General features: G+C 66.6%; 48 protein-coding genes, 1 tRNA gene, 2 rRNA genes and 1 pseudogene (1 of these 52 cut by a window edge). 31 read left to right on the top strand and 21 right to left on the bottom strand.

Annotated features, from left to right (window positions below; all coding sequences use genetic code 11):
- Positions 1–137: 137 nt before the first annotated feature.
- From glpX to ACV7NO_RS05705, 3 genes are read right to left on the bottom strand one after another with little or no spacing between them, the layout of a single operon-like run.
- Positions 138–1,106: a class II fructose-bisphosphatase gene (glpX, locus tag ACV7NO_RS05715; RefSeq protein ID WP_463405050.1), complete on the bottom strand. Its 969-nt coding sequence runs from the start codon at positions 1,104–1,106 to the stop codon at positions 138–140.
- A 30-nt stretch (positions 1,107–1,136) separates the two neighbouring features.
- Positions 1,137–1,949, bottom strand: coding sequence for a 2,3,4,5-tetrahydropyridine-2,6-dicarboxylate N-succinyltransferase (gene dapD / locus ACV7NO_RS05710; RefSeq protein ID WP_463405049.1), 813 nt, complete (start codon positions 1,947–1,949; stop codon positions 1,137–1,139).
- Positions 1,950–2,612, bottom strand: coding sequence for a pyrimidine 5'-nucleotidase (locus ACV7NO_RS05705; RefSeq protein WP_463405048.1), 663 nt, complete (start codon positions 2,610–2,612; stop codon positions 1,950–1,952). It lies immediately after the preceding gene.
- An 84-nt stretch (positions 2,613–2,696) separates the two neighbouring features.
- Here ACV7NO_RS05705 and ACV7NO_RS05700 point away from each other — a divergent pair, with 84 nt between their 5' ends.
- A complete protein-coding gene (locus tag ACV7NO_RS05700) occupies positions 2,697–3,695 on the top strand; it encodes an LLM class flavin-dependent oxidoreductase (RefSeq protein WP_463405047.1) in 999 nt (332 codons plus the stop codon).
- Positions 3,696–3,816: 121 nt separating this feature from the next.
- On the opposite strand, the gene queG is transcribed toward ACV7NO_RS05700, so the two are convergent.
- Complete coding sequence (gene queG / locus ACV7NO_RS05695; RefSeq protein WP_463405046.1) at positions 3,817–4,935, bottom strand: tRNA epoxyqueuosine(34) reductase QueG; 1,119 nt, start codon at positions 4,933–4,935, stop codon at positions 3,817–3,819.
- Positions 4,936–5,072: 137 nt separating this feature from the next.
- Between queG and ACV7NO_RS05690 the strand changes: the two genes are divergently transcribed.
- The 4 genes from ACV7NO_RS05690 to ACV7NO_RS05675 all read left to right on the top strand — a co-directional run bounded on the left by ACV7NO_RS05690 (position 5,073) and on the right by ACV7NO_RS05675 (position 9,726).
- Positions 5,073–5,984: an ABC transporter ATP-binding protein gene (locus ACV7NO_RS05690; protein ID WP_463405045.1), complete on the top strand. Its 912-nt coding sequence runs from the start codon at positions 5,073–5,075 to the stop codon at positions 5,982–5,984.
- Complete coding sequence (locus tag ACV7NO_RS05685) at positions 5,981–7,222, top strand: ABC transporter permease (protein WP_463405044.1); 1,242 nt, start codon at positions 5,981–5,983, stop codon at positions 7,220–7,222. The genes ACV7NO_RS05690 and ACV7NO_RS05685 overlap by 4 nt, the downstream gene beginning before the upstream one ends.
- A 71-nt stretch (positions 7,223–7,293) precedes the next feature.
- Entirely contained in the window at positions 7,294–8,544 is a 1,251-nt protein-coding gene (locus tag ACV7NO_RS05680) for a cytochrome P450 (protein WP_463405043.1), read from the top strand.
- Positions 8,545–8,649: 105 nt separating this feature from the next.
- The gene (locus ACV7NO_RS05675; protein ID WP_463405042.1) at positions 8,650–9,726 is read left to right on the top strand and encodes a DUF3667 domain-containing protein; all 1,077 of its coding nucleotides are present in this window, start codon (positions 8,650–8,652) and stop codon (positions 9,724–9,726) included.
- Between the two features lie 55 nt (positions 9,727–9,781).
- Here the strand turns inward: ACV7NO_RS05675 and ACV7NO_RS05670 are convergent, their stop codons facing one another.
- Complete coding sequence (locus tag ACV7NO_RS05670) at positions 9,782–11,305, bottom strand: hypothetical protein (RefSeq protein WP_463405041.1); 1,524 nt, start codon at positions 11,303–11,305, stop codon at positions 9,782–9,784.
- 125 nt (positions 11,306–11,430) lie between these two features.
- Between ACV7NO_RS05670 and ada the strand changes: the two genes are divergently transcribed.
- The 5 genes from ada to ACV7NO_RS05645 all read left to right on the top strand — a co-directional run bounded on the left by ada (position 11,431) and on the right by ACV7NO_RS05645 (position 18,379).
- A complete protein-coding gene (gene ada, locus ACV7NO_RS05665) occupies positions 11,431–12,462 on the top strand; it encodes a bifunctional DNA-binding transcriptional regulator/O6-methylguanine-DNA methyltransferase Ada (protein WP_463405040.1) in 1,032 nt (343 codons plus the stop codon).
- Positions 12,463–12,519: 57 nt separating this feature from the next.
- Positions 12,520–14,064 carry a CpaF family protein gene (locus tag ACV7NO_RS05660; RefSeq protein ID WP_463405039.1) on the top strand — a complete coding sequence of 515 codons (1,545 nt, stop codon included), beginning with the start codon at positions 12,520–12,522 and terminating at the stop codon, positions 14,062–14,064.
- Positions 14,065–14,155: 91 nt separating this feature from the next.
- Entirely contained in the window at positions 14,156–15,673 is a 1,518-nt protein-coding gene (locus ACV7NO_RS05655; RefSeq protein ID WP_463405038.1) for a hypothetical protein, read from the top strand.
- Between the two features lie 41 nt (positions 15,674–15,714).
- Complete coding sequence (locus tag ACV7NO_RS05650) at positions 15,715–16,890, top strand: aspartyl protease family protein (RefSeq protein ID WP_463405037.1); 1,176 nt, start codon at positions 15,715–15,717, stop codon at positions 16,888–16,890.
- 16 nt (positions 16,891–16,906) lie between these two features.
- Complete coding sequence (locus ACV7NO_RS05645) at positions 16,907–18,379, top strand: hypothetical protein (RefSeq protein WP_463405036.1); 1,473 nt, start codon at positions 16,907–16,909, stop codon at positions 18,377–18,379.
- On the opposite strand, the gene ACV7NO_RS05640 is transcribed toward ACV7NO_RS05645, so the two are convergent.
- Together ACV7NO_RS05640 and phaR are read right to left on the bottom strand one after the other, a co-directional pair.
- Positions 18,369–18,545: a hypothetical protein gene (locus ACV7NO_RS05640; protein WP_463405035.1), complete on the bottom strand. Its 177-nt coding sequence runs from the start codon at positions 18,543–18,545 to the stop codon at positions 18,369–18,371. The two genes, ACV7NO_RS05645 and ACV7NO_RS05640, sit on opposite strands and share 11 nt — an antisense overlap.
- A 32-nt stretch (positions 18,546–18,577) precedes the next feature.
- Positions 18,578–19,141, bottom strand: a complete 564-nt coding sequence (phaR, locus tag ACV7NO_RS05635; RefSeq protein WP_463405034.1) for a polyhydroxyalkanoate synthesis repressor PhaR — start codon at positions 19,139–19,141, stop codon at positions 18,578–18,580.
- 15 nt (positions 19,142–19,156) lie between these two features.
- On the opposite strand from phaR, the gene ACV7NO_RS05630 reads away from it, so the two are divergent.
- The 4 genes from ACV7NO_RS05630 (at position 19,157) to ACV7NO_RS05615 (ending at position 25,978) form a co-directional block, all read left to right on the top strand.
- The gene (locus ACV7NO_RS05630; protein WP_463405033.1) at positions 19,157–20,215 is read left to right on the top strand and encodes an alpha/beta hydrolase; all 1,059 of its coding nucleotides are present in this window, start codon (positions 19,157–19,159) and stop codon (positions 20,213–20,215) included.
- A 27-nt stretch (positions 20,216–20,242) separates the two neighbouring features.
- Entirely contained in the window at positions 20,243–21,430 is a 1,188-nt protein-coding gene (locus tag ACV7NO_RS05625; protein ID WP_463405032.1) for an acetyl-CoA C-acetyltransferase, read from the top strand.
- A 235-nt stretch (positions 21,431–21,665) separates the two neighbouring features.
- Positions 21,666–24,914: a TonB-dependent receptor domain-containing protein gene (locus ACV7NO_RS05620; protein ID WP_463405031.1), complete on the top strand. Its 3,249-nt coding sequence runs from the start codon at positions 21,666–21,668 to the stop codon at positions 24,912–24,914.
- An 86-nt stretch (positions 24,915–25,000) separates the two neighbouring features.
- The gene (locus ACV7NO_RS05615) at positions 25,001–25,978 is read left to right on the top strand and encodes a 2OG-Fe(II) oxygenase (protein ID WP_463405030.1); all 978 of its coding nucleotides are present in this window, start codon (positions 25,001–25,003) and stop codon (positions 25,976–25,978) included.
- Between the two features lie 15 nt (positions 25,979–25,993).
- Here the strand turns inward: ACV7NO_RS05615 and ACV7NO_RS05610 are convergent, their stop codons facing one another.
- Together ACV7NO_RS05610 and ACV7NO_RS05605 are read right to left on the bottom strand one after the other, a co-directional pair.
- A complete protein-coding gene (locus ACV7NO_RS05610) occupies positions 25,994–27,037 on the bottom strand; it encodes an alanine racemase (protein WP_463405029.1) in 1,044 nt (347 codons plus the stop codon).
- A 39-nt stretch (positions 27,038–27,076) separates the two neighbouring features.
- Positions 27,077–28,681 (bottom strand): MFS transporter, encoded by a 1,605-nt coding sequence (locus ACV7NO_RS05605; RefSeq protein ID WP_463405028.1) that lies wholly within the window; start codon positions 28,679–28,681, stop codon positions 27,077–27,079.
- A gap of 109 nt (positions 28,682–28,790) precedes the next feature.
- Between ACV7NO_RS05605 and coxB the strand changes: the two genes are divergently transcribed.
- The 6 genes from coxB to ACV7NO_RS05575 are packed head-to-tail and all read left to right on the top strand — an operon-like array spanning position 28,791 to position 35,144.
- A complete protein-coding gene (gene coxB / locus ACV7NO_RS05600) occupies positions 28,791–29,759 on the top strand; it encodes a cytochrome c oxidase subunit II (RefSeq protein ID WP_463405027.1) in 969 nt (322 codons plus the stop codon).
- Positions 29,756–32,281 carry a cbb3-type cytochrome c oxidase subunit I gene (locus ACV7NO_RS05595; protein WP_463405026.1) on the top strand — a complete coding sequence of 842 codons (2,526 nt, stop codon included), beginning with the start codon at positions 29,756–29,758 and terminating at the stop codon, positions 32,279–32,281. The genes coxB and ACV7NO_RS05595 overlap by 4 nt, the downstream gene beginning before the upstream one ends.
- Positions 32,278–32,658, top strand: a complete 381-nt coding sequence (locus tag ACV7NO_RS05590; RefSeq protein WP_463405025.1) for a hypothetical protein — start codon at positions 32,278–32,280, stop codon at positions 32,656–32,658. Before ACV7NO_RS05595 ends, ACV7NO_RS05590 begins: the two co-directional genes overlap by 4 nt.
- The gene (locus ACV7NO_RS05585) at positions 32,655–33,242 is read left to right on the top strand and encodes a cytochrome c oxidase assembly protein (RefSeq protein ID WP_463405024.1); all 588 of its coding nucleotides are present in this window, start codon (positions 32,655–32,657) and stop codon (positions 33,240–33,242) included. The genes ACV7NO_RS05590 and ACV7NO_RS05585 overlap by 4 nt, the downstream gene beginning before the upstream one ends.
- Positions 33,239–34,267 carry a c-type cytochrome gene (locus tag ACV7NO_RS05580; protein ID WP_463405023.1) on the top strand — a complete coding sequence of 343 codons (1,029 nt, stop codon included), beginning with the start codon at positions 33,239–33,241 and terminating at the stop codon, positions 34,265–34,267. Before ACV7NO_RS05585 ends, ACV7NO_RS05580 begins: the two co-directional genes overlap by 4 nt.
- 37 nt (positions 34,268–34,304) lie before the next feature.
- The gene (locus ACV7NO_RS05575) at positions 34,305–35,144 is read left to right on the top strand and encodes an FAS1-like dehydratase domain-containing protein (protein ID WP_463405022.1); all 840 of its coding nucleotides are present in this window, start codon (positions 34,305–34,307) and stop codon (positions 35,142–35,144) included.
- A 14-nt stretch (positions 35,145–35,158) separates the two neighbouring features.
- Here ACV7NO_RS05575 and ACV7NO_RS05570 read toward each other — a convergent pair whose 3' ends face one another.
- Positions 35,159–35,458, bottom strand: a complete 300-nt coding sequence (locus ACV7NO_RS05570) for a hypothetical protein (protein ID WP_463405021.1) — start codon at positions 35,456–35,458, stop codon at positions 35,159–35,161.
- A gap of 803 nt (positions 35,459–36,261) precedes the next feature.
- On the opposite strand from ACV7NO_RS05570, the gene ACV7NO_RS05565 reads away from it, so the two are divergent.
- Together ACV7NO_RS05565 and ACV7NO_RS05560 are read left to right on the top strand one after the other, a co-directional pair.
- Positions 36,262–37,290: a hypothetical protein gene (locus tag ACV7NO_RS05565; protein WP_463405020.1), complete on the top strand. Its 1,029-nt coding sequence runs from the start codon at positions 36,262–36,264 to the stop codon at positions 37,288–37,290.
- Positions 37,291–37,536: 246 nt separating this feature from the next.
- The gene (locus ACV7NO_RS05560; protein WP_463405019.1) at positions 37,537–38,973 is read left to right on the top strand and encodes a hypothetical protein; all 1,437 of its coding nucleotides are present in this window, start codon (positions 37,537–37,539) and stop codon (positions 38,971–38,973) included.
- Between the two features lie 56 nt (positions 38,974–39,029).
- Here the strand turns inward: ACV7NO_RS05560 and ACV7NO_RS05555 are convergent.
- A pseudogene (locus ACV7NO_RS05555) lies at positions 39,030–39,167 on the bottom strand (recombinase family protein); the annotation flags it as partial.
- 183 nt (positions 39,168–39,350) lie between these two features.
- Here ACV7NO_RS05555 and ACV7NO_RS05550 point away from each other — a divergent pair.
- On the top strand, positions 39,351–41,009 hold the full coding sequence (locus ACV7NO_RS05550; RefSeq protein WP_463405018.1) for a dipeptidyl-peptidase 3 family protein: 1,659 nt from the start codon (positions 39,351–39,353) through the stop codon (positions 41,007–41,009).
- A 216-nt stretch (positions 41,010–41,225) separates the two neighbouring features.
- Here ACV7NO_RS05550 and ftrA read toward each other — a convergent pair whose 3' ends face one another.
- A complete protein-coding gene (gene ftrA, locus ACV7NO_RS05545; RefSeq protein WP_463405017.1) occupies positions 41,226–42,278 on the bottom strand; it encodes a transcriptional regulator FtrA in 1,053 nt (350 codons plus the stop codon).
- Positions 42,279–42,304: 26 nt separating this feature from the next.
- Between ftrA and ACV7NO_RS05540 the strand changes: the two genes are divergently transcribed.
- Genes ACV7NO_RS05540 through ACV7NO_RS05530 form a run of 3 tightly spaced genes read left to right on the top strand, consistent with a single transcriptional unit; the run spans position 42,305 to position 43,838 of the window.
- Entirely contained in the window at positions 42,305–42,712 is a 408-nt protein-coding gene (locus ACV7NO_RS05540; protein ID WP_463405016.1) for a rhodanese-like domain-containing protein, read from the top strand.
- 7 nt (positions 42,713–42,719) lie between these two features.
- Positions 42,720–43,217: an N-acetyltransferase family protein gene (locus ACV7NO_RS05535; RefSeq protein WP_463405015.1), complete on the top strand. Its 498-nt coding sequence runs from the start codon at positions 42,720–42,722 to the stop codon at positions 43,215–43,217.
- A 54-nt stretch (positions 43,218–43,271) separates the two neighbouring features.
- The gene (locus ACV7NO_RS05530; protein ID WP_463405014.1) at positions 43,272–43,838 is read left to right on the top strand and encodes a recombinase family protein; all 567 of its coding nucleotides are present in this window, start codon (positions 43,272–43,274) and stop codon (positions 43,836–43,838) included.
- A gap of 90 nt (positions 43,839–43,928) precedes the next feature.
- On the opposite strand, the gene ACV7NO_RS05525 is transcribed toward ACV7NO_RS05530, so the two are convergent.
- Complete coding sequence (locus tag ACV7NO_RS05525) at positions 43,929–44,579, bottom strand: FMN-binding negative transcriptional regulator (RefSeq protein ID WP_463405013.1); 651 nt, start codon at positions 44,577–44,579, stop codon at positions 43,929–43,931.
- A gap of 203 nt (positions 44,580–44,782) precedes the next feature.
- Between ACV7NO_RS05525 and ACV7NO_RS05520 the strand changes: the two genes are divergently transcribed.
- On the top strand, positions 44,783–45,340 hold the full coding sequence (locus tag ACV7NO_RS05520) for a nucleotidyltransferase family protein (protein WP_463405012.1): 558 nt from the start codon (positions 44,783–44,785) through the stop codon (positions 45,338–45,340).
- 146 nt (positions 45,341–45,486) lie between these two features.
- Here ACV7NO_RS05520 and ACV7NO_RS05515 read toward each other — a convergent pair whose 3' ends face one another.
- From ACV7NO_RS05515 to ACV7NO_RS05505, 3 genes are read right to left on the bottom strand one after another with little or no spacing between them, the layout of a single operon-like run.
- On the bottom strand, positions 45,487–45,984 hold the full coding sequence (locus ACV7NO_RS05515; protein WP_463405011.1) for a hypothetical protein: 498 nt from the start codon (positions 45,982–45,984) through the stop codon (positions 45,487–45,489).
- Entirely contained in the window at positions 45,981–47,405 is a 1,425-nt protein-coding gene (locus tag ACV7NO_RS05510; RefSeq protein WP_463405010.1) for an amidohydrolase family protein, read from the bottom strand. The genes ACV7NO_RS05515 and ACV7NO_RS05510 overlap by 4 nt, the downstream gene beginning before the upstream one ends.
- A 6-nt stretch (positions 47,406–47,411) precedes the next feature.
- Positions 47,412–48,206 carry a MerR family transcriptional regulator gene (locus ACV7NO_RS05505; protein ID WP_463405009.1) on the bottom strand — a complete coding sequence of 265 codons (795 nt, stop codon included), beginning with the start codon at positions 48,204–48,206 and terminating at the stop codon, positions 47,412–47,414.
- Between the two features lie 250 nt (positions 48,207–48,456).
- Here ACV7NO_RS05505 and ACV7NO_RS05500 point away from each other — a divergent pair, with 250 nt between their 5' ends.
- Positions 48,457–49,899, top strand: coding sequence for a nitrilase-related carbon-nitrogen hydrolase (locus ACV7NO_RS05500; RefSeq protein ID WP_463405008.1), 1,443 nt, complete (start codon positions 48,457–48,459; stop codon positions 49,897–49,899).
- 51 nt (positions 49,900–49,950) lie between these two features.
- Here ACV7NO_RS05500 and ACV7NO_RS05495 read toward each other — a convergent pair whose 3' ends face one another.
- The gene (locus ACV7NO_RS05495) at positions 49,951–51,363 is read right to left on the bottom strand and encodes a pyridoxal phosphate-dependent decarboxylase family protein (protein ID WP_463405007.1); all 1,413 of its coding nucleotides are present in this window, start codon (positions 51,361–51,363) and stop codon (positions 49,951–49,953) included.
- Between the two features lie 207 nt (positions 51,364–51,570).
- Between ACV7NO_RS05495 and ACV7NO_RS05490 the strand changes: the two genes are divergently transcribed.
- The gene (locus tag ACV7NO_RS05490) at positions 51,571–51,972 is read left to right on the top strand and encodes a nuclear transport factor 2 family protein (protein ID WP_463405006.1); all 402 of its coding nucleotides are present in this window, start codon (positions 51,571–51,573) and stop codon (positions 51,970–51,972) included.
- A gap of 306 nt (positions 51,973–52,278) precedes the next feature.
- Here ACV7NO_RS05490 and ACV7NO_RS05485 read toward each other — a convergent pair whose 3' ends face one another.
- The gene (locus ACV7NO_RS05485) at positions 52,279–52,776 is read right to left on the bottom strand and encodes a hypothetical protein (RefSeq protein ID WP_463405005.1); all 498 of its coding nucleotides are present in this window, start codon (positions 52,774–52,776) and stop codon (positions 52,279–52,281) included.
- Positions 52,777–53,045: 269 nt separating this feature from the next.
- Between ACV7NO_RS05485 and ACV7NO_RS05480 the strand changes: the two genes are divergently transcribed.
- Positions 53,046–54,175 (top strand): IS3 family transposase gene (locus ACV7NO_RS05480; protein WP_463405004.1). Its coding sequence is split into 2 segments (ribosomal slippage): positions 53,046–53,298 and positions 53,298–54,175, totalling 1,131 coding nucleotides; the frame shifts between segments, so codons are not numbered across the junction.
- A gap of 115 nt (positions 54,176–54,290) precedes the next feature.
- Positions 54,291–54,683, top strand: a complete 393-nt coding sequence (locus tag ACV7NO_RS05475) for a hypothetical protein (protein WP_463405003.1) — start codon at positions 54,291–54,293, stop codon at positions 54,681–54,683.
- Positions 54,684–55,024: 341 nt separating this feature from the next.
- Here ACV7NO_RS05475 and ACV7NO_RS05470 read toward each other — a convergent pair.
- The 3 genes from ACV7NO_RS05470 to ACV7NO_RS05460 all read right to left on the bottom strand — a co-directional run.
- Positions 55,025–55,101, bottom strand: a tRNA-Met gene (locus ACV7NO_RS05470).
- A gap of 138 nt (positions 55,102–55,239) precedes the next feature.
- Positions 55,240–55,354: ribosomal RNA gene (gene rrf, locus ACV7NO_RS05465) — 5S ribosomal RNA — on the bottom strand.
- A 214-nt stretch (positions 55,355–55,568) separates the two neighbouring features.
- Positions 55,569–57,402, bottom strand: a 23S ribosomal RNA gene (locus ACV7NO_RS05460); it runs 958 nt beyond the window's last position.

The raw sequence follows: 57,402 nt of genomic DNA, 5'->3' as shown, positions 1-57,402 counted from the left end.
GTGCCGGGATCCACCGCGGTGCGAACGTAGCGCCAAAGATCGGGGCGACCACCAAGCCCGGCGCTGGATCCCGGCACAAGGCCGGGATGACGGCAATACGGCGCGTCGCGCTTCAGTCCCCCCGGCCGCGACGACCCTCACCCCAGCCGGTGCTCGCCCTTCACCCAGCGTACCGTGCCCGACGACGCGCGCATCACCACGCTCTCGGTCGTCATCACCTTGCCCTTGCGCTTGACGCCTTCGAGCAGCGATCCGTCCGTCACGCCCGTCGCCGCGAAGATGCAGTCGCCCTTGGCCAGCTCGGTCAGGTCGTACTGCTTGTCGAGGTCGGTCACCCCCCATTTCGCCGCGCGCGCGCGCTCGTCGTCGTTGCGGAACAGCAACCGCCCCTTGAACTGACCGCCGACGCAGCGCAGCGCCGCGGCCGCCAGCACGCCTTCCGGCGCGCCGCCCGATCCCATGTAGATGTCGATCGTCGTGTCGGGGTTCGTCGTCGCGATCACGCCAGCCACGTCGCCGTCGCCGATCAGCATGATCCCGCAGCCGACCGACCGCAGCTCCGCGATCAGCTTTTCGTGGCGCGGGCGGTCGAGCACGCACGCGATGATGTCCTTGGGATCGACGCCCTTCGCGTTCGCCAGCGCGGTCACGTTCTCGGTCGGCGACCGGTCGAGATCGATGATCCCTTCCGGATAGCCCGGCCCCACCGCGATCTTGTCCATATAGACGTCGGGCGCGTTGAGCAGGCCGCCCTCCTCCGCGATCGCCAGTACCGCCAGGCTGTTCGGCCCGGCGGTCGCGCAGATCGTGGTGCCCTCCAGCGGATCGAGCGCGATGTCGATCTTGGGGCCCTTGCCGATCGCAGAGCCCACCTTCTCGCCGATGAACAGCATCGGCGCCTCGTCGCGCTCGCCCTCGCCGATCACGACGGTGCCGTCCATGTACAGCGAGTTGAGCGCCTCGCGCATCGCCTCGACCGCCGCGGCATCCGCCGCCTTCTCGTCGCCGCGCCCGACGAGCGTGGAGGCCGCGATCGCCGCCGCCTCGGTCACGCGGACCATTTCGAGGACGAGGACTCGGTCGAGAACCTGGCTGGCAGTCGTCATGGCATTTCCCCTAAATATTATCTTGTCGGATCAGTCGCGGAGCAGGTCGTTGATGCTCGTCTTGGCGCGTGTCTTCGCATCGACGCGTTTCACGATGACGGCACAATAGAGATGGGGTCCGGTCCCCGACCCCGACGGCGCGGAGCCCGATACGACGACCGAATAAGGCGGCACCTCGCCGTAGAAGGTCTCGCCCGTCTCGCGATCGATGATCCGCGTCGACTGGCCCAGATACACCCCCATCGACAGCACCGCGCCCTCGCCGACGCGCACGCCCTCCGCCACCTCGGCGCGCGCGCCGATGAACGCGCCGTCGCCGATGATGACCGGATCCGCCTGCAACGGCTCCAGCACCCCGCCGATCCCCGCGCCGCCCGAAAGATGGACGTTCTTCCCGATCTGCGCGCAGCTGCCGACGGTCGCCCAGGTGTCGACCATCGTCCCCTCGCCGACATGCGCGCCGATGTTGACGAAGCTCGGCATCAGGATCGCGCCCTTGCCGATGAACGCGCCGCGCCGCACCACGCTGCCCGGCACCGCGCGGAAGCCCGCCTCTCGGAACTGCGCCTCGTCCCAGTCGGCGAACTTGAGCGGCACCTTGTCGAAATGCCCGCTCGGCATCACCATGTTGTCGTTCAGGCGGAAGCTCAGCAGCACCGCCTTCTTGAGCCACTGGTTGACCTGCCAGCCCTCCGCGACCGGCTCGGCGACGCGCGCGGTGCCCTCGTCGAGCATCGCGAGTGCTTGGTCGACCGCCGCGCGCACCGCCCCTGTCGTCCCGGTGGTCAGCGTCGCGCGGTCGTCCCATGCGGCGTCGATCGTCGCCTGAAGCTCGGCGGTCATTCAGTCCTCCAGAATATGATGCAGCCACGCCGCGATGTCGTGGGTGGTGAAGTCGATGAAGCTGCGGTCCGCGTCCTGTGCCTGCTCGGATCCGTTGTCGACCCATACGGTCGTCATCCCGATCGCCTTGGCGGGCGCGAGGTTGCGCGCCATGTCGTCCGCGAACAGCGCGGTCGCCGCGTCGATGTCGAACGCCGCGCACAGCCCCGCATAGGCCGACGCCGCGGGTTTGGGGCGCAGGTCCATCGCGTGGATGTCGTGCACCGCCTCGAACGTGCCCCCCAGCCCCAGCCGGTCGAGCACTTTGAGCGCATAGGGCGCGTCGCCGTTGGTGAAGACCAGCTTGCGCCCCGGCAGCGATGCGATCGCGGCGGCCAGCGGCGCATTTTCCTCCAGCACGTCCATCTCGACATCGTGGACGAACGCCAGGAAGGCATGCGGATCGATCGCATGCTCGGTCATCAGCCCCGACAACGTCGTGCCGTGGCCCAGGAAATACGCTTTCTGAATCCGTCGCGCCTCGACGCGATCGACGCCCAGCAGCTCCGCGACGAAGGTCGTCATCCGCTCGTCGATCTGCGCGAACAGGTCCGCGCTCGCCGGGTACAGCGTGTTGTCCAGATCGAAGATCCAGGTGCGGACGTGATCGAGGCCGGGATGCATCGGAAAGCGGCTCTAGGGGCCACAGAAGAAACGGGCAAGGCGCGCGGGCGTTGTCGTGCGGCCCGACGCCCCCATATTCGTACAATGACCCGGTACAGCCTGCTCGATCTCGTCCCCGTCGTCGAAGGCGGCACCGTCGCCGGCGCGCTCCACAACGCTGCCGATCTCGCGCGCCATGCGGAGGATCTGGGCTTCTCGCGCTACTGGGTCGCGGAGCATCACGGAATGACCGGGATCGCCAGCGCCGCCACCGCCGTCGTGATCGCGCACGTCGCCGCTGCCACGACGACGATCCGCGTGGGCGCGGGCGGGATCATGCTTCCCAACCATGCGCCGATCGTCATCGCGGAGCAGTTCGGCACGCTCGACGCGCTGTTCCCCGGTCGCATCGATCTCGGCCTCGGCCGCGCGCCGGGCTCTGACCAGCGCGTGGCGCAGGCGATGCGCCGCACGCTGGCGAGCGACGCGAACGACTTCCCGCGCGACGTCCTCGAGCTCCAGAGCTATTTCGCGAACGACGGCCAGACCGGTATCGTCGCGACGCCCGGTGCGGACGCAAAGCCCGACCTGTGGATTCTGGGCTCGAGCACCTTCGGCGCGCAGCTCGCCGCGATGCTTGGCCTGCCCTATGCCTTCGCCTCGCACTTCGCGCCCGACGCGCTCGACCAGGCGCTCGCGGTCTATCGCCGCGACTTCCGCCCCTCGACACAGCTCGATCGGCCGTACGCGACGGCCGGGTTCAACGTCTTCGCCGCCGACACCGATGCCGAAGCGACATTCCTCGCCTCGTCGCAGCAACAGTCGTTCGTCGCGCTGCGCACCGGCAACCCCGGCCGGATGAAGCCCCCGGTGGAGGGCTACCGCGAATCGCTCCCGCCGCAGGCCAGTGCGATCCTCGATCACGTCCTACAATGCTCCGCGGTCGGCGCCCCCGCGACGGTCGCGCGCGGTATCGCGGCGTTCGTCGAACGCACCGGCGTCGACGAGGTGATGCTCACCAGCGCGATCTACGACCACGACAAGCGCAAACGCTCGATCCGGCTGGCGGCGGAGGCGATGCAGGAGCTCAAGGTCGCGGCGTAGCGAACGGGGGCGAAGCCGTACCCCGGCGAAGGCCGGGGCCCAGCCCCGTAAACAAACATGCGCGGCAGCGCATTCGGCGCTCCGCACCGAGACGGGATCCCGGCCTTCGCCGGGGTACGGTCTAAAGGATAGCGCTCCACTCTTCACGGACCGCAGCGTCCTCCTCCCGATCCAGCCGCCAACCCTCCCTGAGCGAAACGTCCCGATCCAGCCGCCCCAGCGCCCAAACCGCCGCCCCGCGCACAATCGCGGCCGGATCCCCCAGCAACCCGATCACGCGACCCACCAGACCCAAATCCCCCGAATTGCCCGCCGCGACCAGCGCGTTGCGCACCATCCGGTCCCGCCCGATCCGTTTGATCGGCGATCCCGCGAACACCTCCCGAAATCCCGCATCGTCCAGCGCCATCAGGTCCCCGATCTCGGGCGCCGCCAGTTCCGCGCGCGCCGCGAACGCCATGTTCGCCTGCGCGGCCGACGCGAACCGGTTCCACGGGCACACCGCAAGGCAATCGTCGCAGCCATAGACGCGGTTGCCTATATCCTCGCGAAACTCGACCGGGATCGGCCCCGCGTGCTCGATCGTCAGGTACGAGATGCAGCGCCGCGCATCGAGCCGATAGGGCGCGGGAAACGCATCGGTCGGGCATGCCGTCTGGCACCGGTCGCACGATCCGCAGCGGTCGACCCCGCCCGCGTCCGCGTCCAGCGCCAGCGTCGTGTAGATCGCGCCGAGGAACAGCCAGCTGCCATGCGTCCGGCTCACCAGATTCGTGTGCTTGCCCTGCCAGCCGACGCCCGCCGCCTCCGCCAGCGGCTTCTCCATCACCGGCGCGGTATCGACGAACACCTTCAGGTCGCCCCCCGCCTCCGCCACCAGCCACCGCGCCAGCGCCTTCAGCTGCCGTTTCACGACGTCGTGATAGTCCGCCCCCTGCGCATAGACCGACACGCGCGCCCGGTCGCGCACCTCGGCCAGCCGCAACGGATCCTCCGAGGGCGCATAGCTCACCCCCAGCGAGATCACGCTCGCCACCTCCGGCCACAACCCGGGGGGGCTTCCCCGGTGGTGCTCCCGCGCCTCCATCCAGATCATGTCGCCATGCGCGCCGTCCGCCAGCCACTGCCGCAGCCGCTCCGCCGTCCGCGGCGCCGCGTCCGCCCGCGCGATCCCGCATGCGGCGAACCCCAGCGCCGCCGCCTGGGCCTTGATCCGTGCTTCGAGCTTGTCTTGCGCCACCCCCGCCCGCTACCACGAACCGACGGTCTTCGCAGGCCCCTTCCCCGTTCGGGCTGAGCTTGTCGAAGCCCGGCCCGCAATCGTGAGCGAAGGGCACCCTCGACAGGCCCAGGGCGAACGGCATTGAGGGTAATAATTTGATCTCCGATCCGGCGGTTACCGCGCATGGCCTCGTCAAGCGCTTCGGCGAGCGTCGCGTCGTCGACGGCGTCGACCTGTCGGTGCCCAAGGGTGCGATCTACGGCGTGCTCGGCCCCAACGGCGCGGGCAAGACGACGACGTTGCGCATGCTGCTCGGCATCATCGAGCCCGACGGGGGCACCCGCACGCTGCTGGGCGAGGCCTCCCCGCGCGACGCCAGCGACCGCGTCGGCTACCTCCCCGAGGAGCGCGGCCTCTATCCCTCGATGAAGGCGAAGGAGGCGATCGCGTTCATGGGCGCATTGCGCGGGCTCGACTGGAAGACCGGCCGCGCCCGCGCGCTGACGATGCTCGAGCAGGTCGGCCTCGGCCACGCCGCCGACGAGAAGATCCGCAAGCTCTCCAAGGGCATGGCGCAGCTCGTCCAGCTGCTCGGCTCGGTCGTCCACCAGCCCGACCTGCTCGTCCTCGACGAGCCCTTTTCGGGGCTCGATCCGGTCAACCAGGAAAAGCTCGAGGCGCTGATCCTCGCCGAGCGCGATCGCGGCGCGACGATCCTCTTCTCCACCCACGTCATGGCGCATGCACAGCGGCTGTGCGACCGGCTCGCGATCATCGCGGGCGGCAAGCGCCGGTTCGAGGGCACCGTGGCTGAGGCGCGCGCGCTGCTCCCGCAACAGGTCCATTACATCCCGCATCACCCCCGCGACGACCTGCGCGCCGCGCTTCCCGCGGACGCGCGCGCCGATGGCGAGGGCTGGCGGTTCGAGCTGCCGCGCGAGGGGATCGAGGCGCTGCTGTCGCAACTGATCGCGGCGGGCTACGGCATCTCCGGGCTCTCGATCGAGCGCCCCGGCCTCCACGAGGCCTTCGTCCGGATCGTCGGCCAGCAGGAGGCGGAAGCATGAGCAAGTTTCGCCGCCAGCTGCGCCAGACGCTGACGATCGCGCGCCGCGATTTCATCGCCACCGTCTTCACCCCGATCTTCCTGCTGTTCCTGTTCGCCCCCGTCATCATGGGGTCGTTCGGCGCGATCGGCGGGATGGGCGCGGCCAGCGTCTCGTCGGGCTCCGCCGACAAGGAGCGGATCGTCGCGATCGTCGCCCCAGCCGACGCCGCCGCGCTGAAGGCCGCCGACACCCGGCTGCGCACGCTGTTCCGCGGCGACGAGACGCCCCCCGCGCTCGACGTCCGCGCCCCCGCCGCGGACCCAGCCGCGCAGGCGCGCACCGCGATCGAGGCGAAGGACGTCGACGTCGCCGCGGTCCTCCACGGCCCGCTCGCCACGCCGACGATCCTCTACGCGCAGGGCAAGCGCCCCGCACGTTACCTCGCCGCGGTCGCCGACGCTGCGATCCGCACGAAGGCGACCGGCACCGCCGACGTCTCCACCGCGACGCTCGTCGCCGCGAAGCGCCAGAGCGGCACCTCGCTCGGCGGGCGCAACGCCTCCGCCTTCCTTGCGGTGTTCGGCATCTTCTTCCTCACGCTCTTCCTCTCGGGCCAGGTCGTCGGCACGATGGCGGAGGAGCGCAACACCAAGGTGATCGAGATCCTCGCCGCCGCGGTCCCGCTCGAAAGCGTGTTCCTGGGCAAGCTGCTGGGCATGTTCGGGGTCGCGATCCTGTTCGTCGGCTTCTGGGGCACCGTCGTCAGCCAGATCGGCGCGCTGCTTCCCGGCGACATGGCGCGCGGACTGGCGGAGATTCGCCCCGCGATCGGGTTCGGCGGGTTTGCACTGCTGTTCGGCGCGTATTTCACCACCGCCTATCTCCTGCTCGGCTCGGTCTTCCTCGGCGTCGGGGCGCAGGCTTCGACGATGCGCGAGATCCAGATGCTGTCGCTGCCGATCACCGTCCTCCAGGTCGCGATGTTCGGCCTGTCCTCCGCCGCGGCCGCGCGTCCGGGGACGTGGCTGGCGACCTTCGCGGAAGTCTTCCCGCTCTCTTCCCCCTTCGCGATGGCGGGGCATGCGGCCAACTCGGCGAAGGTCTGGCCGCATCTCGCCGCGATCGCGTGGCAGATGCTGTGGGTGGCGATCTTCATCAGCGTCGGCGCGCGCCTGTTCCGCCGCGGCGTCCTCCAGTCGGGCAGCGCCGCGCCGGTGTGGAAGAAGCTGTTCCGGCGCGGCGGATCAGCGGCTTGACGCGCGCCTATTGACAGTCGTGTCAATTAGGTTTTCTCTCGCAACCAAATAGAACGAGAGAGGATGACGCGATGGCCACGCTGGCACAGGACCTGCCCGAGACGTTCGCGCCCGATCCGTTGCCCGATCCGTTGGACGTCAGCCGCGCCTCGCTCTACCGCGACGATACGTGGCACGAACCCTTCCGCACGCTGCGCGAAACCGCGCCGGTCCACCGTGTCGAGCATTCGGACTATGGTGCCTACTGGTCCGTCTCCACCTACAAGCCGATCGTCGAAGTCGAATCGCTGCCTGAGCTGTATTCGTCCGAGGTCGGCGGCATCACGCTGGCGGACTTCATCGAGAACAGCGACGTGCGCATGCCGATGTTCATCGCGCGCGACCGCCCCGTCCACACCGGCCAGCGCCGCACCGTCGCCCCCGCCTTCACCCCTTCCGAAATGGCGCGCATGTCCACCGACATCCGCCAGCGCACCGGCGAAGTGCTCGACAGCCTCGACTGGGACACGCCGTTCGACTGGGTCGACAAGGTATCGATCGAGCTGACGACGCAGATGCTCGCGATCCTGTTCGACTTCCCCTGGGCGGACCGGCGCAAGCTCACCTTCTGGTCCGACTGGGCGGGCGATATCGAGATCGTGAAGGATCCCGATCTCCGCCAGCAGCGGCTCCAGCACATGTACGAGTGCGGCGCATATTTCCAGAATCTCTGGAACCAGAAGGTCGGCCAGCCGCAGACGCCCGATCTCATCAGCATGATGATCCATTCGGACGCGATGGCGCACATGGATCATTTCGAGTTCATCGGGAACCTGATCCTGCTGATCGTCGGCGGCAACGACACCACGCGCAACACGATGTCCGGCCTGATCTACGGCCTGAACAAGTTCCCGGACCAGCGCGCGAAGCTGGAGGCGGATCCGTCACTGATCCCCAACGTCACGCAGGAGATCATCCGCTGGCAGACCCCGCTCGCGCACATGCGCCGCACCGCGACCGCGGATACCGAGCTGATGGGGCAGCAGATCAAGGCGGGCGACAAGCTCGCTCTCTGGTATCTGTCCGCCAACCGCGACGAGAGCGTGTTCCCCGACGCCGACCGGATCATCGTCGATCGTCCGAACGCGCGCCGGCACCTCGCCTTCGGGCACGGCATCCATCGCTGCGTCGGTGCGCGGCTGGCCGAACTCCAGATCAACACGCTGATGGAGGAAATGGCGAAGCGCCGGATGCGCGTGAACGTCCTCGCCGAACCCGAACGCGTCGCCGCCTGCTTCGTCCACGGCTATCGCTCGATGCCCGTCGAGATCACGAAATATTGAGGGTGGTACGCAATCGGATTGGCTCGTCACCCCGAACTTGATCCGGGGTAACGAAAAACCACTTCACGCTTGAGCCAGCCTCGCGCCCGGCTACAACACACCCCCATGACAGGGGGCATCGAAGCAGTCGGCGACATCGCCACCGCCGCGCTGGTCGCGCGCGCGGCCGAGCCGCATGCGGGCGACGCGCAGCACGGCGACACGCACGCGCTGTGCCTCAACTGCGGCACCGCGCTGGTCGGCGACTATTGCCACGCCTGCGGCCAGTCGGGCCATGTCCACCGCACGCTGGGCGCGATCGGCCACGACATCGCGCACGGCGTCCTCCATTTCGAGGGCAAGATCTGGCGCACGCTGCCGATGCTCGTCTTCCGTCCGGGCGCGCTGACGCGGCGCTATGCCGCGGGCGAGCGAGCGCGCTTCGTCTCGCCGCTCGCCTTGTTCCTGTTCGTCATCTTCGTGATGTTCGCGATGCTCAGCCTGCTCGGCAAGCATCTCGAGGCGCCCGAGATGGCGCTCGGGCAACGCAAGGCGACGGTCACCCAGATCGAGCGCTCGATCGCGGACAATGGCGATCGGATCGCCAACCTGACGAAACGTCGCGCCCGCGCGCTCCAGAACAACGAACCGACCGGGTCGATCGACGACGACATCGCCGCGCGCCAGCGGATCCAGCGCAGTCTCGCCGGTACGCTCAGCCTGATGCGGCCGACCTCCGGCGACGCGGACGGCGAGGCGCTGGAGACGGGCTGGAAACGCCTCGACAAGGGCCTGAACAAGGCGCGCGAGAACCCGAACCTGATCCTCTACAAGCTCCAGACCAACGCCTATAAGTTCAGCTGGGCGCTGATCCCGATCTCGCTGCCGTTCCTGTGGATCCTGTTCCCCTTCAGCCGCCGCTTCCATCTCTACGACCATGCGGTGTTCATCACCTATTCGCTGTCGTTCGTGTCGCTGCTCGGGCTGGTGCTCAGCATCCTCGGCGTGATCGGCGTCGCGCCGTGGCTGCTTTGGCTTACGCTCTCGTTCGCGGTGCCGGTCCACATGTACGCGCAGCTGCGCGGCGCCTACGGGCTCGGGCGCGCCAGTGCGTTCGTCCGGATGTTCCTGCTCGTCAACCTCGCCAACTTCGCGATCGTGCTGTTCGTGCTGTTGCTGATCGGGCTGGGGCTGCTGGGGTAGACGCCGCGTCGGGACATATCGCGGCCAGCGCGACCGCGCCGTTTCGATACCCGGGTCACTCCTCCTCCGCCACCGCCCCTTCCTTCAACGCGGCATCTCGCCCGCCCCCGGCATCGAGCAACGCGAGCAGCTTCGCCGCGGGATTGTCCGCCCCGCCATGCGGGCTATACGCCAGCGGGCGCAGATACCGCTTGGCCCCTTCCAGATCGTTGTCGAGCAGCGACTGGCGCACCGCCATCATCCGCACCGACGGGTCCTGCGGCACCAGTTCCTGCGCGCGGTACAGCGCCGCGATCGCGGACGTGCTCGGCGACTCGCGCGCCATCGCATAGCTGCGATAATAGGTGACGAGCGGTTCGGCGACGTTGGCGTCCAGCCGGTTGGCGCGGATGATCGTCTTGCGCGCCGCCGCGAACCCCGCCGCATCCTTCGCCTTCGCCGCCGCACGCAGCTGGACGTTCGCCTTGTAAAGCAGCGCCTGCACCGATTTCGGATCGACCGCCAGCGCACGCTCCGCCGCCGCCGCCGCCGCGGCGTCCTCGCCAGCGTCGTATGCGATCTCGGCGAACCAGCCCTGCACCACCGCGTCGTCGGGATACGCCGCCGCGACTGGCGCCGCTTCCCGATACAGCGGCGCCGCGGTCGTGCCATTCACCCCGCGCGTCGATCGCATCCTGAGCGGCATCATCGCCTGCTGGCCCGCGGACAGCGCCACCACGTCGATCAGCGGCACCGTCACCTTGTCGATCGGCACCGTGACGCCCGGGATCCGGCTGCGATCGCGATACCGGTTCAGCGCCGCGTCGAGCGCGGGCAGGTCCCCGAACGCCGTCTTCGCCGCCTCGACGCTGGGCGTGCCCGAATTGAGCAGCCCGAGATAGGTCGACATCTGCCGCCGCCGCTCGACGTTGAGCATGATATAGTGCGTCAGCAGCCAGCCGCGCGCATAGAGCTGCCCGATCTGCTCGTCCGACAGGCTGCGCCGCGCGCGCGGATCGAACAGCTGGGTCGCGGGCATCGGCCGGGTCATCAGCAGCGAATAGGCGCGGTGTGCAGGCGCATTGCCCACGACCATCCGATCCTTCTCGATTCGGAAGGTCGAGAACATCTCGGCATAACCCTCGGAGAACCACGCCGGATACGCCTGCGCATAGTTGCCGAGCATGAAATGGTGCGCGTATTCGTGGAACAGCACCGTCTGCGGCCCCAGGTCCGTCACGTCGCCATTGCCCGCCCGGCGCGGCGTGAACGCCACCGATCCCGACGCGCGCGGCTGGTAGAAGCCATAGACGTTGGGGCATTTCCCGCACAGCTTCTGCACCGCCGCGACGGTCGGCGCGACGAACACCGTCAGCTTGTTCGACTGCGCCTCGCCCTTGTCGGGCAGCCCCTGGAACAACCGGACGAACCCGTCCAGCCGCTCCAGATCGCCCGTCAGCTTGCGCAGGTCGTCGGCGTCGTCCTGCGAATAGACGACGAAATGCGGGCTCGTCGCACGATACCAGGTCGCCTGCGCCGGTCCGGACGCCACGAGGGCGATCGTCGCGATCGCGGCGTGCCACAGCTTCGTTCCGCCCACACCGCCTCCACGCGACCCACGATTCGGCGGCAAGGCTAGAACAGACTTCCCCGCAGCGAAATCCCCGATCGTTTGACCGCAAGGCGCGGGATGCGCCACGCCCCGCTGGGCTCTATACCGCCCGCATGTCCACCCCGCTCGACCTCGCCGCCGCCCGCACCGCCTTCGACGCGCGCGATCGCGTCGCCGACGGACGGTTCGTCGTCGCGGTGCGGACGACCGGGATCTACTGCAAGCCCAGCTGCCCCGCGCGCCGTCCACGCCCCGAGAACGTCACCTTCTACGCCGATGCCGACGAGGCGCGCGCGGCCGGCTACCGCCCTTGCCTGCGCTGCAAGCCCGACGACATTTCCCGCGACCGGGTCGCGGTGGTCGCCGCGATCGCCGCGATCGAGGCCGCCGACGACACCCTCCCGCTCGGCGCGATCGCAACGCAGGTCGGCTACGCCCCCCACCATTTCCACCGCCTGTTCAAACGCGCCACCGGCGTCACCCCCGCCGCCTATGCCCGCGCGCTGCGCGCCCGCCGCGTCGCCGACGCGCTCAGCGGCGACGCGACCGTCACCGACGCGATTTATGCCGCCGGATACTCCGCCCCCAGCCGCTTCTACGACGACGGCGCGAAGCGCCTCGGCATGTCGCCTGGCGCATGGGCGAACGGCGGCACCGGCATCGCGATCCGCTGGACGATCGCAAACACGAGCCTGGGCCCGCTCCTGATCGCCGCCACCGACAAGGGCCTGTGCCGCGTCGCCTTCGACGAGGACGAAGCCGCGCTCGCCTGCCGCTTCCCCAACGCGCGCATCACCCCCGGCGACGCCGCGCTCGCTGCGCTGGCGGCACAGGTCGTCGCCACCGTCGAATCCCCCGATCGCGACCACGACCTGCCCCGCGACGTCCGCGGCACCGCGTTCCAGGAGGCGGTCTGGCAGGCGCTTCGCACGATTCCGCCGGGCGAGACGCGCAGCTATGCCCAGCTTGCCGCCGCCGCGGGCAGCCCAGGCGCGGTCCGCGCGGCAGGCAGCGCGTGCGGCGCAAACCCGCTCGCGGTCATCGTCCCCTGCCACCGCGTCCGCCGCAGCGACGGCACCCCCGGCGGCTATGCCTGGGGCGCCGAACGCAAGCGCGCGCTGCTGTCGCGCGAGCGCAATGGTTAGGTAAATCTAAAGCCTTGCCGGTTAACCCGCTATCCCGAGCGAAGGGAAACGACGGGTATGAGCGCGTTCGGTCGACGCAGTGGCGGCAATGGTGGGATCGGCGGCGGCTCCGGGGTACGTCCCGGATTCGGCGTCGCGCGCCCGATGCAGGGTGGCGGCCTCCAGCGCGCCGAGCCCGCGGGCGATCAGTTCCCCCCGATCGAATCGATGCCGTTGCCCGGCGAGGTCGCGATGGACGATCCGGCGGGCACGATGCCCGGCACCGCGATGGACGCGATGCAGCGGCTCGCCGATCGCCAGGCCACCTCGGGCGATGCGGGCAACAGCCGTGTCGAGGGGTTCGAATCGTCGATCCACAAGATCAAGGAACAGGTCCTCCCCCGCCTGCTCGAGCGCGTCGATCCCGAAGCCGCGGCGACGCTGGGCAAGGACGAACTGGCGGAGGAATTCCGCCCGATCATCGGCGAGGTGCTCGCCGAGCTGAAGCTGACGCTCAATCGCCGCGAACAGTTCGCGCTGGAAAAGGTGCTGGTCGACGAGCTGCTCGGCTTGGGGCCGCTCGAGGAGCTGCTGGCCGATCCGAACATCTCGGACATCATGGTCAACGGCCCCGAGCAGACCTATGTCGAGCGCAAGGGCAAGCTGGAGCTCGCGCAGATCCAGTTCCGCGACGAGGAGCATCTGTTCCAGATCGCGCAGCGCATCTGCAACTCGGTCGGCCGCCGCGTCGACCAGACGACGCCGCTCGCCGACGCCCGCCTCAAGGACGGCTCCCGCGTCAACGTGATCGTGCCGCCGCTCTCGCTGCGCGGCACCGCGATCTCGATCCGCAAATTCTCCGCCAAGCCGATCACGCTCGACATGATGGCGGGCTTCGGCAGCATGTCGCCCAAGATGGCCACCGCGCTCAAGATCGCGGGCGCGTGCCGGTTCAACGTCGTCATCTCGGGCGGCACCGGCTCGGGCAAGACGACGATGCTCAACGCCCTGTCGAAGATGATCGACCCCGGCGAGCGCGTGCTGACGATCGAGGACGCCGCCGAGCTTCGCCTGCAACAGCCGCACTGGCTCCCGCTCGAGACGCGCCCCGCCAACCTCGAGGGCCAGGGCGAGATCAGCATCCGCGACCTCGTCAAGAACGCGCTGCGTATGCGGCCCGATCGCATCATCCTCGGCGAAATCCGCGGCAGCGAGTGTTTCGACATGCTCGCCGCCATGAACACCGGTCACGACGGCTCGATGTGCACGCTCCACTCCAACTCCCCGCGCGAGGCGCTGGCGCGGATGGAGAACATGGTGATGATGTCGGACATCAAGGTGCCCAAGGAAGCGATCAGCCGCCAGATCGCGGACTCGGTCGACATGATTATCCAGGTCAAGCGCCTGCGCGACGGCAGCCGCCGCGTCACCAACGTCACCGAGGTGATCGGGATGGAAGGCCCGGTGATCGTCACGCAGGAGCTCTTCAAGTTCGAATATCTCGACGAGAGCGCGGACGGCAAGATCATCGGCGAGTACCGCGCCCTGGGGTTGCGCCCCTATACGCTGGAAAAGGCCAAGCAGTTCGGGTTCGATTCGGCGTATCTCGAGGCGTGCCTGTAAGCACGCCCCCCTTTCCCCGTTCGCCCTGAGCTTGTCGACGGGCGTCCCACGGCGGACGGGCCGCCCTTCGACAGGCTCAGGGCGAACGGTTGTGGATGGATTGCGTCACATCGAGCGGAAATGGGGGGTCTGGGCCGCCCTCCTCGCGCTCGCCCTCGCCCTCCGCCTCGCCACCCTCGCTTCCCCCGCCACCCACCACCCCGACGAGATCTACCAGTATCTCGAGGCCGCGCACCGGATCGTGTTCGGCTACGGCGCCGTCACCTGGGAGTACCGCGTCGGGATGCGCGGCTGGCTGTTCCCGTCGCTGCTCGCCGCGCCGATGTGGTTGGGCGACGCGCTGGCGCCCGGCAGATCGCTCTACCTCCTCCTTCCCCGCCTCGCGATGGTCGCCGCCTCGACGACGATCGTCGCGTCCGCCTGGACGCTCGGCGCGCGCGCCTCGCGGATCCACGCCATCTTCGCCGCGCTCATCGCCGCGACCTGGTACGAGTTCGTCGCCTTCGCCGCGCACCCGATCGGCGAGTCCGCCGCGCTCGCCGCCGCGGCCGGCGGCGCGGCGCTCCTCTTCGCCGCACGCACCGCGCCCCGTCGCTATGTCGCAGCCGGCGCGCTGATCGCGCTCGCGGGCGTGCTGCGCTTCCAGTACGCCCCAGCGCTCGCCATCCTCTGCGTCTTCGCCGCGACCACCCACTGGCGCGCGCGCTGGTGGCCGCTTCTCGCCGGCGCCGCGATCGCGCTCGCCGCCTCCGCGCTCGCCGACGTCGCACAGGGCGCGATGCCCTTCGCGTGGCTCGTCGAGAACATCCGCCAGAACCTGGTCCTGAACCGCGCCGCCGCGTTCGGCGAGTCCGGCCCGCTCGCCTATCTGGGCGTCGTCGGCAGCATGTGGGGCTGGGCCACCGTCCCGATCCTCATCGCCGCCGCCGCAGGCGCACGCCGCCAGCCCGCGCTCGCCTGGGCCGCGCTCGCGCACTTCGTCCTGCACAGCCTGATCGCGCACAAGGAATATCGCTTCCTCCTGCTCGGCCAGGGCCTGACCCTGATCCTCGCCGGCATCGGCACCGCAGAGTTGCTGGCACGCATCCCGCCCCGCCACCGCCACGCCGCCGCGATCGCCGCGGCGCTCGCCTGGCTCGCCACCTCCACAACGCTCGCCGCCCGCTGGGACCACCGACCCTTGTGGACCGCGCGCGCCGCCGCGATGGAGACGTTCGCGGACATCCGCCGCGCGCCCGTCTGCGGCGTCGGCATCCTCGGCCTGCCGATCTCCGAGTTCGGCGGCTACACCGCGCTGAACCGCCCCGTCCCGCTCGTCATTCTCGACCGCCGCTTCCCCGACCAGCGCCGCGCCGCGCGCGACCTGTCGGGCGCGTTCGACACGATCGTCGCGACCGGCGCGCGCGCCGCCGACGTCCCCGCCGGCTATGCGCGCATCGCCTGCCGCTCCACCGCGGGCGAATATGTCGGCGACTACGCCGATCCCGCCGCTCCCGCCGCGATCGCCGCGGCCTGCCTCTATCACCGCCCCGGCGGGTGCGACGCCGCGTCCCGTGCGCGCGCCGCGCCGCTCGGGATCAACCGCGCGCTCGCCGACAGCGGCATGTGACGCTTCCCCCCGGCGAACGGTTCGCTACAAGCGACGCACCGATGCGTCTTGTCCTGATCCTCCCCCTGCTCGCCCTGGTCGCCGCCGCGCCAGCCACGCGCTCCGTCACCACCGCGACGCTCGCCGCGGATGCGGAGGTGCGCTGGGTCCCGTTCGACCTGACGCCCGGCAACCAGATCCGCTTCGAGATGCGCGTCGACGGCAAGCCCGTCACCGCGATCCTCGATACCGGCGTCAGCTATTCGGTGCTCGCGCGCCGCTATACCGACGAAAGCAAGACGCAGACCGCGCCCGGCGGCAGCGCGACCGCGATCGGCGGCGCGGTCGATATCGGCTGGGTCGGCACGAAGACGATCGCGATGGGCGCGCTCACCCGCAGCGGCGGAGGGTTGAGCGTCGCCGCGCTCCCCGCGCTCGCCACCGGCAGCGCGAAGCCCGTCGACCTGCTCGTCGGCCGCGACCTGACGGGCGGGTTCGCGCTCGACATCGATTACGCCGCCAAGCGCTTCCGCCTGCTCCCCTCGGGCCGGATGCCGTTCCGCGGGGTCAGCGCGCCGCTGTCGATCTCGCGCGACCGGCTGGTCTATGTCAGCGAGATGGTGCTGGGCGCGCGCCGGCTGTCGCCGATGGTCGTCGATACCGGCGACGGATCGTCGGTGACGGTCACCGCCGCTGGATGGCGTACCGCGCGGCTGCCCGCGATCCCGACGACGACCGCGATCTCCTATGGTCTCGCCGGCGCGGTCACCAGCACGATCGGCATCGTCCCCACCTTGCGCGTCGGCCAGCTGACCGCGCGCAACGTCGAGGTCCGGGTCGAGCCCGCGGGCGGCTTCTCCGAATCGATCGGCGTCGCGGGGCGGATCGGTTCCGGCTTCCTCCAGAACTACCGCGTCCTGCTCGATCCGCGCGCGGGCCACATGGTGCTCAGCGCGCGCGAGGGCGCGAACGTCGCCCCCCTGCGATCGACCAGCGGGCTTCTCGTCGGGCTCGACGCCGATCGCCTGCGGGTTCTCCACGTCATGCGCGGCGGCCCCGCCGAGGCGGCGGGGTGGAAGGAGGGCGAGACGATCTGCCGGATCGACGGCCAGCCCGTCCCCGGCGACTATGCGACCAGCCCGCTCGCCACCTGGTCCGCGGGCACGCCGGGCCGCGTGGTCGCGCTCGGGCTGTGCGATGGCACCGCGCGCCAGCTGACGCTCCGCCATTTCTACTAGAGCCCCCGGCCGGCCGGTGAAGCCCTGCCACGCCGCGCCTCCGCGGCTTCGCGGCGGGGTGGCGGCGCTGTTGCTGCTCGCGGTCGTCCTGCGAGTCTGGGATTTCGGCAATCCCGTGATCCATGTCGACGAACAATATTACCTCCTCGTCGGCGATCGCCTGCTTCACGGCGCGGTGCCCTATGTCGACATCTGGGACAGGAAGCCGATCGGGCTGTTCCTGCTCTACGCGGTCTTCGCCCTGTTTCCCGGCGATGGTATCCTCGCCTATCAGCTCGCCGCCTGCGCCGCCGCCGCCGCCACCGCGGTGACCGTCCGCGCCGCCGCGCTGCGGATCGGCGCGCAGGATCGCGGCGCGATCGCGGCAGGCGCGATGTACCTGATCGGGCTGTCGCTGCTCGGCGGACGCGGTGGCCAGTCGCCGGTCTTCTACAACCTGCCGATGGCGCTCGCCGCGCTCTCGGTCCTCGCGCTCCCCCGCCGCGCGGCTGCGGGGCAACAGGCGCGGATCGTCTCCTCGGGCGCGCTCGCCTGCCTGCTCGCCGGGCTGGCGATCCAGATGAAATACACGCCCGCGGTCGAGGGGGCCTTCTTCGGCTGCGCGTATCTGTGGGCGCATGCACGATCGGGCGCGACGTGGCCCGCACGCCTCGCCGCCGCCTTGCTGTGGCTGGCATGCGGCCTCGCGCCGACACTCGCCGCCGCGGGATGGTATGCCGCCCACGGCGCGTTCGACGCCTGGTGGTTCGCCAACGTCACCTCGATCTTCCAGCGCGCGGGCTATCCCGCGGACCAGCTCGCGATGCGGCTGCTCGGCATCTTCGCGCAGCTGGCTCCGCTGATCCTGTGCGCGGGCTTCACCTGGCGGCGGCGTGCGCGGACCGGCGCGCCCGGACAGGCGATGCGGCTCGCCTTCCTCTGGGTCGCGGTCGCGGGCGCAGGCTTCCTCGCGATCGGCACCTTCTTCGATCATTATGCGCTGCCGCTGCTGGCGCCGCTCGCGGTCGTCGCCGCGCCGACACTCGGACGCTCGCCTCGCGCGCTCGTCGCGGCGCTCGGGCTGGCACTCACGCTCTGCGTCGTCGAACGCGCCTTCCAGCCCGACGACGAGGACGGCGCCCGCGCGGTCGCACAGGTCGTCGCGAACAACACGCGCGGCGGCTGCCCTTATGTCTTCATCGGCGACACGATCACCTACCGGCTCGCCGACACCTGCCTGCCGACCGCCTATGCCTTCCCCAACCTGCTCGCCTACGCCACCGAACGCGGCGCGACCGGCATCGACGAGGCGGGCGAGGTCCGCCGCATCCTTGCCGCGCGTCCACCCGTCATCGTCACTGCGTCGCGCCGTCTCTCGATCTGGAATCCGGGCAGCGTCCTGGCGGTCAAGGCCACGCTCGCCCGCGATTATCGCCCGGTCTTCTCGGCCCCGCGCGCGTCATGGCGCACCGTCGTCTACCTCCGCCGGGACCTGCGCTTCAGGCCCTGAACGCCAGCCCGGCACAGATCATCGCCGCGCCCAGCGCCGCCATCTGCACCGTTCGCCAGTCGACCCACCCGACGCGGTCGGGATCCACGCGGCGTTCTCGCCGCCGGTCCGCCAGCCCCGCCACCACCGCGACGGACGCGGCGACACCGCTCGCGATCCACGTCACCGGCACCGGCTCTCAACTTCGCCCCGCATGGCCTACTGGCCCAGCTTGTCGACCTTGTCCTGCAACCGCGACAGTTCCGCCTTCAGCGCGGCGATCTCGTCGTCCTTGCTCGCGTGCGACGCGGCCGTCGCGCTGGACAGACCCGCGCTGCCCGGCTTGAACGCGCTCGCCGCGGCCTCGAACATCGCCATGTTGCGCTTGGCGATCTCGGCGAACGGCGAATGCGCGAACGCCCCCTCCACCGCTTCCTTGAACTGCGTCTGGTTGCGACGGAAGCTCTCCATCGACGCGTCCAGATACCCCGGCACCATCGCCTGCATCGAATCGCCGTACATCGAGATCAGCTGGCGCAGGAAGTTCACGGGCAGCATCGGCTGCGTGCCACGACCTTCTTCCTCCATGATGATCTGGGTCAGCACGTTGTGCGTGATGTCCTCGTCGCTCTTGGCGTCGACCACCTTGAACTCGCGTCCCTCGCGCGTCATCGCCGCCAGATGGTCCAGCGTGATGTAGGACGAGCTTTCGGTGTTATAGAGGCGCCGGTTGGCGTATTTCTTGATGATGACGATGCCGTCACCCGAATGCTGCTTCTTCATCACGGGCCCCCGACGATGCTATCCACCAGCGCTACCGCGATTCTTTCTGCACCGCAACACGGACCGCGTCCGCTGCCCCTGTTCCTCGACATGTTGCGCAGCGAGACCGCAGCATCGCCTGCTCGTCGCGCCGCCGCGCTTGCCGGGCTCGCGGCGTATCAGCAGGCGCCGCGCGAGCGCCCGCCCCGCCCCGCCCCCGCGCGACTGCGCCGTCACCGCGCCCGCCTGCGCGATCACGGCGGAACGGGGCCGGACCTCGTCTTCATCCCGTCGCTCATCAATCCGCCGACGATCCTCGACCTGTCGCCCGACACCTCGCTGGTCCGCTGGTCGGCCGCGCTCGGCTTCCGCGCCTGGCTCGTCGACTGGGGTACGCCGACCCCCGCCGATCGCGGGCGCGACATCGTGGCGCATGTCGAACAGGTCCTGTGCCCGCTGCTTGCCAAGCTGCCCCGCCCGCCGATCCTCGTCGGCTATTGCCTCGGCGGGACGATCGCGCTCGCCGCCGCGCTGCGCATCCCCGTCGGAGGCGTCGCGACGATCGCCGCACCCTGGAACTTCGCGGGCTATGGCGACCGTGCGCGCGCCGACATCGCCGCGCTGTGGCACGCCGCCCGACCCGCCTGCGAAGCGCTCGGCCTCGTCCCCGTCGAAGTCCTCCAGTCCGGCTTCTGGAGGCTCGATCCGGCGCGCACCATCGCCAAGTACGAGGCGTTCGCCGCGCTTGACCCTTCGAGCGACGCGGCCCGCGCCTTCGTCCGGCTCGAGGACTGGGCGAACGCCGGCGCACCCCTCCCCTATGCCGCGGGTGCCGAGTTGTTCGCGATGATCGCGCGCGGGGCCCATGGCATGGATGGGGGGGCCGCGGGTGGCGACCTGTCCGCGCTCGCCTGCCCGGCGGTCGAGTTCGTGTCCCTGTCGGACCGGATCGTGCCCGCCGCCACCGCCGCCGGGCTCGCCGATCGCCGCGACGTCGGCGCGGGACATGTCGGGATGATCGTCGGCAGCCGCGCCCGCGCCCAGCTCCGGGCACCGCTCGCGGACTGGCTAACTGCGCTCCCCGCGGCTAGATAGCGAACAACCATCGCAGGAGAGCGCCTCATGTCCGCCAACACCGCCGCCGACGTCGTCGTCACCGCCGCCAAGCGCACCCCGGTCGGCAGCTTCCTCGGCGCATTCGCTGCGACCCCCGCGCACGAGCTCGGCCGCATCGCGATCGAGGCCGCGCTGGCACAGGCCGGCGTAGCGGGCGAGGACGTCTCCGAAGTCATCCTCGGCCAGGTGCTGACCGCCGCGCAGGGCCAGAACCCCGCACGCCAGGCATCGATGGCCGCCGGCATTCCTAAGGAGGTGCCCGCCTGGGGCGTGAACCAGGTCTGTGGCTCGGGCCTCCGTGCCGTCGCGCTCGCGGTTCAGGCGATCCAGACCGGCGATGCGACGATCGTCGTCGCGGGCGGGCAGGAGTCGATGTCGCTTTCCGCGCACGCGCAGACCTTGCGCGCGGGGCAGAAGATGGGTGACCTCAGCCTCGTCGACACGATGGTGAAGGACGGCCTCACCGACGTGTTCAACGGCTATCACATGGGCATCACCGCGGAAAACCTCGCGGAGCAGTATCAGGTCACGCGCGGCCAGCAGGACGATTTCGCGGTCCGCTCGCAGAACCTTGCCGAGGCCGCGCGCTCGGGCGGACGCTTCAGGGACGAGATCGCTCCCGTCACCCTCAAGGGCCGCAAGGGCGACACGATCGTGGCCGACGACGAATATATCCGCGCCGGCGCGACGCTCGATTCGGTCTCTGGCCTGCGCCCTGCGTTCAAGAAGGACGGCACCGTCACTGCCGCCAACGCCAGCGGGTTGAACGATGGCGCCGCGGCCCTCGTCCTGATGACGCGGGCCGAAGCGGAGAAGCGCGGCAGCCCGATCCTCGCGACGATCCGCAGCTGGGCGTCGGCCGGCGTCGATCCCTCGATCATGGGTATCGGCCCCGTCCCCGCGACGAAGCGCGCGCTGGAAAAGGCGGGCTGGACGATCGCCGACCTCGACCTGATCGAGGCGAACGAGGCGTTCGCCGCGCAGGCGCTGTCGGTCGGCAAGGAGCTTGGCTGGGACGCCGACAAGGTCAACGTCAACGGCGGTGCGATCGCGATCGGCCATCCCATCGGCGCCTCGGGCGCGCGCGTCCTGACCACGCTGATCTACGAGATGGGCAAGCGCGACGCGACGAAGGGCCTCGCCACGCTATGCATCGGTGGCGGCATGGGAATCGCGATGTGTGTGGAGCGCTGAGCGCGCTCTGTGCACTAGATATTATACGATCGTCTCAGTTTCTTTCTGTCGTCCCGTGGCGGCGCGATGGCATGTTCTTGCGCCGCTTTAGAAATCTGTCACATCCGTGCAACACAAGCGGTGAGAAGGAAATCGACTACATCTGTGGTTCTCATTAAAAGGTTGCGCCGACCCCTGTGGAACCTTTCCATAGCCTGAACGGGCAAAAGCCCATCCAGACGGGGATCACGACACCATGAAGACCACGCTCCTTTGCGCGACCGCGCTTGCCGGGTTCGCGGCAGTGACGCTGCCGACCGCGGCAGGCGCGCAGGCCAGCGCGCCGACGCCGCAGGCCGCCGCCACCGCCGACGCGCAGGCGACCACGGAGCCCGGCGAGCCCGCCGCGGAAAGCGGCGCGATCGTCGTCACCGGATCGCGCATCCGTCGCCCGAACGACGATTCGCCGGTGCCGGTCACGACCGTCAGCGCACAGGACATCTTCGATTCCGGCCGCATCTCGATCGGCGACGTCCTCAACGACCTCCCGCAGCTGCGCAGCTCGCTGGGTTCGCAGAACTCGACCTCGGGCCTGGGCGTCCGCGGTCTGAACTTCCTCGACCTTCGCGGCCTCGGCCGGGCGCGCACGCTGGTGCTCATCAACGGTCGCCGTCAGGTCACGGCGGACATCATCAACAACGGCAACGCGGTCGACATCAACACGATCCCGACCGACCTGGTCGAGGGCATCGACGTCCTGACCGGCGCGGTCTCGTCGGTCTACGGGTCGGACGCGATCGCCGGCGTCGTCAACTTCCGCCTCAAGGACAGCTATGACGGCTTCCAGTTGCACGGCCAGAACGGCGTCAGCAAATATGGCGACGCGGGCAACCAGTACATCTCGGCGGTCGCGGGCAAGAACTTCGCCGACGGTCGCGGCAACATCGCGATCAACCTCGAATTCGCCCACCAGAGCGACTATTACGCGTCGGGCCGCCCGAACCTCAGCCGCAACGACAACTTCGTCGCGGTCGATACCGATACCGGTGCGCCGTTCGACGACGTGAAGGATCGCCTGTTCTACCGCGATCTGCGCAGCACCACGATCTCGCTGGGTGGCCAGCTCGGCATCCGCTACCCGAATACGGCAGGGGCGCCTTGCGGCAATGATTCGGTCGGCAGCTCGTTCACCTGCGCCTATCTGTTCAATCCCGATGGCTCGCTGACCCCGCAGACCGGCCTGCGCGTCGGCCTCGGCCCGAACGGCAACTTCGTCGGCGGCAACGGCACCACCAGCCGCGAGGGTCGCCTGCTCGTGCTGTCGCCCGATACGAAGCGCTACGTCGCCAATCTGGTCGGCCACTTCGAGTTCTCGCCCGCGTTCGTTCCGTTCATCGAGGCGAAGTATGTCCGCACCGAAGCATCGGGCTCGCAGAGCGGGCCGTTCTTCTCGCAGGGCCAGACGCTGACCGACGGCATCACCATCGCGGGCTTCGCTGATCGGTCCTACGTGAATGGCGGCAGCACCGTGAACCGCGAAGGCGTTCGCGTTGACAACCCGTACCTGACGGCATCCGCTCGCTCGGTCGTCCAGCAGCAGCTGACCGCTGCGATCAACGCAGGCGTCAACCCCAATACCGGCACCGCCTTCGGCACCACGGCCGCGGGTCTTGCCAATCAGGCCGCGGCGCTCGCGCAGGTGGCAGCCGGCACGTTCCGCTTCTCGGTACGCCGCAACTGGGTTGATCTTGGCACCCGCGACGAGCAGATCAAGCGCGAAACCTTCCGTGCCGTCGCCGGCGTCCGCGGCGATTTCTTCGATGATTTCAACTACGAAATCTCGGCGAACTATGGCGAGCACAAGGAAGACAACCTCATCACCGGCAACGTGAACCGCCAGCGGTTCGTGCTCGCCAACGACGTCGCGCGGAACGCCGCCGGCCAGATCGTCTGTCGTTCGCAGATCGACAGCCGTTATGCCGGCACCGATCGCGCGGGCAATCCTGCGGTGCTCGCCGCGGACATCGCGGCCTGCGTTCCGCTCAACCCGTTCGGCGAAGGGTCGGTCAGCGACGCCGCCAAGGCGTATCTGACGGTGCCCACCACCGCGAATGGCAAGGCCACGCAGTTCGTCGCGCAGGGCTTCGTGTCGGGTTCGCTCGCCAAGCTATTCTCGCTGCCCGGCGGCCCGATCGGCTTCTCGATCGGTGCGGAGTATCGCCGTGAGACGATGCGCTACGATCTCGATGCGGTGACGCAGGCGGGCTATGCGTTCTACAACGCGATCCCGACCTTCCGTTCACCCGCGTTCGAGGTGAAGGAAGCGTTCGGCGAACTCTCGATCCCGCTCGTCAAGGACGTCTTCCTGCTGAAGGAACTGACGGTCAACGGATCGGGCCGCGTCGCCAAGTACGAGGGCAATGTCGGCACGGTCTACGCCTATAATGGCAGTGTGAACTGGCGTCCTGCCCGTGATCTGCTGCTGCGTGGCGCCTATGGCAAGGCGGTGCGCGCACCGTATCTGGGTGAGCTCTATTCGCCGGCCAGCCAGAACTTCACGCCCGCGCCGCTGGATCCGTGCTCGGCACGCAACCTCCAGACGGGGTCGGCCAATCGCGTCGCGAACTGCAACGCGGCGGGCCGTCCGGCGGATTACGACTTCGTCTATACGTCGTCGCTCGAGATCCGCAGCGGCGGCAACCCGACGCTTCAGGCCGAAACGTCGAAGACGCTGACGCTCGGCGGCGTGTTCCAGCCTAGCTTCGTGCCCGGCTTCACGATCTCGTCGGACTATTACGACATCAAGGTCGACAACGTCATCACCGCGGTCGCCCCGCAGACCGCGCTGAACCTTTGCTACGACTCGCCGACGCTCAACAACCCGTTCTGCAGCCTGTTCCAGCGCGCCGGTGCCGGTGGCGGGCCGCGTGGCGAGCAGCCGTTCCGGGTGCTCGAGGGGACGCTGCTCAACTCCTCGGCGAACTTCGCACAGCTGAAGGCGCGCGGTGTCGACACCAACATCGCTTACGTCCACAAGTTCGACTGGGGCCAGGTCAACATGAAGGGCATCTGGACCCATGTGATCCAGCGCGACAACTTCACGAACCCGTTGATCCCGACGTTCAAGAACGTGATCTCGCAGGAGTTGGGCGATCCCAAGGATGCGTTCAACATCAGCACCGACCTGAAGTTCGGCAAGCTCAGCATCGGCCACACGCTGCGCTGGATCGGTCAGATGTACATCAACACGTTCGAGGACTATAATTCGGTCAACGGCAATCCGCCGGAGAACCCGGACTATGCCGAGGTCGTGAAGTACCCGATCGTCGTCTACAACGACGTGCGCGCCAGCTTCGACGTGAACGACAAGTTCAACATCTACGCCGGCATCACCAACATCGGTGATACGAAGCCGCCCTACGGGCTGACCGGCGTCGGCTCGGGCTCGGGCATCTACGACAACCGCGGGCGTTTCGGCTTCATCGGCGCCACCGCGAAGTTCTGATCCGCAGCGATCGTTGCGATCATGGGCCGGGGAGCGATCCCCGGCCCTTTTTCTTTGCCCGCCTTTGGCGATAGGGTGACGCGATAATGCAGGATCCGGTCCACCACGCCCTCGCTCTCGCTGCCGCCGGTCGTCGTGCCGACGCGATCGCCGCGCTGACCGCCGTGGCGGACCGCGACGACGTCGGCGCATTGATGCAAATGGCAGTGTGGCATCTGGCGGGCGACGTCGTGCCGCGCGACTTCGCCGCCGCCCGGGCGCTCATCCGGCGTGCCGTCGCGATCGGGCATGTCGACGGCGCATTGATGGAAATCGCGCTGACCGCGAACGGCACCGGTGCGCCGGCCGACTGGCCGCGGGCGGTCGCGCTGCTCGCCACCGCGGCGAAGGGGGATCCGGTCGCCGCCGCGCATCAGGACCTTCTGCGCGCGATGCGCCTCACGGACGACGGCACTCCGGCCGATCTGCCGGAGGCAGACATCCTGTCCGCCACCCCCTCGATCGTCCGCTACCCTGCGTTGCTCAGCCCCGCCGAATGCGCGCATCTCGCGTCGGTGTCGGCGGAACTGCTGGAGCCTGCCAGCGTCCTCGATCCGCGCACCGGCGCGCGCATCGCCCATCCGGTCCGCACTTCGGACGGCATGGCGATCGGCCCGACGCGCGAGGATCTCGTCGTGCGCGCGATCAACCGCCGCGTCGCCCTCGCGAGCGGCACCCCGATCGCGTGCGGCGAGCCGTTGACGATCCTGCGCTACCGCCCCGGCCAGCAATATCGCCCGCATCTCGACACCATCGCCGGCGCCGGGAACCAGCGCACCACGACCGTGCTCATCTACCTCAACGAAGGGTTCGGCGGCGGCGAGACCGTGTTTCCCGACGCCGGGGTCACCGTCACGCCACGCGGCGGGGACGCCATCGTGTTCACGAACGTCCTGCCCGACGGTCGTCCCGATCCCCGCACCCGCCACGCAGGCCTGCCGGTGACGCGCGGGGCGAAGTGGCTCGCCACGCGCTGGATCCGGCAGGCGCCGGTCGATCCCTGGACGATCGCGGCCGTCCCCTGACGCATCGCATGGTGCTCAGCACCACACCCGATCGAACCGCGCGCCCAGCCCGGTCAGCAGCTCATATTGCGACATCCCGGACACCGCACTCGCCACCGGCAGCGCATAGTCGAGCGCCACCCAGTCGCCCTCGCCCACATCCGCGCCGGTCACGTCGATCGCGACCAGATCCATCGACACGCGCCCGATCACCGGCAATGCCCGCCCCCCGGCCCGCGCGACGCCCGCGTTCGAAAAGCCCCGCCAATATCCGTCCGCATAGCCGATGTTGAGGATCGCCACCTCGGTGTCGCGCGGCGCGGTCCACGTCGCGTTGTAGCCAACCACACCCCCTGCCGGCACGCGCCGCCGCTGGAGCACCTGAGCCTCGGGCGTCACGACTGGCACGATCGCCGCCGCCAGTTCGCCGCGCGGCACGCCGCCGTACAACGCCAGCCCCGGCCGCACGAGATCGAACGCATAGCCCGCCCCCAGCGCGATGCCCGCCGAGTTGGCCAGGCTCATCCGCCGCGCCCCCGTCCGCCCCGCAAGCGCCGCGAACCGCGCGCGCTGCGCGTCGTTCATCGCGCTATCCTCGTCCGCGGAGGCGAGATGGCTCATCAGCGTCCCGATCGCCAGACCGTCGAGCAGCCCCTCCGCGATGTCCTCCGGCGCGATGCCCAGCCGGTTCATTCCGGTATCGACCATCACGTCGCACGCGCCGCCGCCCGCACCGCGCCATCGCAGCACCTGCGCGGGTGTATTGAGGACCGGCCGCACCCCCGGCATCGCCACCGCCGCCGCCATGTCCTCCTCGCGCACGCCGTGGAGTACCGAAACCGTAACGCCCCGATCCGCGCAAAAATCCGCGATCGCCGCCGCCTCCCGCCACGTCGCGACGAACGCGTCGCGCAACCCCGCCGCCGCCAGCTTCGCCACGACCACCCGCGCGCCCAGCCCATAGCCGTCGGCCTTCACCGCCGCCCCGCACGCCGCGCCGCCCGCCATCCGCGCCAGCGCGCGCCAGTTCGCAACAAGCGCGTCGCCATCGAGACGCAGGCGGTTCGGGGACACGATCATGCCGGATCGGTTAGCGGCCCACGATCGCCCGCGCCACCCTCAGGCGGATACGCGCCCCTGCCGGTCCTCCTTCAGCCACACCGCGGTGACGACCAGCGCCATCGCGACGACCCCGATCGTGTACCACAACCCCGCGAACGGATCCCCGGTCTTCGCCACGATATACTGGCTGATGAACGGCAGGAATCCACCGAAATATCCCGTTCCCAGATGATAGGGAATCGACAGCGAGGAGTAGCGGATCTCGGGCGGGAACATCTCGGACAACAGCGCCGCGACCGGCCCAAAGGTGATCCCCGACAGCGCCCCCAGCGCGAGGATCGCGAGCAGGATCACGCCGATGTTCGCCGCCGACGGCCGCACCCTGGCGAGATCGTACCCGCTCGCGGTCAGCGCCGCGTCGAGCCCGGCGGGCGACATGTCCGCCACCGGCCGCCCGCCGATCGACACCATCACCACCTCTTCCTTCACCTTGGTATAGGCGACGCCCTTCTTCGAGAAATAGTCGAGCAGCTTGCCGCATGCGTCGGTCTGCTTCGCCGCAAACGGGCTGTATTCGCAGGTCGGCCCCGCGACGACGACGGGCGCGCGCTGCGCCGCATGCGCCAGGCCCGGATTGGCCGCGGCCGCGATCGTCCAGAAGATCGGGAAGAGCAGCACGAGCGTCAGCGCATAGCCGATCACGATCGGCGTCTTGCGCCCGACCAGGTCGGAGATGTGCCCGAACAGCAGGAACCAGCCCAGCCCGACGAGCGCGCCGAACCCGACGATCAGCTGCGCGGTCGTTTCCTCCACCCGCATCGTCGTCTGCAGGAACGACAGCACGGTGAACATCGCGGTGTACCAGATCACGGTCAGCCCTGCCGCGATCCCGAACAGCGCGACGATCATCCGCTTGAAATTGCCCGGATGCGTGAAGCTGGCCTTGATCGGGTTCTTCACCGTCTCCCCCGCCGCGCGCATCGCCTTGAAGACGGGGCTCTCGGACAGCTTGAGGCGCATCCACAGCGAGATCGCGAGCAGCACCATCGAGAACAGGAACGGGAACCGCCAGCCCCACGCCTCCCACTGCGCGGTCGACAGCGTGCCCTTGGTCGCCAGTACGACGACCAGGCTCAGGATGAACCCGCCGACCACGCCCGCCTGGATGAAGCTGGTGTAGAACCCGCTCTTGCCCTTGGGGCTATGCTCCGCGACGTAGATCGCCGCGCCGCCATATTCGCCGCCCAGCGCCAGTCCCTGCGCGACGCGCAGCAGCAGCACCAGCGCGGGCGCGGCGAACCCGATTGCGGCATAGCTCGGGATCAGCCCGACGCCCGCGGTCGCGACGCCCATCAGCGCGATCGTGACGAGGAAGGTGTATTTGCGCCCCAGCCTGTCGCCCAGATAGCCGAACAGCACCGCACCCAGCGGCCGGAACCCGAACCCGACCGCGAACCCCGCCCAGGCGAGCAGCGTCTGCACCGTCTCGTTGCCCGCAGGAAAGAAGGTCCGCCCGATGATGCCGGACGCTGCCAGCGTGCCGTAGATGAAGAAATCATACCATTCGAACACCGTCCCCAGCGAGGATGCGGTGATGACGAGGCGGATGTCCTTCTTCGTCGGCGCAGCCGGCATGTCGGTCGATGAAACCATTTCGGCCATGAATCGTCTTCCCCCAGGAGCCCCTTCCTAACGTGGTCCGGCGGCTCGGCAAGCGACGCGCGCACCGGGGGCCGCACGACGCGGGTCGGGCACGAAAGTTTCGCAACCGATGCCCACCCGCCGACCTTGGGGTCGACCGTTCGTTCCGCTCGTCGCCGCTGCGTTCCTTACGGGATGCAATGTGCACCAGTCCGCGCTCGCACCGTTCGGCGAGGAGGCGGATGCGGTGCGCCGGATCGCGCTCGTCATGCTCGTCGGCGCCGTCGTGATCGGCGCCGGGGTCGCCGCGTTGATGATCGCCGCGGTCCGCGCGAAGCCGGAACGGTTGAGCCACACCGGCGGGATGCGTCTGGTCGGATGGCTCGGTGGCGTGATCCCCACGATCGTGCTCCTCGCGCTCCTCGTCTGGACGCTGCCCGCGATGCGGCCTCGCGCGGTGTCCCCCGCCGACCTGCGCATCGCGGTGGAGGGCGAGCAGTTCTGGTGGCGCGTCGCCTATCGCCCCCCCGGTGCGCCCGCGGTCAAAACCGCCAACGAGATCCGCCTCCCCGTCGGCCGCACCGTGCAGTTCGACCTGACCGCGAAGGACGTCGTCCACAGCCTGTGGATCCCGGGGCTGGCCGGCAAGATGGACATGATCCCCGGCCGCACCAACCACCTCGTCGTCCGCGCGACGAAGCCTGGGCGCTACCGCGGCGTCTGCACCGAGTTCTGCGGGCTCAGCCACGCGCTGATGGCGTTCGACGTGATCGCGATGGAGCCCGCCGCATTCGACTCATGGCTGGCAACACAACGCCGTCCCGCCACCGCGACCGACGCGCTGTTCGCGCGGTACGGCTGCGGCGGTTGCCATGCGATCCGCGGCACCGACCAGGCCGGCGGAATCGGTCCCGACCTCACCCATTTCGGCAGCCGCACCACGCTCGCCGCGGGCGTCCTGCCGATGACGCAGGCCAATGTCGCCGCCTTCGTCCGCGATCCGCACGCCACCAAGCCCGGCGCGCGGATGCCCGCTTTCAAGCACATGCCCCCCGCGGAGGCCGACGCCATCGCCCGCTATCTGGTGACGCTGCAATGAGCCTTCACGCCCAGGACGACCCCGCGCTCCGCGCCGCGCAGGAAGACCGCCTCCGCGCCGTCTGGAAAGCGCCCAGCGGCCTGTTCCTCCGCTGGACCGACTGCAACAACAACCGCGTCGGCGCGTGGTACACGCTGACCGCGTTCGCGTTCATGCTGTTCGCGGGCATCCTCGCGCTCGTCATGCGCGCGCAGCTCGCGGTGCCCGACAACGATCTCGTCTCCGCGAACACCTTCAACCAGCTGTTCACGCTTCACGGCTCGATGATGATGTTCCTGTTCGCGGTGCCGATGTTCGAGGCGGTCTCGATCATCCTGCTGCCCCAGCTGCTTGGCGCGCGCGACCTGCCCTTCCCGCGGCTGTCCGCGTTCGGTTACTGGAGCTTCCTGATCGGCGGCGTCTTCGTCGGGGGGTCGATCTTCTTCAACGCCGCCCCCGACGGCGGCTGGTTCATGTACCCGCCGCTGACGACGCGCACCGATCTCAGCGGGCTGGGTGCCGACATCTGGATGCTGGGTCTGAGCTTCATCGAGGTGTCGTCGGTCGCCGCCGCGGTCGAGCTGATCGTCGGCGTCCTCAAATGCCGTCCGCCCGGCATGCGGCTCAACCTGATGCCGCTCTATGCGTGGTACATCCTCGTCGTCGCGGTGATGATCCTGTTCGCCTTCCCGCCGCTGATCGCGGGAGACCTGCTATTCGAGATGGAGCGGCTGCTCGACTGGCCGTTCTTCGACGCAGGCCGCGGCGGCGATCCGCTGCTGTGGCAGCACCTGTTCTGGATCTTCGGCCACCCGGAGGTCTACATCGTCTTCCTCCCCTCGATCGCGCTGTTCGCGATGCTGATCCCGACGTTCGCGCAACGCCATCTGCTCGGCTATCCGTGGATCGTGCTGGCGGCGGTCGGCACCGCGTTCCTGTCGTTCGGCCTGTGGGTCCATCACATGTTCGCGACCGGACTGCCCAAGATCAGTCTCGCCTTCTTCTCCGCCGCGTCGGAAGCCGTCGCGATCCCGACGGGTATCCAGATCTTCGCGTTCATCGCCACGCTCTGGGCGGGCAAGGTGAAGTGGTCTACGCCCCTGCTCTACGCCAGCGGCAGTCTCGCGATCTTCGTCGTCGGCGGGCTGACGGGCGTGATGGTCGCGATCGCGCCGTTCGACTGGCAGGCGCACGATACGTATTTCGTCGTCGCCCACCTCCACTACGTCCTGATCGGGGGCACGCTGCTGCCGCTGTTCGGCGGGCTCTATTATTACTGGCCACTCGTCACGGGAAAGAAACTGTCCGATCGGCTCGGCCGCATCGCGTTTTGGATCATGTTCGTCGGCGCGAATCTCGCCTTCATGCCGATGCACCTGTCGGGGTTGCTCGGGATGCCGCGCCGCGTCTTCACCTATCCCGAAGCACTCGGGATCGGCGGGCTCAACCTCGCCTCCACGATCGGTGCCTACCTGTTCGCGACCGGCGTCGCGATCGTGTGTATCGATCTCGCGCTGTCGCCGCGCCGCGCCAAGAGCCCGCGCAACCCCTGGAATGCGGGCACGCTCGAATGGCTCGCGCATCCCGACGACGAGGATTGGGGCATCCGCTCGGTTCCGCTCATCGAATCGCGCTATCCGATCTGGGACCAGAAGGATTTCGTCGCGAAGGTCGACGAGGGCCGCTTCTTCCTGGCGGACGCGGAGGAGGGCCGCCGCGAGACGATCGTCACCACCGTGCTCGACGCCCGCCCCCTCTACGTCGCCCGCCTCGGCACCCCCAGCTGGAAGCCGATGCTCACCGCGATCGCGCTCGGCAGCGTCTTCATCTTGACGACCTATCACCTCTATTGGTGGTCGCTCGCGGGGGGCATCGTCACGCTCGGCATGGTCGTGTGGTGGCTGTGGACGGGCACCGCGGAGATCCCCGAGAAGCCCTGCAAGCCGATCGGCCACGGTCTCGAACTTCCGCTCTACGTCTCGGGGCCGCAGGCGCCAGGCTGGTGGGCGATGTTCATCACGATGATGGCGGACGCCACCGCCTTTTCGGGCCTCGTCTTCGGCTATTATTTCTTCTGGACCGTCCATGACGATTTCCCGCCCTCCGGTCCCGGCATGGACGGCCCCGGCCTCTACTGGCCGATGGTCGCGCTCGCGCTGACGCTCGCCACCTGGTTCGCCACGATCGCCGCACGCGAAATCCACGCCCGCGGCGGCGTGACCTTTGCACGCACGCTGCTCGGCCTCGGCATCCTCGCCAACCTCGCCGCGCTCGGCGCCGGCCTCGCGGGCCCGTGGACGACCGGGCTCGAGCCCACGCTCCACGTCTATCCCGCGATCGTCTGGACGCTGGTGGTGTGGACGGTCGCGCATTCGGGCGTCGGCGCGATCATGCAGGCCTACACGCTCGCGCGCAGCCTCGCAGGCAGGATGACCCCGGCCTACGACGCCGATATCCGCAACATCACCGTCTACATGCACTTCCTCGCGCTCACCGCGATCGTCACCTATGCGACGATCGGCGGCTTCCCGGTGGCGCGATGAAGCGCGGGCTGCGCAGCCGCATCCGCGAGACGCGGGTCACGCTGTGGACGCTGATCGTCCCGCCCACCGTCTGGGCCGCGCATTTCCTGTTCTCGTACCTCTGGGCCGCGATCCACTGTGCCAAGGTGGGCGAATTCGCGCGCTTCCCCTGGACGTTCGCAATCGGCACCCTCGCCGCACTCGCGATCATCGCCGCCGCGGGCGTCATCGCTTGGATCCAGGGCCGCGCACCCGGCGACCCGCCGCCGCACGACAACGCCACCGACAGCGATCGCGTCCGCTTCCTCGCCTTCGCGACCCAGCTGCTCGCGATCCTCAGCTTCATCGCGGTCGCCTTCACCGCGGTGCCGGTGATCTTCCTGACGGACTGCCGGTGAAGCGCGCCGCGCTCCTCGCCGCGATCGCGCTGCTCCCGCTCGGCTGGCTCGCCGCCGCGACGCTCGGAATGACCGGCCACATGATTGCGCACATGATCGCGGTCGCGGTCGCCGCGCCGCTCCTGGCTTTCGCGCTGACGGGCACTCGTCGCGACCCCGCCCGCCGCTGGCCCCGCCTCGTCACCCCGCTCGCGATGTCGGTCGTCGAACTCGCGACCGTGTGGACATGGCACCTGCCCGCGCTTCGCGGCATCGCCGACGCCCACCCCGCGGTCGCCGCGCTCGAACAGGCGATGTTTCTCGCTGCGGGCACCGCCTTGTGGAGCGCCGCGATCGCGCCTGCCAACCGCGCGAGCGGCGTCGGCGCGCTGCTGCTCACCTCGATGCACATGACGCTGCTCGGCGCGCTGATCGGCCTGGCGCCCCGCCCGCTCTACCCCTCGATGGCGCACGCGATGCCCGATGCGCTGCTGGACCAGCAGCTCGGCGGCGTCGTGATGCTGATCGTCGGCGCGGCGAGCTATTTCCTCGGCGGGCTCGCGCTGCTCGGCACGCTGCTGACGACGAAGGACCGCCCCGTATGACGATCCGCATCACCTGGGCGCGCGCGCTCGCCGCCGTCGCCGCGCTCGCCGCGGCGGGGTTGCTCTTCGCATGGTCGGGGCTGTTCCAGATCGCGGCGTCGAGCGGGCACTGGAAGGTCACCGACTGGTTCCTCCACTGGACGATGCGCAACTCGGTCCGCACCTATGCCGCGTTCCAGGCGCCGAAGGACCCCGCCGACCCGACCGGGCTCGTCAGCGCCGCCGGGCTCTACGCCGCCAGTTGCGCCAGCTGCCACGGCGCGCCCGGCGTACGCCCGCTCCCGCTGATGCAGGCCGCGACGCCCCCCGCGCCCGACCTCTCGGTCAACGCGCGCGACTGGACCGACCGTCAGCTCTTCTGGATCCTCGAGCACGGCGTGAAATATACCGGCATGCCCGCCTGGGGCGCGACGGGCCGCCCCGACGAGGTCCGCCGCATGGTCGCCTTCGTCCGCCGCCTGCCGACGATGACCCCCGCCCAGTACCGCGCGCTCACCGGTTCGCCCGGCGACGGCCGCTTCGCGTCGTGCGCAGGCTGTCACGGCGCGGACGGACGCGGGCGCGACCAGCCCGACATTCCCATCCTCGGCGGCCAGCATCCCGCCTATCTCGCACAGTCGCTCGCACGCTACGCCGAGGGCACACGCGCCAGCGGCGTCATGGGCAACGCCGCCGCGACATTGCGCGCGGACGAGATGCGCACGCTCGCGGCGCAGTTCGCCGCGATGCCCGGCCTCGCGCCGGCACGCGCGCGCGGAGATTCCGCGGCTGCCCGCCTCGTCGCGCAGGGCTTGCCGGACAAGCAGCTCCCCCCCTGCCGCAGTTGCCACGACGTCGCGGGCGCCAAGCCCTATCCCGTCATCGATGGCCAGCGTGCGTCCTACATCGCGCAGCGCCTTCGCCAATGGCGCGGCGAGAAGGAGGTCGTCGACGCGCGCAAGTCGCAGGCGACGATGCCCGTCATCGCCCGCCGCATCCCCGAGGACATGATCGAGCCCGTCGCCCGCTATCTCGCCGGCGAGTGACCTTGTCTCCGCCCCCGAAGCGGCGCAGCATCCGCCGATGACTCCCGATGAAGACGACATCGAAGCGCTGATCGCCGGCCTGATCGGGCGCACCGTTACCGTCGCGGATCGCGCCGACGCGCACCGCTGCGACGCCTATCGCCGCCTTTTCGACCTCGCCGACGACGCGCCGCTGCTTGCGTTCCACTGGCTGTTGTTCACCGCGATCCCCCGCGAAACCCGCGAGGACGGGCACGCGCTCGCGATGGCGCCCTTTCCCGCGCTGCCATGGCCACGGCGCATGTGGGCCGGCGGCGCGATCCGCTGGCACGCCCCGATCGTCCCCGACGAACCGCTGATCCGCCACACCAGGGTCGCCGCTGCTCAACGCAAGCGCGGCACCACCGGCGACTTCCTCCTCGCCACTCTCGAGCACCGCATCGAAACCCCCACCGGCGCCCCCCGCGTAACGGATCTCCAGGACATCGCCTTCCTTCCCCGCGCCACCGCTCGATCCACACCGGTACAAAGGCTGTCGACCCTTTCCCCGCAATGGGAAGCGTCTCGACGCTTCGGCCCCGTCGACCTGTTCCGCTACTCCGCCCTGACCCTCAACGGCCACCGCATCCATTACGACGCGGACTATGCCCGCACCGTCGAACATTATCCCGGCATCGTCGTCCACGGCCCCCTTCTGGCCACCCACCTCATCCACGCAGCCGCCAACCACACCCCGGCCCCCGCGACATTCACCTATCGCGCGCTCGCGCCGGTTTTCTCAGGCGACGAGGTGCGGTTGGCCGGGCGTCATGACGACGCCCGGCACGCTCTCGACGTCATCGGATCCGGCGCAGCGCTGCACATGACCGCGACGATGACCTTCGAGTCGCAGCCGTAGCTGCGGCCGACCGACTAGTCGTCCTGCGTGACATCCGCCCCGCCATATTCGTGCAACACGTCCAGCACCGTGTCCGCGTCGTCCTCGCCCTCGACCGACACCGATACCGCGATCGCTCCGTTCAACGCAGCGTCGTCATCGCCGACATCCTCGTCCCCCGCATCCGAGCCGCCCTGGACCTCGCCGACACTGTTCTCGTCACCCTCGGTGCCGATTGTGATGGCCTCGCGGTCGATCTCGTGATCCTGGACGAGATGCTCGACGGCAAGTTCGGCATCGCGCCGGGTTTCGAAGGTAGCGTTGATCGTGGGCATGTGACCGTCTCCGTATGAAGTCCGGGGCCCAACGCACGTCGCACCGGATGGCTTCCGGCGTGCGACGAAATCCTCCTGATCCGCCCCGGCGACCGGTTCCATTATGGATCGGCTCGCCCGGGCATAACCGAAAAAAGGCGGCCGACCCTCTCGGATCAGCCGCCTTTTATGGTGGGCGTGGCAAGGATTGAACTTGCGACCCCTGCGATGTCAACACAGTGCAGTGAGAGGATCTCCGCAGAAAACCGTTGGTCGGGATCCGCTCCAGGCCGGAACATAGTAGGAACATCAGCCAATTTCAAGCATTCTTACCGCACCTTTACCGCACCGCCACGCGCCTGCCAGCGGACGCGGCGTCTGCATCGATCGGGCGTGGCCACGGCCGCACCACACAGGACCGTGTGCGAGTCTCAACCGAACGCGCGCGATAGCTCCGGAACGTAAGCTCCTCCTCAATGCGGCCCAAGGCGAACCTCCGCGGGAGCGACCGAACAAGCTGTCGCCACCCCGTCGACACCGTTCAAGCGTTACTAAGCGAGGACGCGGAGTCGATCAGGTCCAGAACCGACCGCGGGGTCGGCGGCACCTTAACCGCCCGTCAACCGCCGCTGTGTTGTGTCGCCGGTCATTGCGCGGTGCGAGCGCGGTGGTCGCGCGCCGCGTCACCAGATCGTCGACGATGCTGCTGAAAGCCCGCGCGGCACCGCGGACCGATATCGACGCGTGCTGAAGGGTGAGCCGGAGGCCGGGGGGAAACGAAGTAGCGAGCGGTTACGTCGGGAAAGAGGGAAAACAGTATGTACATGGAGAACGTCATCGCGGCCTCGACCTTCGGCGGACCGCAAGTCGAACCGCCCAGGCTCGATCCGGTCGCGCGCCAGGCAGAGCTGGCTCAAGTTCTGGCGGCCGCCACGGAGGCGATGCCGAGGACAGAGATGCGCAAGCTCGGCCGCCTCTCCGTCGCAGAGGCGCTGGAGGATGACGATCAGGAATACTGCCTGCAGATCCGCTCCGAGCCGATCGGCACGTCCGGTGTCGAGTTCCGCTTCCCCCTGCCCGCGTTCAAGTCGGACGAACCCGACCTGGACAGGACGATCGCCGAACTGGTCGAAGCGGCCACCGCGATCGTGAGGGCGACCAAGCCGCTCAAGGAGTTCTCCCAGATCATCCGCGAGAGCGCGCAGAGGGTGGTCGGATCGGCAACGGACGGCATCTCGCCGATGCAGATCGTCGCGATCGGCGTCCGGCCCACCGGAGTGGGCATCGAGACGACAATCGATCTCCGGACGCTCGGTGCCGACCTGAGGGTGGGGGTCCACCGCATCTCCAACACCGACACCGACCGCCTCGACCGCAAGTTGCACCAGATCGTTGACACCCACCTCCGGCGCGAGGCGGAACTCGCGCGCGTCATGGTCGCGGGCGGGACCGGCTGGATCGACGATGCGGCGCTCGGGGTGATCGCGATGGCGGGCCTCGCCCCCAAGGCGGTGCTGCGGATGCTCAAGATCCAACGCGACGTCGAATTCCGATTCGGCGACGGCGCCACGGGCGCGGTCTATTGGGAGGACGGCACGATCCGGGGCCATATCGTTAGCTACGGCGCAAGCCCCTATCGGCTGGACGGCGACCTCCTGACCGTGAACGCCAAGGGGCTGCCCGCCACGATCATCGCCGCGCTTGTCGGTCGGCGCCTCCGCGAGGTCATCGAGATCGACTGCATTCCGCGCAACGCCCTCATCATCGGCATGGAGCAGCGTGGCGACCTACTCAAGCTGACCATGGAGCTCGGGCGCAGGACGGTCGAGCAGGCGGCGCCGACCGGACTGTAGCCCGATCAAGGCCCGGCCCGTGATCGCTACTGCCCCATCCCCCGAGCGAGATGGGGCGGGGTAGCAGCCGATGCCGTCGCCCCCGCCGGAAGAAAGCGAGCCCGCCACGTCCTTCCGCGTCTCTGCGCCACTGCTGCACCGGCTCGCGTGCGAATCATTGAGCCGTTGAAACCTCGCTGTTCGCTCGTTGCCTGTATGATTGGTTGGAAACGATCCGAACGGCAAACCCGCACTCAGGTCCTCAACATGGTCCTGTATTCCGTAATTCTTCAGTCGTCCGACAGCATCGTGAAGATGCGCTCAGAGTTTGAGAGGGGAAAAGGAATGTACGTTGGGAATCAGGTTCAGTTCGGCGCTGCACTGCTAGCCGATCGATTGCAGGCACGAACCGCCATGCTGGACATCGGGAACGGCACGCCGATCGCCGACGCGCTGACCAATGCCTTGGAACTCGATTTGCGGATCAGTGGCGTCAAGGACGGGGCTCAGGTACTGAGCCGTCTCACCGACGACGAGATCGACAATCTCGCGTTCGAGATGACCTGGACATTCGAGACCAAGGGAGCCGAGTTCACGCTTCCCCTCGGCACGCCGGTCAAGGCCTACGGCGTCGGCGATGTCAGTTTCGGCGAGGAGACGTGGGTGCTCGATGCGGGCCGCCCAGGCCTGCATCCGATGGAGTGCACGCGGCGTGACGCACACGGTCCCAACTTCGATCTCCTCATCTCGCACATCGAGCGCCTGACCCGTAGGCTGGCATGCCGCCGGCTCGGCCTGCCTTCCCCGGTATTCGTCGTCGATACCGACGATCGTCACCTCCTGCAGTTCCCCCCGTTCGCTGCCGCCGGCGGCGTCGTCCTGCAGCGATGGGCGAACGGTACGGACGCCCCGCGGTTCGCCGCCGCGCTGCCTGCCCAGATCCTCGAATTCGCTGAATCGATCGTGCTGGACATGCGCATCCTGTGGAAGCGGCGCAAGACGATTGGCGCCCGTGCGCAGCAGGTCCGCGATGTCGCCGATGCCGCGGCCGCCGCACACGGCGCCGAGGTCCAGCTGGTCGCGATCGACCTGAGCCACCAGCGAGAGGAGAATACTTTTGCCATGCATGTCCACTATCTGGCGGTCGACGAGGCGATGCGGGAGGGACCAGTCCTGGACTTCATCCCAGCGCACGACGAGATCGTGGGCGGCTTCTACGACGTCCCATGGGCGGTCGCACATCGCCCGGCGGAGCGCGGGAAGCTACGCGCTTCCGGCGCCGACGGCTGGATCGACGACATGGCTGCAGCCGTGGCGGCTGCAGCGCCCGGCGGCGCCACCGCCGTCTTCGCCAAACTGGCGAACGAATACGAAACTACCTTCGAGGTCTCGACCGACGGCACGCCGATGTTCGTCACGCTCTTCTGGCGGAACGGGACGATCAAGGCCGAGATCTCGATGGCCGGGAAACTCGACTGGTCCGGCACCCGACTCGAAGTCGTGGGCGTCACGCTGCCCGAGACGGTCTCGGATGCGTTGCCGGGTCGCATGGTCGACACCATCGCCGAGCTTCCCTTCGCGTGCCCAGGCAGGATCGCCCATGTCGAGGCGTGCAACAAGGACATCAGGATCGACCTCGATATCGGCAAGCGTCTCATCGAGCTGGCCACAGCCCGCATCTGGGACGACCCGCACGCCGACTGATGAGCGGGAAAGGCACGTGTCGGAGACTTGTCGCCGCCGCGTGCCTTCTCGCCCTACTGGGCCAGCCCCGGTCGATCGACCTTCGCGCCGCTCGTCTTGTCGGTGAACAGCTTCTCGCACCCTACCTTGTGCAAGGCGTCAGTTTGCAGCGCCAAGTCCTGATCGGCTGTCAATGAACGCGAATGGCCGATCAGCCTCTTTCCCGTTTTCCCAACGAAATTGGCGATTTCGGGAATCTCAAATCGGGAACAGATTTCGGGAAAGCGAGACCCGCGTGTGACCGGCCGCCAGATTGCGGGCGCCGGTTTTCCGCTCCACGTTCCCAATCGAGAAGGCGCGATATTGATCGCGCCGTCTCGGTCTGTCAGGTTTCCGCCATGCGCTCCCTTCCGCTTGCAATTTCGCTTCTCTCCCTTCTCGCCATCCCCGGCTTTGCGGAGTCGCCCGCCGCGACCGAGGACGGGGCGACACTCGCAGCTACGCGTGCTGCGCTGGTGCGTATCGAAATACGCCCGGACGAAAGCTATCTGACCGCCGAGGAGCGGAAGGTCGTCAACCTGCTCAACCAAGCTGCCGACAAGCTGAATGACGTCTACCTGCGCCAGAACGGTGACGGCAATCCAGCGATCCGAGCGGCGATCGCGGCATCGGCGCGTTCCGACAGCGCGCGCCTGCTTGCGATGTTCGACCTGATGGCCGGTCCTTGGAACCGTCTCAACGGTGACGCTCCGTTCTGGGGTACACGCCGTCCAGCCCCTGGCGGCGGCTATTATCCCGAGGATCTCACCAAGGCCGAACTCGACGCCTACCTCGCCGTGCATCCCGCCGAGAGAGAAGCGTTGCTCAACCCCTATACTGTCGTGCGACGTTTCGGAGGGAAGCTAATCGCGATCCCCTATTCGAAATATTATGCGCAGTGGCTGGAACCTGCCGCGAAGCTGCTCGATCAGGCGGCGGCGACAACGTCAAACGCTAGCCTCAGGGCTTTTCTGTCGCTGCGCGCAAAGGCATTTCGGACTGACGACTATTTCCAGTCTGAACTCGCATGGATGGATGTAAAGGGCACGCCGATCGAGGTGGCAATCGGCCCCTATGAGAGCTACCGTGACGAACTCTACGGACAGAAAGCCGCGTTCGAGGCATTTGTCACCCTCCGCAATCCCAAGGCTTCGGCGGCGCTGGATAAGTACAAGCACTATCTGCGCGACATGGAAACCAACCTGCCGGTAGCGGAGCGGTACAAGAACTTCCAGCGCGGGTTCGAATCACCCATTGCGGTCGTCGATCAAGTCTATAGCGGTGGCGAGTCGAAGCCGGGAATCCAGACTGCGGCCTTCAACCTCCCCAATGATGAACGCGTGCGTGAAGCGAAGGGCGCGAAGAAGGTTATTCTCGCCAATGTCATCGGCGCCAAGTTCGACCGTATCGTCGCGCCGATGGGCAATCTCGTCTTGACGCCCGATCAGGCCGCGTGGGTCTCTAAGGAGCAGATGCTGAACCACACGCTCTTCCACGAACTGTCGCACAGCCTTGGACCCGGCACGATTGTCAAGAACGGACGCAAGACCAGCGTCGCTGCCGAGTTGAAAGAGCAGTTTTCAGGTCTTGAGGAATGCAAGGCGGACGTGATGGGTGTGTGGAATATCCTCTTCATGATGAAGAAGGGCGAGCTTGCGGAGGCCGACCGGCCAAAGCTCTACGCGACCTACCTCGTCCAGCTCTTCCGGTTCATGCGCTACGGGCTGGGCGAAGCTCATGCCAAGGGTGCGGCGGCGCAGTACACTTTCCTGCGTGAACATGGCGCGGTGGTCTGGGATGCGACGGCGAAGCGCTTTCGCGTCGATCCGAACAAAATGGAACAGTCAATCGGCGATCTCGTCGCAACCATCGTTAAGCTGCAGGGCGATGGCGATTATGAGGGTGTGAAAGCCTTCTACGCCCGGTACTCCAAGCTCGATCCCGATGCGGAGGCCGTTGTCGTCACGATGAAGGCGTTGCCGGTCGATGTCGAACCGATCTACGCACGACGAATCTAACCGCAAGATCTGCGCATTCTGCGATCGTCGTCGCTAACACCGAGCGCGCAAGTCATCTCCATCGAGCACTGATTGGCTGCTAGGGGCACTTATTGTCCGCTTGCCTCTCTGCCAGCGTCAGGCTTCGCTTTCCCAATTCACCATCCCAATGGGAAAGCCTGGGCCGTCTCGCGCGCCGTTCCCAATGGGAAAGCCCCTTCGCAAACTTGAACGCCTTCATGGCGCTGGCGAGAGCGGGCGCTCCTGTAGGCGAAACTGCTTGCGATAGAGGTTCGGCGGTATGCCGACGCTGGCGGTGAAGTGCAGCCGGAGATTGGTCGCGCTCCCCATACCGGCCTTCTCGGCGATATGCTCCATCGGCAGGTTCGTCGTTTCGAGCAGATCGCGTGCCGACGCGATCCGCTGTGTGGTCAGCCATGCAAACGGGCTGCGTCCCGTTTCTTCCCGGAAGCGGCGTGCCAGCGTGCGCTCGCTCATTGCGACTGCGCGGGCCATCTGCCCGATCGTCCATTGTCGCGCCGGATCACGCCGCAGTTGTTCGAGCAATCCGCCGAGGGGGCTGTCCGATCGCGACATGACCGGGCACTCGATGAACTGGGCCTGCCCGCCGCTGCGGTGTGCCGCGACCACCAGGCGGCGCGCCACGCTGTTCGCCGCATCCGGACCGAAATCCAGGCGGACGAGATGAAGCAGCAGGTCGATGCCGGCCGCTGACCCGGCGGACGTGAAGACGCGGCCATCTCCCGCGTAAAGCGTGTCGGCGTCCACGAGGATGGAGGGATGAGCCGCTTGCAGGCGTTCGGCATAGCGCCAGTGCGTCGTAGCCCTCCGGCCATCCAGCAATCCCGTGGCCGCCAGCAGGAAGGCGCCCGAACAGATGGATACCAGTCGCGCCCCTCGCGCGTGGGCGGCAAGGAGAGTTGCGCGCAGGCGTTCCGATGGTGGCTCGCCTTCCGATCGCCATCCGGGAATCACGACCGTTCCGGCTTCCGCCAGCATGTCCAGGCCGTCATCCACCTGAACCGTCAGGCCGGCATTCGTCGCCAGCCGCCCGGGACGTTCTGCGCACACTGTAAAGCTGTACCAATCAGCGCCCATCTCCGGCCGCGCGAGGCCGAACACCTCCGCCGTGATCCCGAATTCGAACGTGCAGAGGCCGTCATAGGCCAGGGCAACGACCCGGCGGTTGGGCAAGGCAGCGGGGTTTGGCATGATCCTTATGATAAACGGCAATCCTGCCGATGGCGAGAGCAGGTAATGATCGGCCACAAGGCGTCATCATCAGGAGACGCTCCATGCCCAACGCCGTCATCGACATTCCCGCAGCACCCGCCCCCGAGGCTGAAGCTCACTTCGCCGGCAGCTTCCGTTTCGAGACGGATTGCTGGGACGTTCACGACGCGCTGTCGCGGCCCGATCCCGGCTTCGTCCTGCTCGACGTGCGCGGACCCGATCTTTTCGCCAAGGGGCATGTGTCAGGCGCGATCAACCTTCCGCACGGCAAGATCATCGCGTCAAAGCTGGCCGCGTGGCCTCAGGATACAGTGTTCGTGACCTATTGCGCCGGCCCGCATTGCAACGGCGCGGCGCGGGGAGCGCTTCGACTGGCACGGCTGTCGCGGCCGGTGAAGATCATGACCGGCGGAGTGACTGGCTGGATCGATGAAGGGTTTCCACTCGAAAGCGGGCAGCCGGGTGCCTGATCCGGGTATGACCATCGTCGACAGCCGAACCGGCTTCCGCGTTCGACCTGCAAATGGGTCGGATGCGAAAGCGATGCTCTCGCTGATCCGCAGTCATGCTGCCTATGAGGGAGGGGAGGCCAACGTCAGCCTGGACGCTCTTCGGTCCGCCCTCGATCTAAAACCGGCCCCCCTCACTGCCTGGGTCGCCGTGCAAGCGGGCGGGCTGATCGGGTACGCTACCGCGACAATGGACTTCTCGACATGGGCAGGGCGGCCGTTCCTCCACCTCGACTGCCTGTTCGTCGGTGAAGGCCATCGGAGCAGCGGGATCGGGGCAGCTCTGCTGACCGCTGTACGCGACCATGCCGCGGCGTTCCAGATACCCGAGATACAGTGGCAGACGCCCGACTGGAACGAGAACGCCGCCCGCTTCTACCTCCGCGAAGGCGCGTCGATGTTGCCGAAAGCGCGCTTCATCCTGCGGACGACGTACGGGTGCGACCGCCCTGACCGTAGTTCGTGAGACGACCGCGCCAGCAGCGATTATCGTTTAACTCTGCCACGGAAATCCCAGCTAATGTTCATAGGTTATGCTCGCGTGTCGACCATCGACCAAGATCTGACATTGCAGATCGATGCGCTCGGGAAGGCCGGCTGTGAGAAGATTTTCACGGATAAGGCAAGCGGCGCGAAGGCGGATCGCCCAGGGTTAGCCGACGCCCTTCAATTCGCGCGGGCGGGGGATACGCTAATGATCTGGAAGCTCGACCGCCTTGGTCGATCCATTCGCGGCCTCATAGAGTTGGCTGCAGGTCTGTCGGTTCGCATGGTCGACTTCCGATCACTGACCGACGGATTTGATACGGCCACGCCCTCTGGACGGCTTCTCTTTCACATTCTTGCCTCGGTCGCAGAGATGGAACGTGAGCTGGTAAAGGAGCGCACCATCGCTGGCTTGGCCGCAGTTCGCGCTAGGGGAGGCAGCGGCGGGGGGCGCAAGGTTGCAATGACGCCAGAGAAAATCGACACGGCGCAAAAGTTGCTCGCAGCCGGCGATAAGCCCGCGAAGATCGCCAAGCTGCTACAAGTCGGCTTATCGACATTCTACCGCCACTGCCCCGGCGGTCATCATCCATCGAACTGAACGAGGCGCGGTTTTCTCACGTATCCACACGGCACGACAATCGAGAATAGAACCCTTTTCTCGATCGTCGTTCGCTTTCGGGAAGCTAATTCATCGTGTACCGAGACTATCGACCAAGTCAGCCATCTCAGACGCATGCGCGCTTTGTCGAAGACCAGCAACTACACCAGAGCGGTTCACCGCTGGCTGATTCTGACTCGCCTTCCATTTGCCCTCGATCCGGCTGACCGGAATCTCAAGGCCCACAATGGCTTTGAGCTGTCCTGCGACGAATGGCGCGGGTGCATCATTCACCATCCAGGGCTCAGGCCGGTGCCGCTCTTGCTGATCGGTTAGCGCATCCAGCTGGGCCCGCAGCCAGCCAGCTTCCTCAAAGATTGACGGTCGGCCGCGAATTTGGACGGAGATGTAGTTCCACGTCGGGACGGCGCGGCCATGCTCTTGCTTCGTCGGATACCACGATGGCGTGACATAGGCCTGCGGCCCCTGGAAGATGATCAACGCCTCATTGGCCTCACGCAATTCGCCGACCTGATCGTTGGCTCGCGCGAGGTGGGCGCGAAGAAGATCCGTTCCATCCTTTTGTTCTACCACCGTGAACGGCACCAGGTTGGCCGTGAAGCCGGCTTTCCCATGCGTGACTAGCGTGCCGAGAGGATGGGTGCGGATCAATCCGCGTAAAATCTCCGGACGGTCTTCTCGGAACACGGCGGGACAGAACACGACATCACCTTCAGCCAAGTGCGCTGCTTTCAGCTTAATGGGGAGCTTCCATTAATACCATACAACGCCGAGCAGCGCGGAAACGCCCTTTGCCAAAACTCGATCCCAACGGGAATGCGCCGACCGTTTCACTGGCCGTTCCTAATCGGGAGAGCAGCATCCCGGACGGCCACGCGAATTCCGCCGTTCCCTACGGCGGGCGGCGACGATAGCATCGCCGGATGGATGCTGCTTCACAGGTCATCGCGGTATTGCGGGCCGATCCGATCCGCTGGCATCTTCTCGGCGTGGTTGGTGCCTTGGACCTGCCTGACGGTTGGATCGGCGCCGGTTTCGTCAGGAACGCTATCTGGGACCATCTTCACGGCCGCTCCCCCGCTGCACCAGCGGGCGATGTCGATGTAATCTGGCACGATCCGCTCTGCCGCGATGCGGTGGAAGACAGGAAGCGTGAAGCGGCGCTGTGTGCCGTAGAGCCGGGGATCGCATGGTCCGTTAAGAACCAGGCGAGAATGCACGATCGCAATAACGATCAGCCGTATTCCTCGGCGACCGACGCGATGCGATACTGGCCCGAGACGGCAACCGCCGTAGCCGTTCGCTGCGTTGGCAAATATGACTGCGAAGTGGCGGCCCCCCTCGGGCTAGGCGATCTGATGCGCCTAGTCCTGCGGCCCACTTCGCGCTTCGCTGGCGACAAGCGCCACATCTACGAGGAACGAGTGCGATCGAAAGGTTGGCTGAATGCCTGGCCTTTATTGGGGGAAAAGGCGAATTAGACAGCGTGCGAACGCCGGCATCTGCCCAATGCCAAAATTCCCGATCCAGCATCGATTCCGAGAACGCCTGCGGCGTCTCCCTAACCGTTCCCAATCGGGAAATTCTGCGAACGTCACGGGCGCGTTAGCCAATTTGGCCCTGACCCTCATTTGTCTACGAAGGCAGGTGGCACCGTCCATCCGGCACCTTCCATCTGCGATATATTGCTGACGATCCGCCAGCAGCCCTCGGCTCTGACCAACTGAAAATGGTGGAGTCCGCGTGCAAGCGGACGATCACTTGCCTCCGGCATGGCGATGTAGAAGCTGCTGTAGATCGAGGCGATGTCGCCGAAGATACGGGTCTCGCGTCGATATTCACGCTCAAGGAAACCGGACTGCCTGTAGGCGGCCTCGGTTTGCGCGCGCAGCGCTGGCACATCCGCCTTGGACATCAGGGCACTGCCCTCGCGCGGCATCATCGTTACGAACACGCCTCGATCGAGAAATAATGCACCGATCCGCTCCCAGTCCCAGGACCCGCCGGCCGGCACGGACACAAGGTTGTAGACCGCGGTGACCGCACTGTTCGCAGTGGCGCCATCCCGGCAAGTGGGAGGCGAAGCCGCCGAAGCGGCGAGCAGCGCGGCTACCAGCGCGATCATCGTTTCGCCTCCGCCTTCAACGCCTCGGGCCGGTGGAAACGACCGTTCTCGACCACGCCCGTGACACGCGCCAGCGCATTGATGTCCGTCGACGGATCGGCATCGAGGAACAGGATATCGGCCTCCATCCCCGGTTGCAGACGTCCGGTCCGGTCATCGACCTTCAAGAGCCTTGCCGCGTTCGTTGTTGCCATGCGTAGCACATCCCAGGCGGGGATACCGGCTGCGACGTGCAGCGCCGCTTCCCGCGTCAGGCTGATGCCAGGCGCCACGAACGGGTTGTTCATGTCGGTCCCGATGGTCAGTGGCACGCCCGCCGCATGCAGCATCCGAACGAAGCGCTGAACCTTGGGCCACACGGCCTGTGCACGTGCATAATCGTCAGGCTTCCAGCCAAGATCGAAGCGGAACGCCGTTTCCCAATTCTGCGTCATGGCAGGATGTGCCCAGGCCAGGTCACGATCGCGGTAGGCTTGGTCGTTGCCATAGAACGCAAGGTTGAAGGCGATGAGCGTCGCATCCACAGGGATGCGCTTCTCGGCGATGGTGCGGATCATCTCCCGCATCTCGGGTCCGTCGAGATCGACCTGTTCGTACCATTCGAAGAAGGCATAGGGACCGGGGCGACGCTTCGCGAGGTAGGCGGCGCGTTTGGCCGCTGGCAGCAGATCCGGCGAAATCGGCATGGCGTGTACGAGGGAGTCGATCCCGAGCCGCGCCGCCTGGGTCCAACTTACGTCACCGAGATGCGCGATGGTGGTGACGCCCGCGTCATGGGCGGTTTTGATGCCGGACGCCAAGTCGGCAGGGGTCAGCGCTTCGTACAGTTTGACGTAGTTCACGCCTGCCTGGGCTTGTGCCGTCACATAGGCAGCGACGCTGTGGCTCTCATCGACACGATCGACGAGCCCGCGTACCGGAAAGGCGGAACGGTCGATCACTGCGCCTGCGACCTTTGCCTCTGGTCCGCTCAACCGCCCGGCGGCGACTGCGTCGCGGTAAGCGACCATGCGGACAGTGTCGCCGCCCGGATCGCGGATCGTCGTCACGCCGGCCGCCAGCAGCATCAGCGCGTCATGGCGTGTGATCGCGTCGTTGCCGGCGACCGTCAGGCTCACAGCACCGTCCTTGACCTGTGGGGTCACCGGACCGAGCGTGATATGCGCGTGCGTGTCGAACAGGCCGGGCATGGCGAAACGGCCCGCCATGTCTGTGCGGCTTGCATTGGCGTAGCGGCGCGGAACACGGCCCTTGCCGATCGCTACAATTCGTTCGCCCTTGACAACGACGTAGCGGCCCGGAAGCCGCGCTTTGGTCAACGGATCGAGGATGGTGACGCCGGTATAGACCGTTTGGGCAATGACCGGCGCGGGTGACGATGCAGCGCCGAGCATCAGCACGGCGGCGATAAGCGAGCGCATGGGGCGTCAACCTTTCTTTTGGAGGCGAGCGGTTCGCCGTTCGACGGCGGCACGAAGGAACGCCAGCGGTTCGGCCAGGGCCGGGTCAGCAATCATCCGCGCCACGACGCGACGAAGCGCGATATCTTCCTCGGTATCCGTGGCTGGAAGGTCGAGATCGGCAGCAAGCGCCAGCCAACGATCTGCGAGCCCACGGGCGCTGCTGGAATCAGGATCGGCGGCGGCGGCACCGATGGCAGCCTCGTCCAGCAATTCCACGATGTCGCTTTCCGTGACCCTTCCGGTGGCAGGCTTGTTGACGACGGAACTGACTATCGCCTGCTCGACCGTGTCGCATATTGCTGCGTCAATCGCTGCCCGCACTTCCTTCAGATCGATCATTGCAGATGGCGCGAGGTCGCGCGCCAGCTCGAACAGGAGTTCAGGTGATATCTCCCCCCCGGTCGCCAGTTGGTCGCGGGCGTGCTGAACCCGCTTCAACTGGCTGCGGGCGGTGCGGATAACGGTGGCAAGCTGCCTTGCCTGAAGGTCCATGATCCGGCCGATGGCGAGGCCATCACGCCCGAGCGTTTCGCCGATCTGCTTCAGCGACAGGCCAAGTGCCTTCAGCGCCAGTATCTGATGCAGGCGCGCAATGTGCTTCGGTCCGTACAGGCGCCAACCGCGTTCGCGACGGTCGGGCGTGAGCAGTCCCGCCTTCTCATAGACGCGAAGCGCCTTGATCGACGTTCTGGCCTCACGGGCAAGCTCACCCGGACCAAGCCAGCGATCAGTGTTTGGAGTGTTGTTCCGACTCAGCATGGATGAACCTTGGAACCGGACCCAGGGTCCGATGCAAGTTCCGGCTGCAATTGGCGATAGACAGTGAAATCCGTAGCCGAAGCCCGGTCGATCCGGCCTCGGCTAGATCGCCGCTAGTGTTTTCATCTTTCGATCCAGGCGGGATTTCGGGAAGCCAGTCGCGCTCTCTTTTTTCGATCCCAATCGGGAAGGCACCTGATGCGCGTTGCAGGAGGTTTCACGAGCGTTATGACCGACGCCTGAAGGGGGCATGATGTCGGGAATGAAAAGCGAAACGCTAGGGAACTACGGCCTTTCGGTGGTTTCGGGCGTGCTGCTCGCAATGAGCTATGCCATGCACCCGATATGGTGGGCGGCGTGGCTGGCACCGGCCCCCGTGATCGTCGCGACGTTGCGCGCGCCTGTCGCACATCGACGCTGGCTTACACTGCTGACTGGTCTGATCGGCGGCGCCAGCAGCTTCTCCTATCACTTGATCGTCGGCGGTTGGTTCGCCGCCCTCCTGATCTTGGTGCTTGTCGCCTTGGCATGGTCGAGCGCGGTCCGGCTCACCACGACCTTTGTGGAACGGCGACGCCTCCTTCCGGCCGTGCTCGCCCTTCCAATCACCTGGGCGGCGATCGACACCCTCCTGATTTACCTGTCGCCGCACGGTAGCGCCGGAAGCATCGCGTACAGCCAGATGAACGCACTACCCGTCATTCAGGTCGCGAGCCTTGGTGGCGTGCCGGCGATCACATTCGTCGTCCTGCTCGGGGGCAGCGTGTTCGGAGTCATGCTTGCGACGAAGATGAAGATGGCTCGGCGAGGCGCGCTGATGGTCTTTTCCGCTGCCGTAACGGTGATTGGTGCGACCCTGCTATTCGGGTTCACGCGCTTATCTGGCACGACACCGGCATCGGGAGCACGGGTCGCCCTGATCGCGACGGACGGCATCCCGTCACAACCTCGCGATTGGGATGCTTTCCGTCGCGCCTATGGCCCGGAGATCGCGCGAGTGGCCGAGCCGGGAACGATCGTGCTGCTACCGGAGGGTGTCGTTCGGCTTCCAATCGCCGCGATCGACCAAGGCGCTCGATCGCTCGCGGCGTATGCCGCACGAAAGAATGTCACGATCGTAGTCGGCGTCATCGTGGACGAGGCGAAGCAGGTCACCAATCGCGCGCTGATCGCTCGGCCGGACGGCTCCTACCGCTGGTATGTAAAGCAGCATCTGGTGCCCGGCGTCGAAGCGGGCATCACACCGGGCACCAGCACCGTCGTCCTGCACGATGGCATGGCCGGAATTGGGGTGGCGATCTGCAAGGATATGCATTTTCCGACGCTCGGACGCGATTATGCCAACGACAATGCCCGCCTTATGCTGGTGCCGGCGAATGACTTCGAGGTGGATGACTGGCTGACCGCTCGCATGACGGTCCTGCGTGGCGTCGAAGGTGGATTTTCCATTGCCCGAGCGGCCCGGCATGGCACCAGCTTCGTGAGCGATCGTCATGGCCGCGTGATCGCCGAACGTCGAAGCAGTGCCACTATGGGCGCTTTGGTCACCCGGACGCCCGTCGATCCCGGTGATGCGACCATTTACGCCAGGTTCGGGGACGTATTCGGCTGGCTTTGCGTCTTGGCTTGGGTGCTGTTGCTGATTTTGAGGCTTGGCGGTTTCTCGAAACCAGCTGCGAAAGACGGATTTTGAGAGGCCATGATGTTTCTCGTTTCTCGATCGTTTACGGGAAGGCGGCCGCGCTCAGATCGCCGGCTTCATCTGCGCCAACACGCGACCGACCGCCTGCACCGTCGCACGCACGTCGGCGTCCGACGTGCGCCAGTTGACCACGCTGATTCGCATGGCGCGTCGGCTGCGCCAGAGCGTGCCGCTGAAAAACGCCGTCCCCTCCGCGTTGATCGCGGCGATCACCGCATCCGTGTAACGGTCGTGATCGGCATCGGACTGGGCACGCGGATCGAGGAACCGCACCAGTCCCTGGTTCATGCTCGGCATCGCCACCAGCTCGACGCCATCGAGTTCGCCGATGCCGCGGGCCAGCGCGACGGCATGGCGACAGCAGCCGTCGATCATCGCCGACAGCCCATCGCGTCCCAACTCGCGCAACGCGGCATAAACGGCGTATCCCCTTGCGCGGCGGGTCCAGTCGGGCGTCCAGTCGATCGCGTCGCGCGCGTCGCCGCCGGGCACGAGATAATGCGCGGTGAGCGTCATGGCGGCGCGATGCGCCGCGCGGTCGCGGACGATCGCGATACCATTGTCCTGCGGCGTATTGAGCCATTTGTGAGCGTCCGTCGCCCAACTGTCCGCCAGATCCACGCTTTCGACCAGGTGTCGATGTTCGCGGCTCGCACGCGCCCACAGGCCGAACGCGCCGTCGATATGGACCCATGCGCCGGCTGCCCGCGCCATAGGGATCAGTTCGCCGAACGGGTCGCACGCGCCGACGTTGAGATCGCCCGCATCGAGGATGACGATCGTCGGGCCGATTTCGGCGGCTAGGGCATCGGCCAGTGCGTCGGTTCTTAGGCGGGCGTCCTCGCCGGTTGCCAGCGGGATGAGCGCCCGCGTACCGAGTCCGAGGAGACGCAGCGCACGTTCAATCGAGCCGTGGCGCTGTTCGGTCGCCAGCACGCGAATGGTGGGTGCGCCGACCATCCCGTCCCGCTCCACATCCCAGCTGGCACGGGCCAAGACGGCGTGGCGGGCGGCAGCCAGACAGGTCACATGGGCAAGCTGGCATCCGGTGGTGAACGCGAAGGAGGCGTCGCGGGGCAGATCGAGCACGTCCTTCACCCACGCGCCGGCGATTTCCTCGGTAACGGCCGCCGCGGGACCACAGGCATACATCGTGGCGTTCACGTCCCAGGTCGAGGCGAGCCAGTCGGCGGCAAGTGCTGAAGGAAGTGCGCCACCGATCACCCAGGCGAAGAACCGTCCGCTGGCCGAGCCGAGTTGCCCCCCAGCCGTAGCGGCCACCAGCTCGTCTATCACGGTCTCCGCCGGCGTGCCGGATGCGCCCAGCTCGACATTCAGGCGTCGGCGCAGTTCGTCGAGGCCAGTCGTCGTCGCGACCGGGCGACTGTCCAACCCTTCCAGATACTCGGTGGCGTGCCGGCAGGCGCGCGTCAGCGCGGCGGTTTCAGGGTTCATGGCGTCCTCTTCGTGGCCCGTTGTGATCCTGCCACGGTCAGAGGTCGCTGGCGTCCCGCATCTTGTTGTCGAACTCGCGATGGTGACTTTGACAGCCCATGTTCCATCCCGATCGACGATTGTTGTGGAAACGCACCGTCCGTCTCGCGGGTCGTTCCTGATCGGGAAGGTGTTGGCGACGTCGCCATGCCGCCGTTACACAGCCGCATGAATACCGAGTATCAATCACCCGCCGCACTGGTCCACGCCTTCTATGAGGCGCGACAGGCAAACGATCCAGACGCACTACGCCAGTGGCTGGCGGACGATGTGCGTTGGAATGAACCGGTCGTAGGCGATCATATGGGGCATCTTCAGGGAGCCGATGCGATTGTAGACATGCTCAAGCGTGCCCTGGCCACCACGGGCGGCACGTTTTCGCTGCGGGTCGCGAGCACTGTTGAGACGGCGAGCCATTGCGCTGCCGTCATCGAGTGGAGCGCAGACAAGAACGGCCGAACTATCCGGGGGCAGGAAATGGCCGTCTTCGGCTTCGAAGGCGGCCACATCACGGAAGCCTCGTTCTTCGCATCCGATATCAGCAACGATAAGGCGTTCTGGGAGGGCTGATGCAGCTTTCCCATTTCTCGATCTGAAAGGAGAAGCCCTGGTCCCCGTCAGATGCGCGGCGATAACGAATGCAGGGCCACGCCAGCCGCGTCTAAGTTGCCGTCGTCCAGCCATGCCTCGAACAGTGCGCGTCGTGCGGGCAATTCTGGCTCTAAGATTGAGAACCAATGACACTCGAACCGCGGCGGAGGACGGGTTGCTTCGGGAACGATCGGGCCAAGTGGAACAGCGGTCATATCGCCGTGATGGCTGGACAGCGTGATCGCATCAACAGGCTTCCATACGGTGCGGTGTGCCGCGGATACCTCAGTAATCGAACTTCATTCCGCGGCATGAAGTCGAGCGCAGGTGATAATCCGCAAAAACAGACGGCGGCTTGTCCTTCGTCTCCTCGGTGATGGTCCAACGCCAGTCAGTGCCGGAGCGGCTGAACCGATTTACATACGTAGCGTCCGAGAAGCGGTAGCGTTGCACGAATCCGCCCTGCTCCAACTCACCGAGGCCAAGCGAGGGTTCGTACAGCCCACCGAAGGTGTCGGAAAATACCGACCCGATTGATTGGGGCTTCTCACCGGCGCCATAGGTGATTGCTGCCTCATACGGGTCCGATCCGGTCGCGCGCATGTGCAGAGTGAAATAGCGTCGACCTAGATGCCACTCCCCCCGAGCAATCGATGGCGAGTTTTTACCCTGAACCTGCCCGCTTACTTTCCAGCAACCTTGCAAGCCGGCCACTCCAGCCAGGCCCGGCGGTACGGTGTAGGCTGGCGTCGCCAGCATGAGCATCAACGTCAGCAACACCATTTCCTGTTTTGCCTCGATCGTGTGCAGATATGCTATCTTGGCGAACAGGACGCCATTCCCAATTCAGCATCGATTCCGAGAAACCCGCGCCACTCCGCAACGGGCCACTTATCGCTGACAGAACCGTGCCAATCAGCGCTGATATCTAAAGGTCCCCGCCCCTCAGGCTACGAGTTCGATCGTGCGGGGACCGGCTTTCATTTCTCCTGACGTGCTCCCCTGAAACTCTGCCAGTTTGAGCTAGAGTCCGCCTTCGTGAGGAGACGGACGTGAAGAAGACCAGGTTCAGCGAGGAGCAGATCATTGCGGTGCTGCGCGAGCAGGAGGGCGGGATGAAGACCGCCGACGTGTGTCGCAAGCACGGGATCAGCAGCGCCACCTTGTACGCGTGGAAGGCCAAGTATGGCGGCATGGACGTGTCGCAGGCGCGCAAGCTGAAGGTGCTGGAGGAGGAGAACGGCCGGCTCAAACGGCTGCTGGCCGATGCCATGCTCGACAATGCCGTTCTGAAGGAGGTCGCGGCAAAAAACTGGTGAGGCCCGCCGCTCAGCGGAAGGCTGTCGAGCATGCTCGACGGTTGTTCGGCATCAGCGAGCGTCGGGCCTGTACCATCTTCGGCGCGGACAGGACGTCGGTGCGCTACGCGCCCCGGCGTAGTGATGATGGCGACCTACGGTCGCGGCTGCGAGAGATCGCGTCGGAACGTCGTCGCTTCGGCTACCGGCGGCTTGGCATCATGCTGGCTCGTGAGGGCCTGGTCATGAACCACAAGAAGCTGCTGCGGCTTTACCGCGAGGAGAACCTGCGGGTCAGGCGCCGTCGTGGCCGGAAGCGAGCCATGGGGACAAGGGCGCCGATGACGCTGCCGCAAGGTCCGAACCAGAGATGGAGCCTCGACTTCGTCAGCGACACGCTGATCAGCGGCCGGCGCATCCGCATCCTTGCGGTCGTCGATGACTTCACGCGGGAATGCCTCGCGCTGGTGGTCGACACCTCACTGTCAGGCGCCCGCGTCGCTCGCGAGCTCGACGCCATCATCGCGGCCAGAGGCGCACCGCCGCTGATGATCGTGAGCGACAACGGCACCGAGCTGACCAGCCTGGCGATCCTGAGATGGACGCAAGAGCGACCCATCGAGTGGCACTACATCGCGCCCGGCAAGCCGCAGCAGAACGGCTACGTCGAGAGCTTCAACGGCCGCCTGCGCGACGAGTGCCTCAACGAGACGCTGTTCGTGTCGCTCGGCCACGCCCGCTCGGTGCTGCGGCTCTGGCGCGACGACTACAACCACGTGCGGCCGCATAGCGGCGTTGGCGGGCTGACGCCCGCCGATGCTGCCAGGCAGGTTGCGCAACACCGCCCCGAGGGGCACCATACCAACCCCGGACTCCAGTTATGACTGGTAGAGCTTTGGGGAGCACGTCACAGCGGTAGTGATCGTGGAACGGCTCCTTCGCGTAGGCGCCGGTAGCCTTGTAGAGCTGCTTGTATTCGGTCGGGCTGAACCACGGCCGATGCACGATCTTGCCGGACGTTTTATAGGGGGGAGAAAGATCCGGGAGGAAGGCCAGCCAGCCGTGGCGGATGGCAGTCTTCAGCACCTGCCGCAGCGTCACGATCTCATTATGGAGCGTGCTGCGCGCTGGGGGCTTGCCGGTTACCGGTCGGTTGCTTTTGGAGTGTGGATTAACCTCCATACGCGAGGTCATCCGGTGAACCCGGTATTCCTGCACCTTCCCGGGTGTGATCTCGGAGACACCCAAATCCCCCAAGAAAGGCAGCAGGTGAACCCTCAGGCGGATGTCATGGCCTTCGACCCAGCGTTCGCTGCGCTCGCCCTCGGTGATGACACCATACTCTTTTGTGAATTGGGCCGCAGCCTGACGGAACGTCTTTTCCGACTTTAGGAGGCCGGCGGCGCTCTTGCCGCGCAAACCAAGATACCAGTCCTCGGCGACCTGCTTGGCTAGGGACAGGCTATCCTGCTTCGTCGTTGACCGGCGTTGCTGACCATCCACGGAAGCCGAGCACCACCAGTTTCCTTTGGCGGCGCGACGATAAAGTTGGACCTTGCCGCCTAGAACTTCGTGCCGCTGCATGAGGGGCCTGCCGATGCATGTTGAGACATAACAGGAACATACCGGAGGCGGTCGAAAATGTCAAATTTTGTGCTAGTCGTGTGCTAACGCAAAAAGCCCGCTTCGGGTGAAGCGGGCTTTTGCTATCTCACTGATATTATTGAAAAAGGTGGTTGCGGGGACAGGATTTGAACCTGTGACCTTCAGGTTATGAGCCTGACGAGCTACCGGGCTGCTCCACCCCGCGACACTGGATGTTGGCGTGTATCGTGGAACGCGAACGCCTCCGCTTGGGGCGGAGGCGTGAGCGGCCACGAGGGCCATGACATGGTAGATGGGTTCTTGATGTGACTGTGTGGATCCTTGGGCGCACACCGGCTGCAATGCCTGGCGACGACCTACTCTTCCATCGCTTGAGCGATAGTACCATTGGCGCGGTCGGGTTTCACGGCCGAGTTCGGGATGGGATCGGGTGGGACACCGACGCTATGGTCACCAGGCAATGAAGCCGGTGGACGCCTGAGGATCTGGGTCACGGACGCCGGAACCTTGCGGTCTTGACGGCGTCCTTAAAATCGATGCGTGCACTTTTGTGATTTGTGGTGTCGACACCCCAGACGGTGGGGATGTCGTCATATCTGGCGTCGAGCTTATCATCCGACACATGCATGACGTACGCTGGTTTGATCCAGGGTTGTCATTGATGGTGGGACTCTCAAGCGCGAATAGGACGATTAGTATCGGTTAGCTCCATGGATTACTCCACTTCCACATCCGATCTATCAAGGTCGTGGTCTCCGACCGTCCTAAGAAATCTTATCTCGAGGGAGGCTTCCCGCTTAGATGCTTTCAGCGGTTATCCCGTCCGTACATAGCTACCCTGCTGCGCTCTTGGCAGAACGACAGGTACACCAGAGGTACGTTCAACCCGGTCCTCTCGTACTAGGGTCAACTCCTCTCAAATTTCGACGCCCACGGCAGATAGGGACCAAACTGTCTCGCGACGTTCTGAACCCAGCTCACGTACCACTTTAATTGGCGAACAGCCAAACCCTTGGGACCTGCTCCAGCCCCAGGATGTGATGAGCCGACATCGAGGTGCCAAACAACCCCGTCGATATGAGCTCTTGGGGGTTATCAGCCTGTTATCCCCGGCGTACCTTTTATCCGTTGAGCGATGGCCCTTCCACGAGGGACCACCGGATCACTATGACCGACTTTCGTCTCTGCTCGACTTGTCAGTCTCGCAGTCAGGCTGGCTTATGCCATTGCACTCTAACAGTCGGTTTCCAACCGACCTGAGCCAACCATCGCGCGCCTCCGTTACTCTTTAGGAGGCGACCGCCCCAGTCAAACTACCCGCCACAGAGGGTCCTTGATCCAGTTTCATGGATCGAAGTTAGACATCAGAAAACAACAGGGTGGTATTTCACCTATGGCTCCACATCAGCTGGCGCCGATGCTTCAAAGCCTCCCACCTATGCTACACAGTTCCTTCCTAATGCCACTCTGAAGCTGCAGTAAAGGTGCACGGGGTCTTTCCGTCTAACCGCGGGTACTCCGCATCTTCACGGAGAATTCAATTTCGCTGAGCATGTCCTGGAGACAGTGGGGAAGTCGTTACGCCATTCGTGCAGGTCGGAACTTACCCGACAAGGAATTTCGCTACCTTAGGACCGTTATAGTTACGGCCGCCGTTTACCTGGGCTTCATTTCAGAGCTTGCACCCCTCCACTTAACCTTCAGGCACCGGGCAGGCGTCAGGCCCTATACGTCGTCTTGAAGCCGACTTAGCAGAGCCCTGTGTTTTTGCTAAACAGTCGCTACCCCCTGGCCTGTGCCCCCCATGAGAGCTTGCGCTTACATGGGGCCTCCTTCTTCCGAAGGTACGGAGGCAATTTGCCGAGTTCCTTCAGGACACTTCTCTCAAGCGCCTTGGTATACTCTACCTGACCACCTGTGTCGGTTTCGGGTACGGTCTATACGGTGGGGCTATTTCCTGGAACCGTTTCGAAGCCAGCTCAATCCGATAAGAGCTGACAACACACACGATCCGTCACACACCACCAGGCCCACGAATATTAACGTGGTTCCCATCGACTACCCCCTTCGGGCTCGTCTTAGGGGCCGGCTCACCCTGCGCGGATTAGCCTTGCGCAGGAACCCTTGGTCTTTCGGCGAGAGGGCATCTCACCCTCTTTATCGCTACTCATGTCTGCATTCGCACTTCCGATACCTCCACGACCCATTACCAGATCGCTTCAACGGCTTACGGAACGCTCCGCTACCGCGTGTCTTGCGACACACCCTAAGCTTCGGTGCACGTCTTGAGCCCCGTTACATCTTCGCCGCAGAAACCCTTGTTTAGACCAGTGAGCTGTTACGCTTTCTTTAAAGGATGGCTGCTTCTAAGCCAACCTCCTGGTTGTTTTGGGATTTCCACATGCTTTCCCACTTAGACGTGACTTGGGGACCTTAGCTGTAGGTCAGGGCTGTTTCCCTTTTGACGACGGACCTTAGCACCCGCCGTCTGTCTCCCGGATATCAC

The organism is Sphingomonas sp. Ell38C01 (assembly GCF_055231975.1).
Note: the sequence above shows the minus strand (reverse complement) of the source record. Positions and strands in the feature narration are given on the sequence as shown.

Coding starts and splice junctions, on each gene's coding strand:
- glpX (WP_463405050.1), bottom strand. CDS start 1,106: ATGACGACTGCCAGCCAGGTTCTCGACCGAGTCCTCGTCCTCGAAATG.
- dapD (WP_463405049.1), bottom strand. CDS start 1,949: ATGACCGCCGAGCTTCAGGCGACGATCGACGCCGCATGGGACGACCGC.
- ACV7NO_RS05705 (WP_463405048.1), bottom strand. CDS start 2,612: ATGCATCCCGGCCTCGATCACGTCCGCACCTGGATCTTCGATCTGGAC.
- ACV7NO_RS05700 (WP_463405047.1), top strand. CDS start 2,697: ATGACCCGGTACAGCCTGCTCGATCTCGTCCCCGTCGTCGAAGGCGGC.
- ACV7NO_RS05685 (WP_463405044.1), top strand. CDS start 5,981: ATGAGCAAGTTTCGCCGCCAGCTGCGCCAGACGCTGACGATCGCGCGC.
- ACV7NO_RS05680 (WP_463405043.1), top strand. CDS start 7,294: ATGGCCACGCTGGCACAGGACCTGCCCGAGACGTTCGCGCCCGATCCG.
- ACV7NO_RS05675 (WP_463405042.1), top strand. CDS start 8,650: ATGACAGGGGGCATCGAAGCAGTCGGCGACATCGCCACCGCCGCGCTG.
- ada (WP_463405040.1), top strand. CDS start 11,431: ATGTCCACCCCGCTCGACCTCGCCGCCGCCCGCACCGCCTTCGACGCG.
- ACV7NO_RS05660 (WP_463405039.1), top strand. CDS start 12,520: ATGAGCGCGTTCGGTCGACGCAGTGGCGGCAATGGTGGGATCGGCGGC.
- ACV7NO_RS05650 (WP_463405037.1), top strand. CDS start 15,715: ATGCGTCTTGTCCTGATCCTCCCCCTGCTCGCCCTGGTCGCCGCCGCG.
- phaR (WP_463405034.1), bottom strand. CDS start 19,141: ATGAAGAAGCAGCATTCGGGTGACGGCATCGTCATCATCAAGAAATAC.
- ACV7NO_RS05630 (WP_463405033.1), top strand. CDS start 19,157: ATGCTATCCACCAGCGCTACCGCGATTCTTTCTGCACCGCAACACGGA.
- ACV7NO_RS05625 (WP_463405032.1), top strand. CDS start 20,243: ATGTCCGCCAACACCGCCGCCGACGTCGTCGTCACCGCCGCCAAGCGC.
- ACV7NO_RS05620 (WP_463405031.1), top strand. CDS start 21,666: ATGAAGACCACGCTCCTTTGCGCGACCGCGCTTGCCGGGTTCGCGGCA.
- ACV7NO_RS05615 (WP_463405030.1), top strand. CDS start 25,001: ATGCAGGATCCGGTCCACCACGCCCTCGCTCTCGCTGCCGCCGGTCGT.
- ACV7NO_RS05610 (WP_463405029.1), bottom strand. CDS start 27,037: ATGATCGTGTCCCCGAACCGCCTGCGTCTCGATGGCGACGCGCTTGTT.
- ACV7NO_RS05605 (WP_463405028.1), bottom strand. CDS start 28,681: ATGGCCGAAATGGTTTCATCGACCGACATGCCGGCTGCGCCGACGAAG.
- coxB (WP_463405027.1), top strand. CDS start 28,791: ATGCCCACCCGCCGACCTTGGGGTCGACCGTTCGTTCCGCTCGTCGCC.
- ACV7NO_RS05595 (WP_463405026.1), top strand. CDS start 29,756: ATGAGCCTTCACGCCCAGGACGACCCCGCGCTCCGCGCCGCGCAGGAA.
- ACV7NO_RS05590 (WP_463405025.1), top strand. CDS start 32,278: ATGAAGCGCGGGCTGCGCAGCCGCATCCGCGAGACGCGGGTCACGCTG.
- ACV7NO_RS05580 (WP_463405023.1), top strand. CDS start 33,239: ATGACGATCCGCATCACCTGGGCGCGCGCGCTCGCCGCCGTCGCCGCG.
- ACV7NO_RS05575 (WP_463405022.1), top strand. CDS start 34,305: ATGACTCCCGATGAAGACGACATCGAAGCGCTGATCGCCGGCCTGATC.
- ACV7NO_RS05570 (WP_463405021.1), bottom strand. CDS start 35,458: ATGCCCACGATCAACGCTACCTTCGAAACCCGGCGCGATGCCGAACTT.
- ACV7NO_RS05565 (WP_463405020.1), top strand. CDS start 36,262: ATGGAGAACGTCATCGCGGCCTCGACCTTCGGCGGACCGCAAGTCGAA.
- ACV7NO_RS05560 (WP_463405019.1), top strand. CDS start 37,537: ATGGTCCTGTATTCCGTAATTCTTCAGTCGTCCGACAGCATCGTGAAG.
- ACV7NO_RS05550 (WP_463405018.1), top strand. CDS start 39,351: ATGCGCTCCCTTCCGCTTGCAATTTCGCTTCTCTCCCTTCTCGCCATC.
- ACV7NO_RS05540 (WP_463405016.1), top strand. CDS start 42,305: ATGCCCAACGCCGTCATCGACATTCCCGCAGCACCCGCCCCCGAGGCT.
- ACV7NO_RS05535 (WP_463405015.1), top strand. CDS start 42,720: ATGACCATCGTCGACAGCCGAACCGGCTTCCGCGTTCGACCTGCAAAT.
- ACV7NO_RS05530 (WP_463405014.1), top strand. CDS start 43,272: ATGTTCATAGGTTATGCTCGCGTGTCGACCATCGACCAAGATCTGACA.
- ACV7NO_RS05520 (WP_463405012.1), top strand. CDS start 44,783: ATGGATGCTGCTTCACAGGTCATCGCGGTATTGCGGGCCGATCCGATC.
- ACV7NO_RS05515 (WP_463405011.1), bottom strand. CDS start 45,984: ATGATCGCGCTGGTAGCCGCGCTGCTCGCCGCTTCGGCGGCTTCGCCT.
- ACV7NO_RS05510 (WP_463405010.1), bottom strand. CDS start 47,405: ATGCGCTCGCTTATCGCCGCCGTGCTGATGCTCGGCGCTGCATCGTCA.
- ACV7NO_RS05505 (WP_463405009.1), bottom strand. CDS start 48,206: ATGCTGAGTCGGAACAACACTCCAAACACTGATCGCTGGCTTGGTCCG.
- ACV7NO_RS05500 (WP_463405008.1), top strand. CDS start 48,457: ATGATGTCGGGAATGAAAAGCGAAACGCTAGGGAACTACGGCCTTTCG.
- ACV7NO_RS05495 (WP_463405007.1), bottom strand. CDS start 51,363: ATGAACCCTGAAACCGCCGCGCTGACGCGCGCCTGCCGGCACGCCACC.
- ACV7NO_RS05490 (WP_463405006.1), top strand. CDS start 51,571: ATGAATACCGAGTATCAATCACCCGCCGCACTGGTCCACGCCTTCTAT.
- ACV7NO_RS05485 (WP_463405005.1), bottom strand. CDS start 52,776: ATGGTGTTGCTGACGTTGATGCTCATGCTGGCGACGCCAGCCTACACC.
- ACV7NO_RS05475 (WP_463405003.1), top strand. CDS start 54,291: ATGCACGATCTTGCCGGACGTTTTATAGGGGGGAGAAAGATCCGGGAG.